The sequence below is a fragment of the Nannocystis pusilla genome (assembly GCF_020073745.1).
Lineage (GTDB): Bacteria > Myxococcota_A > Polyangia > Nannocystales > Nannocystaceae > Nannocystis > Nannocystis radixulma.
Map to the genome: position 1 here is coordinate 173014 of NZ_JAIRAU010000035.1, position 43328 is coordinate 216341.

The following is a 43328-nucleotide window of genomic DNA, read 5'->3' on the forward strand; positions in this document are numbered from 1 at the left end:
TCGAGCGTGACCCTCGCAAGACCGTCCTCCGCGTCGCCGGCATCGTCGCCGTCGCGGGCGCCGCCGCGGCCGGCAGCTACGCCGTCGCCCTGTCCCAGCGCGAGGCCTCCATGCAGTGCAAGGGCGCCGCCGCCGAGCTCGTGGGCGTGTGGGACGACGCCCGCGCCGCCGCGGCCGAGCGGGCCTTCATCGCCACCGGCTCCCCCTTCGCCGCCGACACCTGGCGCCGCGTCGACGCCCGCCTCGACGCCTACGCCCTCGCCTGGACCGAGGGCCGCACCCACGCCTGCGAGGCCCACGCCAGCGGCTCGCAGTCGACCCCTCTCTTCGACCTCCGCACCGCCTGCCTGTCCCGCCGCCGCGCCTACCTCTCCGCCCTCGTCGACGTGTTCGTCGCCGCCGACCGCTCCGTCATCGAGAACGCGGTCCAGGCGACCGCCGCCCTGCCCAGCCTCGACTCCTGCGCCGACGCCGACGCCCTGCTCGCCGCCGTCGCGCCGCCCGACGATCCGCACACCGCCGCGCAGGTCGAGGCCCGCCGCGCTCAACTCGCCCGCGCCGCCGCGCTCGAGGGCACCGGACAGTACGCCGAGGGCCTCCAGATCGCCCGCGAGGTCCGGGCCGCCGCCGCCGAGCTGCACTACCCGCCGCTCACCGCCGAGGCCGCGCTCGGCGAGGGCAACCTGCTCATGGCGGTCGCCCGCGCCGAGGAGGCCGAGGTCGCCCTCACCGCGGCGCTGAAGCTGGGGCTCGTGCACGGCCTCGACGTCGTGGCCGCCGAGGCCGCCGCGCGCCGCGTGTTCGCCCTCGGCGTCGGCCTCGGCCAGCGCGTCGCGGCGCTCGCCGGCGAGGCCGTGGCCGAGGCCCTCGTCGAGCGCGCGCGCGACGACGGCCGCACCGCCGCGCTCCTCCACAACAACCTCGGCGCCGTCTACGAGCTCGACGATACGGCCGCGCGGGCCCGCCAGCACTACATGCGGACCCTCGAGCTGCTCGGTCGCCGGGCCGGCGCCGGCGACCCGCTGATCGCCGCGGTGCACCACAACCTCGGCGGCCTGCTGCGCCACGAGGGCAAGCTCGACGAGGGCCGCAGCCACTACTCGCAGGCGATCACCCTGTTCTCCGAGATCCTCGGCGAGCAGCACCCGATGGTCGCCCACCCGATCGGCGGCGTGGCCGACATCGACGTCCTGCAGGGCCGCCGCGACGACGCCGCCGCCGGCTACCGCCGCGCGCTCGCGCTGATGGAGGCGACCTACGGCCTGCAGCACCTCTACCTGCTCCACCCGCTGGTCGGCCTCGGCAAGGTCGCCCTGGCCGACGGGGCCCTCGACGCCGCCGCCGTCGAGTTTCGCCGCGCGGTCGCCATCGGCGAGCAGATCGGCAGCACCCATGAGCTCTACGCCGAGGCGCTCGTCGGCCTCGCCGACTGTGTCGTCGCCGCCGACGCGCCCGAGGCGCGCACCCTGCTCGCCCGCGCCGTCACCGTCTACGAGGCCGACGGCGGGCCCAAGAACCCCGCCATCGCCCCGATCGCCGTGCGCGCCGGCCAGCTCGCCGCTGCCGCCGGCGACTCCGCGGCCGCGCGCACGTGGTTCGAGCGCGTGCTGGCCGATGCGACAGGTCCCAAAGGACACTCCGAGACCCGCTCGCAGGCCGCGCTCGAGCTGGCCCGCATGCACACTGCCGCCGGCGAACGCAAGCGCGCCTGCGAGCTGCTGCTCGACGCCCGCGTCGGCCTGCCCGCCGGCGACCCGCGCCTCGCCGAGATCGACGCCATGCACGCCGCCTGCGGCCGCTGAATCACGCGGCGCGACTCGAACCTGTCCCTCCAGACAGCTTCATCCCGCACCCGCGCCGCGCTCATCGCCGACCGCAAGCCCCTCACGCCCCCGCGAGCGCGCGACGCCGGCGCCGGCGGGCGCGCCACAGGCTCAGGAGCAGCAGGGTCAGCATGGCAGCGGGGCGCAGAAGCGCATATCGTTCAGAATAGCAAACATTCCTCCCGTGTCATGGAAGTGGTCCAGTTCGCTCGTCGGAGCGTCACAACCTCCAGATCCGCCCCTGTTGCCCCATCGCGACGCCCCCGCCGCCCCGCGCCGCCCGCAGCCCTGGCCCTCTCATTTTCAGTAACTTGAAAATTCTATTTTAATGAAATACTGTTGTGACATGCGCGTGGGCATCGTCGGCGGCCTCGACCGGAGCGAACAGAGCTACCAGCGCGCCGTGCGCGCGCTGGGCCATGAGGTCGAGCACCACACCGGCTACATGCGCGGCCACGCCTCCCTCGAGCTCGAGCGCCTCGTCGACCGCAGCGACCTCGTCGTCATCGTCACCGACGTCAACAGCCACAGCGCGGTGCAGATCACCCGCAAGCTGCTGCGCGAGCGCTCGCGACCGGCCGTGCTGGTGCGCAAGCTCGGCCTGTCGCGCCTCGTCGCCCTGGTCGAGAGCCACGCCTCGCAGATCGAGGCAGCAGCTCGTTAGGACATGTCCATCGAGACATGTCCCTGGTGACACCCAGTTGAGGCCCGCTCACCCGTTTAGACAATACTGCTTGGCGTGGAACGACGCCCCGCCCTTGAACGCCGCGCAGGCCGCCCCGCACAGCTCGAGCTGCTGGTTCATCGTGTCGGGCACGAACGTCCAGCCGTCGCCCTGCGCGCAGTCGGGCACGAACGCGTACTCGACCCCGTCGACGCTGACCTTGAACAGCGTCGGGTCGGACGGCGCCTCCTCGAGGTCGAGCGTGCAGGTGATGACGTCGATGACCACCTGCTCGAACGCCGCCTGCAAGCTGGCCTGGTCGTCACCGGGGTAGTAGTCGCTGCCGGCGGCCGGGTTGGGGCGACCGCCGGCGAGGCCCATCTCGTTGAGGTGGGCGATGAAGCCGCTACCCTGCGCAGCGAGGCCGATGACGTAGGTGGGGATCCCGCGGACGCTGTAGATCTCGCCGATGACCTCGTCGACGCCCTCGTCGGTCAGCTCCTCCCACTGGTCGGGCCCGCACAGCGCGTCGCCGTCGGTGACGAGGAAGATCGCCCGCGGGGTCGCCGGGTCGAGCGTCTCGAGGTGCGCCGCCGCCACCAGCACCGCCGAGCGCGTCGGCGTGTTGCCGGGAGGGTCGTGGCCGGGCCCCGGCAGCACCGCCAGGATGTTGGCCCCGTTCATCGGCGCCACCGGCACCTCGAAGTCCTCGGTGACGCACGAGTTCGTCGCGCTCATCGAGATGTCGAGGTCGGGGAACAACATCATCCCGAGGTTCAGCTGCGGGTCCCAGCCGCTGATCAGGAAGTCGACCGCCTCCCACAGCACCGCCCAGCGCGTCTTGTTGCCGAGGAAGCTCTGCATCGAGCTCGAGTAGTCGAGCACCAGCGCCACGTTCGGCCGCTGCGGCGTCGGCGTGACGTCGATCTCCTCGCACGGCCCCGACGCGTCCGCCATCGTGCCGACGTCGAACTTCGCCCCGCCGCCGGTGCTCGTGCTCGTCGGCAGCCCCTCGCTCGTGACCGCCGAGGTGTCGTCGCCGTCGACCGCCGTGCCCCCGCTGGTCGGCTCGCTCGTGCCCGTGCTCGTGCTCGCCCCGGGCAATGTCGTGACGCCCGTCCCCGGCGTCGTCACCATCGCCGTATCGGCGCTGTCCGTGCCGCTCTCGGCCGGACCGCAGGCGAGCAGACATATCCAGGGCAACAACGAGGGCAGACGACGCGCAGAAATAGACATGTCAGACCAGTCCAGCGCAGCATCCCCAGGCCCACAGCGGCTGTCAAGCACGCGAATCGCCAGCCTCGGGTGCTCACCGGGTCAGCGCATGAGCGTCGCCACACATGCCTACCGCAGCTCGACCTCCGCGCCGGCCTCGGCGAGCACGGCTTGCAGGCGTCTGGCCGTGTCCAGCGCGACCTTCTCCTGCACGATCCGCGGGGCCGCCTCGACCAGGTCCTTGGCCTCCTTGAGCCCGAGACCGGTCAACGCGCGCACCTCCTTGATCACGAGGATCTTGTTGGGCCCGTGGCTGCGCAGGAACACGTCGACGTGAGCCCGCTCCGGCCGCGACCTCGCGGCCTCGCGCAGCTCGACCGTCGCTCCGAACGCGACGAGCTTCTGCCGCAGCGCCTCCGCGTCCTCGGACCCGAGCCCCGCGCGCACCACCGATCCGGGCGCCTCGGCCAGGTCCTTGGCCTCCTTGAGCCCCAGCCCCGTCTCCTCGCGGATCACTTTGATGATGTTGATCTTCATCGGCCCGCAGCTGACCAGCACCACGTCGACCGGCTCCGGCTCCGGCGTCTCCTCCCACGCCGATCCGTGGAGCTCGACCGTCGCCCCGACGTCCTTCAGCGTCTTCGCCAGCGCGCGCGCCTGCTCCTCGTCCATGCCCTGCTTGACCCACACGTCGGTCGACTCGGCCAGGTCCTTCGCGTCCTTCAGCCCGAGCTCCGTCGCCTCGCGGATCGCCTTGATCACGCTGATCTTGTTCGGCCCGCAGCTCTTCAGCATCACGCCGAAGCCGTCGCCCACGTAGCCGGACGGCTCGCTCACCGGCATCGCCGCCGGTCGCCCAAACCCGTGCACCTCCACGCTCGCGCCCGCGGTCGTGAGCCGCTGCGCCAGCGAGCGGGCCTCGGCCTCGAGCATGTCCTCGCGGATCCACACGTCGGTCGACTCCGACAGGTCCTTCGCGTCCTTCAACCCGAGCTCCGTCACCTCGCGCACCAGCTTGATGACGCTGATCTTGTTGGGTCCGCAGCGCTTCAGCTTCACGCCGAAGGCCGAGGCATCCGACGCCGCCGCAGCTCGCGGCGGTCGGCGCACCTCCACCGTCGCGCCCACGCCCCTGAGCTTCTCGGCCAGCGCCCGGGCCTCGGCCTCGCTCATGCCCTGCTTGACCAGCGCGTCCGTCGTCTCCGCCAGGTCCTTGGCCTCCTTGAGCCCGAGCCCGGTCGCCTCGCGGATCACCTTGATGACGTTGATTTTGTAGAAACCGAAGTTGTTCAGCACCACGCCGAAGCCCTCGATCCGGGCGCTCGCCGCCGTCGCGACGTTCGTCGCGCGCGGTGCCTCGCTCGGCGCCGTCGCGCCCCACGTCACCGTCGCCTCGCCGGACGCCGCGCGCTCGGGCGGCGCGCTGCCGTCGTGCACCCGCACCTCGACGACCGCCCCGGCCTCCACCAATTCGTGGCGCAGCGCCTCCGCCTCGTCCTCCTCGATGCGCCGCTTGAGCAGGCTCGGCGCGTCGTCGACGAGCTCGACCGCCTCGCGCAGCCCGAGGCCCATCATCTGCTTCAGCGCGCGCACCACGTCGATCTTGTTTGCGCCCCTGTCCTGCAAGTAGACGTCGAAGAACCGCGGGCCCGCTGCCGCAGCCGGGGCCGCGTGCACTCGCACCTCGACGGTCGCGCCGGCCGCGACGAGCTTGCTGCGCAGCGACTCGGCCAGCGCCGGGGCGATCCGCACCCGGATCGCGCTCGGCACCCGCGCCACCAGATCGGCCGCCGCCGACGTCTCGAGGCCGGTCATCGCTCGCACCGCCTCGACGACCGCGGCCCGGTTCGGCCCGGCGTCGCGGAGGATCACGTCCTGCGGCACCACCTCGCCCGTCTCGCCTGCTCGCATCTCGCACGCCCTCCGGGGGCGACGATACCCGAATCCTCCCGCCAGGCGGCCGAGCGAGACCGCTCAGGCGGTGGCCGGCTTCGGACCGCAGACCTGACCCTCAGGCGCGATCTCCCGGCAGCGCCGGCCGGCCCGCTCCGCCGCCGTGACGTCGCCGCGCTCCCGCTCGAGCTCGGCGAGCAGCCCCCACGCCCGCGCCGTCGGTAGCAAGTCAGCTTCGCCGAGCTCCTTGAGCCGCGCGTGCGCCTCGGCCCGCTCCGCCGGCAACGCCGCCAGCGCCTCCGCGAGCTCGACCTGGACCACCACGTCGTCGCCGCCCCGCGCGTGGTGGACCCGCAGCAGCATCGCCGCCCACGCCAGGTTCGCGGCCCGCTTCGCGTCTGTCTTTCCGGACATGTTACTGCCCAGCCGCACCCGCCCGCCGCTGCGCACCGCCGCCAGCGCGACGACCCGCTGGGCCCGCGCGAACAGCCCCGCCCGCCGCGCGCGATGCGTCAGTTGCAGCACCTCGGGGAAGGTCGCCAGCGCCTCCTTCACCGCCGCCTGATAGGCCCCGTCGGCCAGCAGGGCCTCGGCCCGGCGCACGCTCCGGTTGGTGACGTCGACGACGCGCTCGACCCCGTTCATGCAGGCGTGCGCCGGCGGGGGCGACACGGCGACGGCCGAGAGCGCGAACACGGCGAGGGCGAGAGAATTGCGCACGAAGACGACCTCCGTCGCAGCGACGCATCAGCACCGCCGCGTTGTTCCAGGCTCCCCTCGCCCACCCCACCCGACGGACCCGCGACCTCGGCAGCGAATCCGCCGAGCCGCGGGAACAACCGCCGCCGCCTCGCGCGTATCGGACCCCCGAGAGGAGATCCACCGGTGCACATCTTTTTAAAATTCCTCGTCATCGCCGCGCTCCTCGCCTGCGAGCGAGCGCCGACCGCCGCCGATGTCGTGGTGGCCGAGGTTCCCGCTGCTCCGGTCGATGCGCCGGCGCTCGCGCCCACCCCCGTCCCCGTCGTCCCTGTCGCCCCCGTCGACGCCGTCGACGACGGCCCGCTCGGCGTCGACACCTGCGATCGCTACGTCGACAACTACCGCCGCTGTATCGCCGAGGCGCTGCCCGCCGACGAGCGGCCGATCCACACCCGGGTCCTCGACGGCCAGCGCCTCGCCTGGGCCCGCGCCCGCGCCGACCAGGCCCTCGCCGCCGGCCTCGCCGACGCCTGTGAGGCCGCGACCACCGCTGCCCGCGTCTCCGTGCCCCGCTGCAAGCACTGGTCCTCTCCGCCCGAGTGACATGCCCCTTAAAACATGTCTATTCGACCACATGTCTCTGACTACGACTCGCGGACGAACGGCTCGCGGTCGATCCCCAGCTTGCGCATCTTGCTCTGCAGCGTCCCGGGTTTGAGGCCGAGCGCCTGGGCCGCGCCGGTGGGCCCGTAGATCCGGCCCGCGCAGGCGCGCAGCGCCTCGGTGATGCAGCGGCGGACCGCGTCGTCGAGGCGCTCGATCGGCGCGCTCGGCGGGGGCGCGTCGACGGCGAGGGCCGCGTCGAGCGCGAGCGTCTCGCCGCCGCCGAGGATCAGCGCCGCCTCGAGCACGTTGCCGAGCTCGCGCACGTTGCCGGGCCACGAGTGGCCGGCCAGCCGCAGCAGGGCGGCCGGGCTCACCGCGGGGGCCGGCAGCTTCAGCCTGGAGGCGATGTCGGCGACGAGCGCGGCGACCAGGGCCGGCAGCTCGTCGAGGCGCTCGCGCAGCGGCGGCACGCGGATCGGGAACACACATAGCCGAAAGAACAGGTCGCGGCGGAACGCCCCGGCGGCGACCATCGGCTCGAGCTCGCGGTGGGTCGCGGCGATCACCCGCACGTCGACGCGCACGCGCTCCTCGCCGCCGACGCGCTCGAACTCCTGCGACTGCAGCGCGCGCAACAGCTTGACCTGCACCTCGAGCGGCAGCTCGCCGACCTCGTCGAGGAACAGCGTGCCGCGGTCAGCCCGCTCGAACACCCCGAGGTGGCGCCGCGTCGCCCCGGTGAACGCCCCGACCTCGTGGCCGAAGAGCGCGCTCTCGACCAGGCTGGCCGGCAGCGCCCCGCAGTTGATCGCCACCAGCGGCCGGTGACCGCGGGCCGACAGCTGGTGCAGCCGCTGCGCCAGCAGCTCCTTGCCCGTGCCCGACTCTCCCGCCAGCAGCACCGTGGTGTCGAACCGCGCCACCGTGTCGATGCGCCGCAGCACCTCCTGCATCGCCGCGCTCCGGGCCACCAGCGACCGCTCGCGCTCGCCCAGGCGCGCCTGTCCGCGCAGCTCGCGGTTCTCGGCGTGGGCCCGCCGCGACAGCTCGGCCACCCGCTGCGTCACCTCCTGCCCGCGCAGCAGGTGGAACAGCACGTCGCCGAGCACCGCCAGCAGCGACGGCTCGGGGGCTGCGCCGGGGTCGAGGCTCAGCGCCACGAACATCGCCGCCCCCGCGCCCCCGAGCGGCACCACCACCCGCGACCGCCCGTCCCCGCCGCGCCGCGACGACCTCTCGATCTGCCCCGAGCCCAGCGCCGCGATCTCCCGCTCGTGCAGCCGCCGGCGGGTCGTCGAGATCGCCGCGCCGCCGGGCGTGCCGCCGACGACCTCGACCTCGCCCGTACCCTCGACCCGCTCGCCGAGCTCGAGCCGCGCCAGCGGCAGCGCCCGCGCCAGCACCTCCGCCACCCGCCGCACCCACGTGCGCCGCGTGTGCGCCTCGCTGGCCGCCGCGACCAGCGCGGCCAGCAGCGAAGTGGAGTCCAGGGGGGCTTCGGACACGGCAGGAAAGAGAATAGCCGCTTTCACTGAAATCTCAGTGCACTGTCACTGACATTTCAGTGAAGTCCCATCGGTGCGTCGCCGTACGCGTCCAACTGCCCGTCTTCGCTAGCCTTTTCCCCGCCCCCGGGCGGCGCGCCGCGTGCTTTGGCGGCCCGCAGGAGGTTCAGCGTTCATGCCCCACGTCATCACCCGCCACTGCGTCGGCACCTGCGACACCGCGTGCGCCCAGGCCTGTCCGGTCGAGTGCATTCACGGGCCGGTCGCCCCCGCCACGCTGCTCTCGGTCCCCGCGGCCGAGCGCGGCGTGCGGTTCCCCGGGGTCCAGCTCTACATCGATCCGGACGAGTGCATCGATTGCGGCTGTTGCGTGCAGGTATGCCCGGCGCAGGCGATCCACATGGATTGCGACGTGCCACTCGAGCTGCGCGCCGACATCGAGGCCAACGCCCGGTTCTTCGGCCGGCGCGTGCGATGACCCGCGCCGACGCCGCGGCCGCGCGATCGACGGTGACGCCGTCCGTCGGGGCTTCTACACTCTCTGCCGTGCTACGTCGTGTCGTCGCCGCCCGCTATGTCCTCCCGCTGCGCGAGGGCGGCTCGTTACCCGCGGTGGTCGAGGCCGAGGACGGCCGCGCCTACGTCGTCAAGTTCCGCGCCGCCGGACAGGGCGCGCGGTCGCTGGTGGCCGAGATCGTGGTCGGCGAGCTCGGCCGCGTGCTCGGCCTGCCGGTGCCGGAGCTGGTGCTCGTCGAGCTCGACGAGGCCGTCGGCCGCAACGAGGGCGACCCGGAGATCCGCGACCTCGTGGTCGCCAGCGCCGGCGACAACGTCGGCATGGCGTTCCTCGCCAACGCGATGGGCTTCGACCCCGCAGCCAGGCCGAAGCTCGACCCTGTCCTCGCGGCCAGGATCGTCGCCTTCGACGCGTTCGCGCAGAACGTCGACCGCACGGCCAAGAACACCAACCTGCTGTGGTGCACCGGCCAGCTCTGGCTCATCGACCACGGCGCGGCGCTCTACTGGCAGCACGACTGGGACGGCGGCCTCGCCGGCGCCGACGCCAGGTTCCCGCTGATCGCCCGCCACGTGCTGCTGCCGTGGGCCGCCCCGATCGCCGCCGAGCAGGCGTGGCTGACCGCCGGCCTGTCCGACGGGGCGATCGAGGCCGCCACCCTCGCGGTGCCCGAGGCGTGGTGGACCGCCCCGCCCGACCTGCCACCCGAAGCCTACCGCGTCGCCTTCGCCGCCCGCCTGAAGGCCCGGCGCGACGCCGCCGCCGTCTACCTCGAGGAGGCCGACCGTGCGCGCACCGTTTGATTACGCGATCGTCCGCGTGGTCCCGCGGGTCGAACGCGAGGAGTTCGTCAACGTCGGCGTCATCGTCCACGCGCCGACCCGCGGCTTCCTCGGCTGCGCCATCGCCCTCGACCGCGGCCGCGTCCTCGCCCTCCACGAGAAGGTCGACCTCGAGGCCCTCACCCGCCACCTCGACGCCTTCCGCGCCGTCTGCTACGGCGACGCCGACGCCGGCTCGATCGCCGCCCTCCCGCTCTCCGAGCGCTTCCACTGGCTCGTCGCCCCCCGCAGCACCATCATCCAGACCTCCGCCGTCCACGGCGGCGTCTGCAGCGACCCCACCTTCGCCCTGCGCGACCTGTTTAAAAAGCGCGTGGCGTGAACGGGCCGCTCGTTCGGCGTGTCCCTGGGGACATGTCGTTTCGACCATGTCTATTCGGACACGGCTTCGAGGACATGGTGAATCGGACACGCGCGACTCGTCGAGCCGCGTGCGACGACCTCGAGCTTGCGACGTCGCGGACCGCTGCGCCTGCCTGCGCGAAGCCTTCGCCCGCGCCCCGATCGTGACGATGCCCCAAAAGCACCGCAGAGGGCCGACTTCGCCGGCCCTCTGTCCGAAGGGACATCTCGTCCTCGGTCCCTGAGCCTCTCGGCGACCTGCCGGCCCGCCGAGTCGCGCTGGCGACCGCGACGGTCGCAGGCTCCTAGCGCGCCGGGGGCCGGCGGCCCGCCTGCACCCCGCGCTGCGGCTGGTTGGCCGGCCGGCGCGGCTGCTGCGGTCGCGGCTGCGCCCGCTGCTGCGGCTGGCGCTGCTGCTGTTGCGGCTGCGCCCGCGCCGGCTCGGCGACCGAGCCCGCGAACGGGTGGTTGTGCACGATCGGCACCCGGCGCTGGATCAGCCGCTCGATGCCCTTGAGGCGCGTCTGCTCCTCGCCGCTGCAGAACGACAGCGCGACGCCCTGCGAGCCCGCGCGGGCCGTGCGGCCGATCCGGTGCACGTAGGCCTCCGGGTCCATCGGCAGGTCGTAGTTGATGACGTGGGAGATCCCGCTGACGTCGATGCCGCGCGCGGCGAGGTCGGTGGCGACGAGGACGCGGACCTGGCCGTCCTTGAAGCGCGAGAGCGCCCGCAGGCGGGTGCTCTGGGCCTTGTCGCCGTGGATCGCCTCGGCGTGGATCTGGCCCTGCGCGAGCTGGCGAGCGACGCGGTCGGCCCCGTGCTTGGTGCGGGTGAAGACGATCGCGCGGGTGACGTTGCCGTCGCCGAGCACGTGGCGCAGCAGCTCGCGCTTGTGCTCCTGGGCCACGAAGTAGACCGACTGGGTGATGGCGTCGGGCGCCGACGCGACCGGCGTGGCCTCGATGTGCAGCGGGTCGCGCAGCACCTGGGCCGCCAGCGGGGCGATCTCGGGCGGCATCGTCGCCGAGAACAGCAGCGTCTGGCGCTGCCGCGGCAGCACGCCGACGACGCGGCGGATCGACGGCAGGAAGCCCTCGTCGAGCATGCGGTCGGCCTCGTCGAGGACGAAGAACTCGACCCGCTGCAGGCGGACCAGCCCCTGGGCCATCAGATCGACCAGGCGGCCCGGGCACGCGACCAGCAGGTCGACGCCGGCGCGCAGCGCCTGGACCTGGTTCTGCATGCCGACGCCGCCGTAGATGACCGCGTGGCGCAGCCCGGTGAAGCGGGCGTAGGCGGCGATCCGGTCGCCGATCTGGGCCGCCAGCTCGCGCGTCGGCGTCAGGATCAGGGCGCGGACGCCCGCCTCGCGCGGGGCCGGGCGCGCGAGCATCTGATGCACGATCGGCAGCACGAACGCCGCCGTCTTGCCGGTGCCCGTCTGGGCGCAGCCGAACAGGTCGCGGCCGGCCAGCGCAGGCGGAATGGCCGCGGCCTGGATCGGCGTCGGCGTGGTGTGGCCCTCGTGGCGCAGCGCGCGGAGGAGCGTCTCGGACAGGCCCAGCGCGGCGAAATCAGACGCCTGGGCAGGAGGAACGACAGAAGAATTGTCTTGCACGGAGAGTTCTCGAACGGCGTGCGAGGGGCGCGGACCGAGGGGTCCGCGAGGACGCGGGACTGCGGTGCAGCCCGAGTCGGACCTGCGCCTGGGCGGCCGTGACTTCAAGGGAGCCGCGGTGGGCCCTGAAGCGAGTCCGCAACGCCCTCGCAGCGTCACGAACAAAGGTTGCGGACGGGTACCACGCCTCGCCGAACGACGCAACGACGTGGCCATCGCGGCCATGAGCACGTCTCGGCCCGAGCACGGCGGACCCGCGAGCCGCGACGGAACGACGACCGCGAACCGGCGAGCCTCGACAAGAGGGCGGGCATGGACCAGCGGGCGCGGACCGGCGAGCCTCGACGGAGAGACGACGAAGCGGCCGGCCGGGCGATCACCGGCCTGAAGGCGACGCGACCGGGCTCAGCGGCGCTCGGTGGCGACGTTGACGACGATCGACGAGCCCTTGAGGTCGGAGCCGTTGAGCGCCTCGATGACCCTGGGGGCGTCCTTGCGATTGGCCATGGTGACGAAGCCGAACCCGCGCGACGCGCCGGTCTCGCGCTCGGTCATGACGACCGCGTCGGCGACCACGCCGAAGGCGCTGAAGGCGGTGCGCAGGTCGCTGGCGGTGGTCGAATGACTCAGGCTGCCGACGAACAGGCGGACCGGGATGGTCGCGGCGGAGCGCTCCTGCCCGGGGTTCTCGATCGCCCGCATCGCGTCTTCGATCGACGGGAGGTTGCCCGTGAGGTCCTCGGCGCTGGCGATCGGGATCTCCCGCGGACCACGCTCGCGGCGGTCGAGCCGGGCCTGGGCTTTTTCTTGCTTCTTCTTGGCCTGATTGGCCTCGCGGGACTTCTTCCCCTGAGAGTAGTAGTTGCTCACGTCTGGTCTCCCTGGTGAAGGTCGCGCACGTGACGGCGGGTCGAGTTGCGATAAATGTTCAAATGCGTCTCGGAGGGTGAGTGGCGAAACGGTTCGCCGGGGGTCCGCTCAGCTTACGGCAAAAAACGCCGCGGCGCCGCACCCATCTGGTCGGCGCGAGCGCCGGTCCGCAGCGTACGGCCCGCGCGGCCCCGCGAAGGGCGTTTGTCGCGCCAGCGTTCGCTTGCGCACACGCCCTGCGCCGCCGTCACGCCGGCCCGCGCTCCAGCGGGAACACGGCGACCGTACACAGTCGGTTGCCCAGGCGGTCGCCGATCGCCACCGACCGCTGTTCGCGGGGCTGCAGCCGCAGCCCGCGCACGCTGGCCCCCGAGGACCACACGTCGAGGTCGTGCCCGGCGATCGCCGCGTCGGCCGTGAACAGCACCAGCACCGCGGCCCCGTGCAGGATGTGCGGGTCGGCGGCCAACTTGGCGATGTCCTTCCAGACAGGTCGCTGCAGCGCCGCCGCATACGCGCGGTTGGGCCCGCGCTCGTTGTGCTGGGCCACGACCTTGACCTCGAGCCAGGCGGCGTCGACCAGCGCCACCGCGTCGGCCGGCGCGAACAGCCCGAGCTGCGCCTCCGGGTCGGCGAGCGGCCGGCCACCTGGCGTGACGACCATGTCGCAACGGACACCCTCGCTGCGGCGCCGCAGCCCCCGGTCGCGCGGGAACCGGACCTCGGCCGCCACGCCGTAGCCGGCCCCGCGCAGGCCCTCGCGCAGGACCGGGTGCAGCTCGAGCTCCAGGCGAGCGTCGAGCCCCCGCACCGCCTGCTCGAGCTCGACCTCGGCGGACGCGGCCGCCACCCCGGCCGCCAGCGCGTCCGCGATGTCATCCCAGCGCCAGTCGGCGGTCGACGAGGTCACGCGGCGAGCTTAGCGCTGACGTCCGCGCTCGACCACGCCGGCGACGTCGTCAGCGCGCTCACGCAATGACATGTCTTGAAAGACATGTCCGTTCGAACATATTACGGTCCGCGGCGCGGCCGCCGGCCTCGCTTGTGCAGAGCGCGCGCTTGCGAGCCCCGCTGCGCCTCGGCTATGCCTCGCGCCTCCCGACAGGAAGGTCCCCCCAATGTCCCTGCTCAGCCCGGGCGCCGTGCTCCGCTACGAGATGGCCGACGACGACGCCGCCGACAACTACGAATTCCAGATCCTCGAGACCGACGACCAGCTCGTGCTCTCGAGCGCCTTCGAGGACGGCGAGCCCGAGGCCGTGGTCGCGTTCAGCAACGACAGCCTGGCCGACAGCCGCACGATCGCGGTGCTGTCGCAGGGCTCGTGGCTGAGCGGCGCGCTCGAGGAGCCGACGCAGGACGACGAGTGCGACCGCCTCGACGCCGACCTGCCGCCGTTCTTGCTCAGCCGGACGATGCTGTTCGAGCTGCGCGCCGGGGGGACGCGCCTGCGCTCGGAGTGGGCCGCGCCCGGCAGCGAGCCGCTGCCCCTGAAGCTGACCGAGCGGGCCACCGCGGAGCTCGAGATCGACGGCGAGCCGCAAGAGCTCGCGGTGCTGGTCGCCAGCGGCGACGGCATCGAGGTGACCGTGGTCGACGACGAGGCGTGGCCGCTGGTGGTCGAGCGCGTCGAGGGCGACAACTACTGGCGCCTCCTCGCCATCGACCACGGCGAGCTCGGCGAGGGCGAGAACGAGGACGACGACGAGGACCTGCCGCCGCCCGAGCCCGCCGGCCCGCTCGCCGCCACCGGCCAGATCTCCGGCGACGCCTTCGTCGCCCTGGCCCGGCGCCTCGGCGTCGCCGGCATGGACATGGACTACCAGGGCTCGCGCTTCTCGCTGCTCGACGCCGAGCGCAAGATCGTCATCTCCGCCGACTACAAGATCGTGCTCGTCGCCATGCCCGGCGGGGTGCTCCGCCGCGCCCACGTGTTCGACCGCTACATCCCCGACCAGGTGCTCGGGCCGCTCGAGGGCGACGACCCGGTCGACCTGCCCGGCTCGCTGAAGGACGGGCTGGCGATCGCCGAGAAGCTGGCCGAACGCGCCGGCGCCGACGTGCTCTACCCCGACGCGCTCGGGCCGATGTACATCGCCCTGTTCAACGTCCGCGCGCTCGCCGACTGACACGACCGACGCGAGGCAGCGCGAGAGTCCGCGCCCGTGACGGGGTGCGGACTTTCGCGCGTTCGGCGGCGCGGAAATTTCTGCAATTGGTCCGCGGGACTTGAGACTCCACCGGCGGAGCCATCCCATGCACATCGCCAGCGCCGTCGCCCTCACCACCCTCGCCCTCGCCCTGCTCTGCCCCGCCTGCGCGCCCGACGACGAGGACCTCGAGTTCCGCATCACCAGCGGCAGCGGCAGCGGCAGCGGCAGCGGCCCGGGCACCGTCTTCAACACCAACATGGTCGACGACGCGTGGGTCTCCGAGCTGTACCAGCCGATGGGCGACCCGCACCTCGGCATCGTCCTCGACGAGGTTGAAGTGCCGGGTGGCGCGGCGGTGACGCACTTCGAGGTCGACGACGGCGAGCTCGCCGTGTTCGGCAAGGAGGGCGGCGTCTACACCGGGGAGACCGCGCTCGACTCGGTCTGGCGGCTTCACATCCCGACGTACAGCACCACCAAGCCGACGTGGATGCGCCTCGCCGAGCGCGTCGAGCTCGACGGCTGGCCGCACTACCGGTTCACCGGCGCGTACGGCCAGGGGACCTGCGCCGGCGGCCCCGGCCCGATCTACACCCGCCTGCTGCCCGGCTTCACCCTCGACGAGGGGACCGGCGGCATCAAGCCGCTCGCGGGCAACACCTACGTCGCGTGTACCAACGGCGCCACCGGCAAGGCGGCCGCGCTCGGCTACTATGACCTGTCGGTCGGCCTCGGCGACTTCACCCCGCTCGAGGTGGCGATCCGGGTCATCCGCGCCGATTATTGCTACGACGGCGTGTCGCACACGACCCCCGGCGTCGAGGTACACATCGAGGATCGCTGGGGCGTGCTCGGCGAGCCGAGCGACGGGCCGATCGAGGCGGTGTGGGGCGCCCACGGGCTCGTCTGCAGCAACTTCGGCCGCTCGGGCCCGATCGCGTCGTGCGGCGCGCTGTTCCAGGCGGCCTGCGCCGAGGGCACGGCCCTCCCCGATTACCCTGACGGGTTGTTCATCACGCGCCTGCCCTGACGGTCGCTGCGAACCGGGCGATCGGGGCTCGACGGCCGTGCGCCGCGAGCCTCGGCGGGATTACAATCCCGTCATGATCCGCCCGGTCCCTTCGGTGAGCTCGATCCGCGCGGGTCACCTCGATCTCCCCGCCGCCGACCTGCTCGCCTGGGCCGGCCTCGCCGTCGTCAACGCCGGCTTCATCGCCGCGCGCCCGCTGCCCGGCGCCGGCCTGCGCGTGCGCGCCCTGACCCATTTGTTCGACGCCGGCCAGTTGCTGTTCCTCGGCCTGGTCGCCGCCGGCACGGCCGTGCTGTGGACCAGGTTCGCGCCGCGACGCGTCCCCGCCGTCGCGGCGCTGAGCCTCCTCGCGCTCGTCCTCGCCTTCCTCTTCCTCTCGTCCGACCTCGAGAACTTCGCCCTGCGGATCGCCGGCCGCGAGCGGGCCGACGCGCTGCGCATACCCGCGCTCTTCGCCCTCGCGCAGGTCGTCCCGCTCGCGCACCTGGTCGGTCGGCGCATGGCCCGACCGCGCCTGCGCGGGCTCGCCGTGGCGCTCGCGCTGACGGCCGCGCTCGTCAACCCGCTGATCTTGCCGGTCGACTACCCGGGCCTCCACGCCCTCGTCAGCTGGAGCGCCGCCACTCTCGCCGCCGCGGCGCTCGTCGGCCTGCGCGTGCCCTTCCGGTTGCGCGCCGCGCCGCGCCGCGTCCTCCTCGCCGTGCTCGCGCTCCTCGCCGTCGCCACCGTCGGCATCGAGCCGATCAACGCCGTGCGCGTCGAGTTGACCCGCCTCGACTCCGCGATCCTCGCCGCCCACGTCCCGCCGTGGCGCGCCCCCGTCGACGACTCGCAGTACCGCCACATCCCGATCGCCCCCGAGCTCGCCCCGTGGTTCGCCTCGCGAGCCGACGAGCCGGAGGTCGCCGCCAGCGAGCCGCCGCTGCTGCCGCCCGACGCCATCGTCCTCTTCTTCACCCTCGACTCGATGCGCGCCGAGGTCCTGCAGAACCCGCGCAACCGCGCCCTGTTGCCCACCTTGCACCGCTGGCGCGACGCCGGCTTCTACGTCCCGCGGGCGATCTCCCCCTCGACCGTCACCCGCTTCACCCTCGCCAGCCTGTTCACCGGCGTCGAGGTGCCGCAGCTGCACTGGGCCCGCGACAGCGCCACCCAGGGCTCGCTCGTCAAGGAGGATCGGCCCCGGGTCGCCGACCTGTTGACCGCGCGCGGCGTCACCACCGTCCACGTGATCAGTCAGTTCGAGCTCGTCAACCACGTCAACAAGATCGGCCGCGGCTTCTCCGAGGAGATCGAGGTCCCGCTGCAGCCCGGCGATCGCCTGGCCTACGCGCCCGCGGTGATGGACGCGATCCTCGTGCGCCTGCGGCAGCACCGCGACGGCCCGCTGTTCCTCTTCAGCCACTTCATGGACGCGCACCACCCGTTCGACTCCGGCGAGCGGCGGGGCCACGCCTACGAGCGCCACGTGTCCGAGCTGGCCAACATCGACCGCGAGCTCGCGCGCCTCGACGCCTGGCTCACCGAGGCCGGACTGTGGCCGCGCACGCTCGTCATCGTCAGCGCCGACCACGGGCAGGCGTTCGGCCAGCACGGCGTGAAGCACCACGGCGGCCCGCCCTACGAGGAGCAGTGCCGCGTCCCGCTCGTCGTCGTCGGCCCGGCCGTGCCCGCGCGCACCAGCCCGTGCGACCTCCCGCTCCTCGACCTCTCGCCGACCCTCCTCGACCTGTTCGGCGTCGCCGCCCCCGGCCCCTTCATCGGCCGCTCGCTCGTCCCCGCCCTGCGCGGCGAACCTCCGCTGTGCGGCCGCCCGGTCCTCAGCACCACCTGGGACGTGTTCGCCCTGCTCCTGCCCGAGGGCCTCAAGATCATCGACAACCGCCGCAAGCGGACCCTCGAGGTCTACGACCTGCAGGCCGACCCGCGCGAGACGCAAAACCTGTGCGACGGCGACCCGGCCGGCTGCGACCAGCGCATCGGTCTGCTCCGCCGCTACCTCGAGCTGCACGGCGCGATCGCGGCGCCCCGCTGAGCGCGAGGCACGACATGTCCGTACGAACATGTCGCCTGCCCGTGTACCGCCCGCGAATTGATGCGTCGGCCGGCGACGAGGACTGCGGGCCCGGCGAGCCTCACCGATCGGCGACGAGCGACCGCCACGCCGGGTCATCGGCGATGCGCCCGGCGAGCGCCGGCTCGCGGCGGAGGCGGTCGCGCACGAGCTCGGGCGCCGCGTCGCTGGCGACCGCCCGGACGGCGTGGCTCAGCGCGGCCGGCGGATCGGCCTCGGCGAGCAGCAACGCGAGCGCGAGGTGCGTCTCGGCGCGCTGCGACCCGGCGGAATCATCGGGTTCGTCGTCGAGCGCCGCGAGCGCGGCCTCGAAGTCACGGCGCGCCAGGGCAGTGTCTCCGAGCTGGCTGCGGATCTTCGCGCGGGCGTGCAGCAGCGCTCGCAACGCCCGGCGCGTCGGGGCATCGGCGGCCGCCGTCGCCTCGACGCCCGCGAGCGCGGCGAGCATCGCCTGCTGCACCACCGGATCGTCGAAGTGATGGCGGGCCAACCCCGGCCAGGTATCGGCGAGCAGCCACAACGCTCGCGGCCCGGTGGCTGCGCGGAGCGTCGGGGCCAGACCGGGGCGGGTCCGCAGGAGGTGCAGCAGGTCCGCGTCTTCGAGCCCCGGGAGCGCCAGGGCGGCCGTGCGGGTCATGCCGGCGACGTCCTGCAGCGCGTCGTACGCGAGCATGGCGATCAACGCGTGGCGCGGCGAGGCGCCCGTATCGTCGCCGAGGATCGCGAGCGCCGCGAGTGGTTCGCCCGCGATCAGCGAACGGGCCGCGCGTGCGGCGGGGGAGTCATCGACGGGCGCCTCGTCGAGCCGGGCCCCGTGCAGGGAGATCCTGCGGACTTCGGCGACGATCCGGTGCGGAGAGAAGACATCGCCCTCGTGGCCGAGCACGAGGGTGTAGCGACCCGCGGCCGGTGGCGCCACGGCGCGGTGCTCCGCGAGCGCGCGCATGCCGTCGTCCTCGGCCGCGCAGATCGTCACGTCGCGGTCGGGGAAGTAGGTCGCGCGGACGACGACGCGGCGACGGGTCGCGGCGGACGCGACGTCGCGCGCCATCAGCTCGCTGCGCTCCTGCGCGACGGGCAGGCAATGCGTCCCGTGCCTGCGGAACCTGCGGTCGCCTCGCGCATCGACGCCGACGCCGAGCAGCGGCTGCCCGTCGGCGTCGTGCAGCGCGACGCGCAGCTCCGTGTGGTACTCGGCGTGCGTCACCTCGAGCTCGAGCTCGAGCTCGAGCGGCCCGCCGTCCCACCGCACCGGCAGGGCGGCCAGCCGGGTCTGGGCCGCGAGCGCGTCGACGTGCAGCCCCCCGGACACCGGGTCGAGCCGCAGCGCCGCCGGGCGCTCGAGCTGCCACGCCGGCGCGAACGCCCCGCCGGAGAAGCGCAGCTCGACCGCCTCACCCGCGTCGAGCAGCGGCGAGAGGCGAGCGAGCACCTCCTCCGCGGCTATCTCTTGGGACAGATTGCGCCGCGGGTGGGCGCGCAGCTGGCGGGCCGCCGCGAGGGCCTCGCGATGGCGACCGAGCTCGGTCAGCAGCTCGGCGCGGCGCAGCAACGCGGCCGGAGCGAGCTCCGGGTCGTCGAGGCTGCCGGCGTCGAGCTCGAGCGCCGCCTCGGCCTGTCCGGCGACCGCGAGCAGCGCGGCCGCCCGGTCCATGAAGCGGCGACGCACCGCCTCGTCGGCCACCAGCGGCCCCGCCGTGCGCAAGATCTCCGCCGCGCTCGCCGGCAGACCGCCCGCGGCGAGCTCGTCGGCGCGGGTCCAGCGGGCGCGCAGCAGCTCGTCGTGGAGGCCCGCGGGCGGCGGCGCGGACGCGGGCGCCGGCGCGGGCGCGGGCGGCAGCGGCGTGTCGCCGAGGCCGAGGCCCCACAGCGCGTGCTCGTCGTCGGCGATCAGCAGCGCGTGGCCCGGGCCGTCGCCCACGCGCACCGCCGCGAGCGGCGAGCTGTGCCCGAGGATCAGCGGCGAGAGCTCGCCGTCGTCGGCTTGCCGGACGAGCATGGTGTGGATCAGGCCCCCGCCGCGGATCGGGAGCGCGAGCTCGTCGCGACCGTCGCCGTCGAGGTCGGCCGCGATCATGACGCCGTCGACGACATCGAGCGCCAGCTCGTTCGGCGGCGGCATGTGCAGTCGGGTCACCAGGGACTCGCCGGTCCAGCGCAGCAGGTGGACGCCGGGCGCCTCGCCGAAGTGAGGCGGCTCGGGGAACACGTCGGCGTTGGATCCGTGGTCGTCGCGCAGCGCCACGAGCACGAGCTCTCCGTCGGGCCGCCGCAGCACGCCCAGGCTCTTCACCCAGCCGAAAGGACGGCGAGCGACGAGCTCGAGCCGCCCGGCCGCGTCGGCGTGGAACACCCGCAGGTCGAACGCGCGAGACGGTCCGAACGCCGCGACGATCTCCTGCACGCCGTCGCCGTCGAGGTCGGCCGCGATCATGTCCTCGAGGTCGGAGTCGGTCCGCCCGCTGGCCGCGTGGGCTTCCCGCGGCACGCCGTCGGCCTCCAGGACGTGGAATCCGCGCAGCGGCCATCGGTATCCGAAGTACAGCCCGGGCCGGCCGGTGCCGCCGGCGTCGATGATGCCGCGAGGCAGCAGCTCGGCCGGGGCCGGGAAGCGGACGAACGGCTCCTGCGACGCGGCGAGATCGATCAGCCACGCCGTGCCGAGGTGGTACGTCACGGCCCAGGAGGCCTCGCCGTGCGCGAGGTGGACCTGCCCGTCGCTCCGCCACCGCCGCCCCGGCCGCAACGCGTGATCGAGCAGCACGACGTCGCGTCCGCCCGCCTCGACCACGGCCGCCAGCCACGGACCACCCGGCGGCAGGGCCATCGCCGCGCTCGCGGTGGTGTCGATCGCCTGCGCCCGCGCGAGCGTCTGCAGCAGCGGCCCGGCCGCCGTGAAGCGAGACGTCGGTGAGGCATCGACGAGCGCCGCCGCGGTCGCCAGGTCGCGGCGGCGGAGCGCCGCCGTCACGTGCAGCTCGCTGTCTCGCGGATCGCCCGGATCGTTCGGGAGCGCCTGCACGACCCGCGACAGCGCCGCCGTGTCCCAGCCCTCGAGATGGATCTCGGCGATCCGGCGCAACGCCGCCTGTGCATCCTCGAGCTCCGACGCCTCGGCGTAGGCGCGGGCGTGGTCCGCGAGTGCCCCGTCGCGCTCGCCCGCCGCGCGGCGCCGGTCGCCGCGGTGCTGCCACGCCCGCACCAGCGCCCGCGTCCCCTGGTGCGCAGGATCGGCGAGGAAGGCCTGGAACGCCGCGGCCGCGCGCTCCGGGTCCGACTCCGCCTCGACCGCCGCCAGGTGCTCGGCCGCCAGGGCCTCGATGCGCTCGCGGGTCCACGCGCGTCGCAGGTGCAGCGCCACCAGCGTGCCGACGAGCGTCACGGCGGCGATCGATGCGATCAGAGCCGTGCGCCGCAGCCGGTCGCGTCGGCGACCCGCCGGGTCCGCCGCGAGCGCCGCGAGCAGCTGCGTCATCGTCTGCCAGCGCTCGTCGGGGTCGACGCGGAGCCCGCGGAGCACCACCGCCCGCAGCCACGCGGGCACCTGCGAGTGCGCCGGAGGTCGCACCGCCCCGGCCAGCGACGCGGCGCGCAGCGTCTCGTAGTTGGCCGCGGCGAACGGGCGCTCGCGGTAGAGGGCCTCGTAGAGCGAGGCGCAGAAGCTGAACACGTCGCTGCGGACATCGGCTCTCGCGCCGCGGTGCTGCTCGGGAGCCATGTACGCCGGCGTCCCCAGCACGCTCCCGGTGATCGTCAGATCGAGGGCGGCGATCCGGCGCCCGTCCGGTTCGACCGCGATGTCGCTGCCGGAGTCGCCGATGAGCCCGAAGTCGAGCAGCAGGACGCGCCCGTCCTCGCCGACCATGACGTTGTCCGGTTTGAAGTCGCGATGCACGAGGCCCGCGCGGTGCACCTCGGCCAGGCCGCGCCCGGCCGCGACGAACAGGTCGACGATCCGCCGACACGGAGCCTCCGGCTCTGCCTCGGCGAGCTGCTGGCGCAGCGTTCGCCCGCGGACGTACTCCATCGCCAGGAACACCCGCCCGGCCGACGTGTTGACGTCGTAGATCTGCACGATGTTGGCGTGCGCCACGCGAGCGAGCGCCTTCGCCTCGCGGATGAAGCGCCCGACGACCGCCGCGCTGCTGCGGTCCGTCCGCAGCATCTTCAGCGCGACCACCCGATCGAGCACCGCGTCGTAGGCCGCGTGAACCACCCCGACGCCCCCCTGCCCGAGCACGCGCAGCAGGCGATAGCGGCCGATCTGGTGCGTCGTCGTCGCCGGCTCGGCCGCCCCGCTGCCGACGTTCGACACGACATCGCCGTCACCCGAGCAGTCCCACGTCTCGGCCATCGCCGGACCTCGCGCGTGGTCCGGAGTGCGGATCGGGTCGTGCCCAGGCACCCGACGAGTATGCCTCCTTCTCTCGCCCCGCTCCGTCGCCGGCCCCGGCTGCGCCGCATCGCCCCTCGCCGCGCCCGGGCACATGTCCGAATGCACATGCGCCTCGCCCTCGACGACTTCTCAGCTGTATCTCGCGACAGCTCACCGACTCCGTTGCGATCTCGAGCTGCACCGCGCGATCGCCGTCCATCGACCCGCGACGTCGAACCCCGCGCGCGATCCCTCGGGACCGCGAGTCGCGCCGCGCGAGCCCACCTCGTGCATATGTGGGCCTTCCGCGTGACGCGACCTCGCGCCCTGCCTCGCTACAATTTCTTCTCCCCCTCGCAGAGCCCTTGACAGCCCCACCTCTTCCCTTTACTTAACCAACAAGTTCCTTAACCGATCGGTTCACAAAGCGACTCATGCCGGCCAGCAACCTCGACAGCACCTTCGCCGCCCTCGCCGACCCGACGCGTCGAGCGATCCTCGCCCGTCTCGCGCAGGGCGAGGCCTCCGTGTCCGAGCTGGCCGCGCCGTTCGCCATGAGCATGCCGGCGATCTCCAAGCACCTGCGGGTGTTGCAGCGCGCGGGTCTCATCAGCCGCGGGCGCAACGCGCAGCAGCGGCCGTGTCGGCTCGTGGCCGGCCCGCTGCGCGAGGTCGCCGAGTTCGCCGCGCACTACCGCCGGTTCTGGGACGAGAGCTTCGACCGCCTCGACGACTACCTGCGCGAGCTGCAGGCCGAGGACAAGAAACCGAAGCGCAAGCACTGAATCACCGCCCCTCGCGGATCATCACGGCCGGGCCCCCGCGCCGTATCGATTCTCATTGTCCATTGCACGGATCGCACCGACGACGACAGGAGAGAGCATGTCCACCGGCAAACCCGTATCCCCCGAGTCCACCGCCGACCGAGAATTGGTGATCACCCGAGTCTTCTCCGCCCCGCGCGAGCTGGTGTGGAAGGTCTGGACCGACCCGACGCACGTGGTCCGCTGGTGGGGCCCGCGCGGCCACAGCACCACCATCCGCGAGCACGACGTGCGACCCGGCGGCGTGTGGCGCTACGTCATGCACGGCCCCAACGGCGTCGATTACGACAACCGGATCCGCTACACCGAGGTCGTCGCGCCCGAGCGCCTCGTCTACCACCACGACGCCGACCGCGACGACGACGACGATCACTCCTTTCACGTCACCGTCACCTTCCAGACCCGTGGCGAGCAGACCGAGGTCGTCATGCGCACCCTGTTCCGCTCGGCCGCCGTGCGCGACAGGATGGCCCAGTTCGCCAGAGCCGGCGCCGCCTCGACCTTCGAGCGCCTCGGCGAGCTGCTCGCCGACCTGCCGATCGAGTTCGTCATCACTCGCACCTTCGACGCCCCGCGGGAGCTGGTCTACCGCGCCTTCACCGAGGCCGAGCGGCTGGCGCAGTGGTGGGGCCCCAGGGGCTTCACGATGCGCGTCCAGCAGCTCGACCTGCGCCCCGGGGGCACGTGCCATTATTCGCTGCGCGCGAGCGACGGCCGCGAGATGTTTGCGAAATTCACCTACGTCGAGATCGCTCCGCCGGGCCGCGTCTTGTTCATCGGCGCCTTCACCGACGCCGCGGGCGACGCCGTCCGCCCGCCCTTCCCCGACCCCTGGCCGTCCGAGATCTCGTACACGATGACCCTCACCGAGGAGGACGGCAGGACCACGGTCACCCTGCGCGGCGTCCCTCACGACGCCACCGCCGTCGAGCGCGCCACCTTCCTCGCCGGCCACTCCAGCATGCAGGGCGGCTTCGGCAGCGCCTTCGACGAGCTCGCCGCCCAGCTGGCCCGCGGCTGAGGAGTTCTTCCACGCCGCGCCCGAGCTCGCGCTCGAGCGCGGGCGCGGCATGTCCCATGTTGGCCTCACCCCCGACGCACGACGGCACTGCCGTCATTCCGGGGCGAACCCAAATGTCGATCGTCTCGAAAGGCCCAGGCTAGGGGAGCCATCCGGCTTCCAGCCGGTATGCATCCCCGGCATCGACATTTCTCACCCTCATCCGATAGGGCAGATTGAGGCCCCCCACGGGGGTCTCCTCGCGAAAGAACAACGAGAACCCGAGGCCGACGGTGTCGGAGTCGATGGGCGTCCACACGCCGGTCGAGGTCTCCTTCTCGACATCGACGGACACGCTGAAGGGCGAAACACCGCCAGTCTGGCAGATCCCGAACGCGCGGTCCGCAGCAAGCGGGAGCGTGAGAGTCGTGTTGTTGACGGTCTGATTGGGATAGTGCAGGTGGTTCGAGAACCCGTTCGCCATGTACCGATCCTGGAACATCGTGTGGAACGTGGAGTCCGTGCACGCCCCTCCACCGTTCCAAATGGCGAACATCGGATCGAGCGGGATCTTGAGGTCGTCGAGGCCGGGCAGGAGCCGCGGCTCTGCTTCGGCTTCGCCGCCTGCGGCCTTCAAGGCGTGATCTTCGAAGAGCGCTTCGGGGATCTCGGCGTCGGGCTCGAGGGCCATGAAGATCTCGAGCGGCGTAGCATCGAATCGCTCCGAGTACGCGTGAGCGACGGCAGACGAGTCGTTCGGGTACTTCTCCGAGAGCGCGACGGCGCCATCCGGCGATCCCCCCAGGAACTTGATGATTCCCCCATTCGGGAGGGAAACCCGCGCGATCACGAAATCTCCGGCGTCGAGTTCGGAGACAGCAGAATCGTCAGGAACCTCGATCGACTCGGCATTCGCCGCCGTGCCGTCGTCACAGCCAGAGATGGAGGTAGCCAACACGAGAGCGGACAAGGACGCAAACAGATGCTTGGACACGCAAACCTCAGTTTTCTATTGTTGGTGCTCGGACATGAGCGTCTACCAACGACGCACTGAGAGCACTGTCGGATGTTATCAACGCCACCACGCGTGAACAACAATTCAGAAGATGACACCTCGTGACCATCCCCACTGGATCTGTTGACACCACAGCTGTGGCCATCACGCCTCACGCCGAGCCATTAGACAGCTCCAGGGCCGACCCCTAGCCGACGTCGCTCGAACAGTCCTAGCACGCGACGGGTGCCCGCCCGGCTCCGTATCCGACCCTGCTGCACGCAATGTGAGCCGAGCAGAGCACCTCTTAAATGCACACTCGCCCCGCCGTCGATGCAGTCGCCGACCCGAGTGTATGTCTCCACAACTCACGGACGTTCCCGCGACCTCGCCCCGCATGGCGCGATCACGGTTCTTTTCGGCCACGCAGCGACCCCACCCTCGCCCCGCTGGAATTAGCCACCGAGCTCATGAGTACGATGACCCTCACCGAGAAATACGGCGAGACCACTGTCCTCCTGCGCGGCGTCCCTCACCATGCCGCCGCCCACGAGCGCGCCACCTTCCTCGCCGCGATCGCCGCCTCCCTGACCGCAGCCGAGCATTCGCCAGAACCTGTCTGTGTTGACATGTTTCAAGCACCCTCTCCGTCGCCGACACGGCCGACTCTCGGACCCGCGGCGTGCCTCGCGTGTCCTCAGCGGCTGTTCGCTCCTCAGGGTCGTTTCGGCGAGGCCTCCTCGGTCGGGCCACGCCGCACCTCGAGCCCCGCCCGCCACGCCTCGATCGCGCGCCGCTGCTCGGCGTCCGCCGGCGAGCCGCGCAGCGCCTCCGCGGCCCGCCGCGCCTCGGCCCTCGCCCTGACCTGGTCTTCGGGCCATAGCGCTCTGGACATGTCGAAATGGGCAGCCGCGACCTGCTCCGGCGCCACCGCGCGGCGGGGCGGGGGCAGCTTCGCCGCCCGGTCGAGCGCCGCGACCGCCGCCACGCGGTCGCCTCGCTGCAGCTGCACGTGGCCGAGCGCGCGCAGGATCGGTCCCAGCTTCGGGTCCTCGCGGCCGACGCGGGCCTCGGTCAGCTCGAGCGCCCGCGTGTAATGACCGACCGCCGCATCGAGCTGCCCGCGGGCCTCGGCGAGGCGACCGCGGTCGATCACCAGCGTCTCGAATTTCGGGTGCCCGGCGGGCAGGTGCGCGTTCCAGATCGCCTCGGCGCGCCCGAGCTCGGCCTCCGCCGCCTCGAGGTCGCCGGCCTCGCGCAGCGCGTCGGCCAGGTTGCGGCGGGCGCTGGCGACGATGTCGTGGTCGTCGCCGTAGGCGGCCTCGCGGATCCGCAGCGCCTCGCGCAGCAGCCGGCTGGCCTCGTCGGGACGGTCCTGCTCGATCGCCAGGTTGCCGAGCCCCGTCAGCGTCTCGGCCACGTCCGGGTGGTCGGGCCCGAGGATCCGCACCCGGATCGCCAGCGCCTCGCGCAGCGCCTCCTCGGCCGCCACGTGGCGGCGCAGATCGGTCAGCGCCTCGCCGATCTGCGACAGCGAGAACGCCGTGCGCGGGTGGTCGCGGCCGTACGCGCGCAGGCGGATCTGCAGGCCGCGCTCGAACAGCGCCAGCGCCTCGTCCGCGCGGCCGAGGTCGAGCAGCGCGGCCCCGCGGTTGTTGAGCGGCACCACCACGCTCGGGTGCGCCTCGCCGAACGCCGCGCGCAGGAGCTCCTCGTCGCGGGCGAACGCCAGCAGGGCCTCGTCGACGCGGCCGAGGTCGCGGAGGGCGATCCCGCGGAGCAGGTGCACGCGGGCCAGCTCGAGCGCGTCGGGGCCGAGCGTGCGCTGCAGCGTCGTCAGTGCCCGCTCGAGCGCGACCAGGGCCTCGGCCGGGCGACCGGCGTCGCTCAGCGCCTCGCCGCGGCGCAGCTCGAGCCGGGCCTGGTGCGCCTCGCCGAGCTGGCCGCGCTGCAGCGCGTCCTCGGCGTGGTCGAGCCACTCCTCCGCCGCCGCGAACTGGGCCCGCCGCGACGCCACCTCCGCCAGCGCGATCGCGGCGTCGAACCCCAGCTCGTCGTCGCCGCGGCGGATCGCCCCGTGAAACACCGGGTGCAAGTCGTCGGCCGCCAGGTCGAGCTTCAGCCCGGCCAGCGCCGCCCGCCCGCGCCAGTAGTGCGCCTCGTCCTTCAGGACAGGTTCCAAAAGACCTGTCGTTTCAGACATAAACGATTGCGCCAGCGCCAGCGCCCGCGCGTCGTCGCCGGCCGCCAGGCGGGCGCCGACGGCCGCCAGGCGAGCCCGCAGCGGCCCGACCTCGCGGGCCTCTCCGCGCCCCTCGGCGGCGCGCGGCCGCATGCAGCGCTCGGGTCCGGTCAGCTCGCGCATTGCCGGCAGCGCCCGCTCCGCGGCGGCCGGGTCGGCGAGCACGGCGAGCAGCGCGTCGAACTCGCGCAGGCGGTCGCGCAGGCAGTCGCCGCGGCGGTCGAGCAGCTCGCTCGAGGCCTCGTGGCGGATGTGCGTGGCCACGCACGCCTGCTCCGCGGTGCGGGCCCAGCGAGCCGCGTAGTGCTCGAGCTCGCCGGCCAGCGCCGGCGCCGACGCGCGCGCGTACGGCAGGTGGCTGCGGGTGAACGCCTCCACCACGTCGTCGCGCCGCGCCGGCCCGTAGACCTCGGCGAGCCCGGCCGCGGCCTGGCGACAGTCGATCGGCGCCGGTCGCACGAACGCCGCCCCGCCGCCGAGCACGAGCAGCAGCGCCGCCGCTCCGGCGACCAGCTTGTGGTTGCGATACGGGTCGCGCCCGAGCGCGGCGAGCAGCGCCGTGAAGTCGGGGTGACGCGCGCCCGGATCGATCTGCAGCCCGCGCTCGACCGCGCGACGGATCGCCGCGGGCACGCGATCGTGGGCCGGCCCGACCGGCCGCCCGCGCAGCAGCGCCGCCCGGATCTGCTCGACCGTGGCCCCGGGGAACGGCCGCTCGCCGTAGAGCGCCTCCCACAACGTCACGCCGAAACTGAACTGATCGCTGCGCGCGTCGGTCGGCGTGCCGAGGAATTGCTCGGGCGACATGTACGCCGGTGTCCCGACGAACCCGCCGTCCTGGGTGATGAGCACGCTGCTGACGCGCATGTCGCCGAACGCGTCGAGCTCGGCCTGGCGATCGATCGGCGCCGCCAGGCTGAAGTCGAGCACGCGCGCGCGCCCGTCCTCGCCGACCACGATGTTGTCGGGCTTGATGTCGCGGTGGATCACGCCGCTGGCGTGGGCCGCCTGCAGGCCGGCGCCGACTTGCATGAATACCGCGAGCACCGCCCCCCAGTCGCGCGGCGCGTCGGTCAGCCACTCGCGCAGCGTGCGGCCGACGACCAGTTCCATGGCGATGTAGATCCCGCCCTCGACCGACCCGACCTCGTAGACCTGCACGACGTTCGGATGCGACAGCCGGGCCAGCGCCTGGGCCTCGCGCTCGAGCCGGGACGTCCCGCGCTCGAGCGCGCCGCGGTAGTCGTGGTTGAGCACCTTGATCGCCAGCTGGCGATCGAGCTTGGCGTCGTACGCCGCGTACACGACCCCCATCGCGCCGGCGCCGAGGACCCGCAGGACGACGAAGCGGCCGATCCGCGAAGGTGCTGGCAAAGCCTCGCCAGTGTCACCTCGGTCCCAATTCGCGGCAAGAGCCTGCAAGCGCGCGCGCGCCGTCGTCTGCGGCCCGCTCGCTTCATCGCCGCGCGGCGACCCGCGGTCACCCTGTTACACTCGACCCGTGAACCACGCTTCGCTCCCGACCACCGACCTGCGCGCGCGGCAGGCGAGACGGCGCTCGCTGGCCTTCCTCCTGTTCGTGCTCGTCGCGCTCGCCGCGACGCTCGGCGGTCCGGTCGAGCCCGCCGTCAAGTTGCTCGACGAGTCGCAGCTCGTGCACGCGACCACCGCTGCGCCTCCGGTCGAGGTCGCTGCGCCGATGACCATCGAGCAGCTGCGCGCCCGCGTCGCCGCCGTGCTCGAGCGCGAGGGCGTGCCGGGCGTCGGCCTGGCCGTGGTCGACCGCGACGGCGTCCGCTGGGCCGGCGGCGTCGGCCTCGCCGACCGCGACAGCGGCGAGCCCGTCACCGCCGACACCCAGTTCCGCGTCGCCTCGATCACCAAGAGCTTCGTCGCGCTCGGCGTCATGCGCCTCGTCGAACAGGGCCGCCTCGACCTCGACCGCCCGCTCCGCGAGCTCATGCCCGACGTCGCCATCGCCAACGATTGGGACGCCACCTCGCCGATCACCCTCGCGCACGCGCTCGAGCACACCGCCGGCTTCGACGACATGCGCTTCAACGAGTACTTCAGCGCGGCCGACGGCGCCGCCCCGCGCGCCGCCCTCGCCGTCAACCCGCGCTCGCGCGTCGCCCGCTGGCGCCCCGGCAGCCGCGAGTCGTACTCGAACCCCGGCTACACGATCGCCGGCCACGCGATCGAGCTGGCCACCGGCGAATCCTACGAGTCGTTCATCGAGCGCGAGGTCCTGCGCCCGCTCGGCATGCCGACGGCCCGCTTCCGCCGCAGCCCCGAATACGCCGACCGCCTGGCCACCGGTTATGACTCGCCCGACCAGCCGGCCTTGTTCCGCCCGATCTGGCACGCGCCCGCCGGCGCGCTGCTGGCATCCCCGCGCGAGCTCGCTGAATTGGTGCACTTCTGGCTGCGCCGCGGCGACCGCGGCGGCCCGGCGCTCGTCGGCCCCGAAGCGCTCGCCCGCATCGAGCGGACCGAGACGCTGCCCTACCTCGGCCCCGACACCAATTACGGCCTCGGCAATTACGGCGACGTCTCCCACAGCGCCCGCAGCCGCGGCCACGACGGCGGCCTGCCGGGCTTCCTCTCGGCCTACCGCTATTTCCCCGAGCTCGGGGTCGGCTACGTCATGCTGCTGAACAGCACGCATTCGCTGCGGGCCTACCTCGAGATCCGCGCCCTGCTGTTCGCCTACCTCACGGGCGGGCGCGCCGTCCCGCCGCCGCCGCCGCGCGACCCCGACCCGGCGGAGGTCGCCGCGATCACCGGTTATTACGGGTACGAGAGCCCGCGCATGCAATTGTTCGGCTTCATCGAGCGCGCGATGGTCGGGATCTCCGTGCGCCCCGACCCCGGCGGGATCGCCCTGGAGATGCTCACCGGCGGCGGCGCGGCGCTGGTCCCCACCGGCGACGGCGGCTATCGCCACTGGCGCGAGGGCGGCACCAGCGTCCGTCTCACCCGGGGTGACGACGGGCGGCGGATCCTCGTCGGCGGCCTGACCTACTTCGAGGAGCACTCGTACGCGTGGGCGAAGACTCGCCTGTTCGCGCTCACCGCCGCGCTCCTCCTGATCCAGCTGGCCCCGGCGTGGGCCCTCCTGTGGGCCCTGCTGGCCGGCATCCGTCGCGTCCGCGGCCGCTCGATCGCCGCCGGCGAGTTCGCCCTGCACGCCTGGCCCGCCGCCGCCGGGCTCGCCTGGGCCCTGCTGCCGCTGCTGTTCATGCACATGGCCCGCGCCGAGGCCTACACCACCGCCAACCCCCTGAGCATCGCCCTGTGCGCGTGCACCCTGCTGTTCGCCGCCTGCTCCGCCGCCGCCGTCGCCGAGGTCGTGCACGCCTCGGTCGCTCGCACCGTCCCGCTGTCGCTCCGCCTCGTCCCCACCGCCGCCGCGCTCGCCAGCTTCGGCATGACGCTCTATCTCCTGTTCCACGGCATGATCGGCCTCCGCGTGTGGGCCTGGTAAATTCTTAAACTGGGCTCAATCGAGGCACCGCCGGCATTCACGGTACCTCGATTCACCATCTTCGCAATCCCCGAATGGGGCTACGTCAAATCCGCGACGAGTCCCCGCGCGGCAGTCGCCGCGGCGGGTCTCCTTATTATCATTATTAAAAAAATTACGCCGGCTGCAACAGCGCTCCGAGCTCGCGCTCGCCTGCCGTCAGCAGGATCTGCACTTCTTGCAGCCCAGCCGCGTGCTCCGGCCGCTGTGCCAGTCGCTCGGACAGCCGCGTGAACGAGCGTCGGTTCTGCATCAATCCCAGCGGCGAGCCCTTGTCGCGGTTGAACACCACCGAGTCGCGCAGCAGCGTCACGGCTTCCGCGTCGCGGCCGAGCAGCGCCAGCACCTCCGACAGCGCCTCCGTCGTCTGCGCCAGCCCGGTCAGATCGCCGAGCTGCGTCTGCACCTCGGCGGCCGCGTCGAGCCGCTCCTTCGCCGCCTCCGTCCGCCCGCTGCGCAGCTCCAGGCGCCCGATCGTATCCCACACGCGCCCCAGCTCGCGGGCCTCGCCGAGCTCGCGGTACGCCCGCTCGGCCGCCCGCGCGTGCTCGAGCCCCATGGCGAAGCCCTCGTCCTCACGTCCCGCGCGCAGCTGGGCGTGCAGCGGCAGGCGTGCGAACAGGTGCTCGGTCTCTGCCAGCTCGCGCAGCGCCACCGGGTCGGTGTTGACGTGCGGGTCGAACACCTTGCGCGACTGCCTCAGCAATTGCAGCGCGCGTCCCGGGTCGCCCATGCGCACCAGCACCGCCGCCTGGTCGTTGAGCAGACAGGCCGCGCCGGTCGCGTCGCCTGCCGCCTGCAGCATCGCTCCTGCCGCGCTCAGCTCTGCCAGGGCTCGCTCGAGCGAGCGCCCGTCGCCCAGGTCGAAGCACACCCCTGCGATCGCCTGCGCCAGGTCGGCCGCCAGCTCGACCGGCGCATCGGACTCGAGCACCTCGCGCGCCGACTCGAGGGTCGCCTGCGCCTGCGTCAGCGTGAACCCGAACTCGTAGCCCGCCGACTGCCACTGCAGCCGCCCGAGCTCGATGAGCGCCTGCACCCGCAGGAGTCGGCGGCCGCCGCTGTTCGGCAGCGTCGTCAGCAGCGCCAGCGCGTTCTGGGCGTGCTGCGCCGCCGCCTGCGGCGCCCCCATCTCCGCGGCCTTGCGCGCCGCCTCGCACAGGTGCTGCGCCGCCGCGTCGAACTCGCCGGCGAGTCGCATGTGCTCGGCTGCTCGCGCCTCGTCGACCAGCGGGTCCTCGAGGCGCGTCGGCACCACCCGCGACGGCGCCCCCCAGCCGGCCGGATCGGCCGACTCCGCCTCGCTCGGCGCCGGCGCGGCGAACACCGTCTTGCGGCGCGCCGGCGACCACCCGCTCGCCGGCGCCCCACCTGTCTCCTGGGACACATTGCTCGCCGGCGCCGCGACCCGCGGCCGCTGCGGCAGCCCGCCCGCGCGCTCCTGCTTCGCCGGCACCGACCACGCCGGCGCGCCCGGGATGGCCGGACCTGTCTCTCCGGACACCTCTCCGATACCTGTCCCCGCGGACATCTCACCTGTCCCCGAAGCCATCTCACCCCCCGCCGCGGCCACACCTGTCCCTGCGGACACCTCGCCCCACTGCGCCGCGCCGGCCTCGGCCGCCATCTCGCTGGCGACCTGGGCCGCCAGCCCGGTCTCGTCGACCAGGTCGATCACCTCCTCCGACAGGTCGATGATCTCCGCCACCCTCGCCGCGCTCGGCATGTTCTCGCGCCGCGGCAGCGGCGGCAGCGGCGGCCTGGTCGGCCGTCCCGGCGCCACCTCCTCGCCCGCGCGGGCCCCGAGCAGTCGGCCGAGCTTGCGGTGCCACGCCTGCGCCAGCGACGGCATCAGCGACGTCGACAGGGCCGTCAGCGCCGACGTCGGCAGCGAGAACCGACCTTCTCCGCGGTCCTCGAGCGGGATCCCCAGGTCCGTCGCCTGCTGCAGCACCTCGAGCACCACCAGCGGCTCGAGCGACAGCAGGTCGGCCACGATCCGCGTCTCGAAGCCCGGCCCGATCAGCGCGCCCGCCCGCAGCACCCGCAGCACCTCGGGCGGCAGCGTGCGCCACTGGATCGCCTGCGCCTCGCCGGTCGGCGGCTCCTCCCCGCGCAGCACCCCGGCCGCGTCGCGCGTGCGCACCGCCAGCAGCAGCTCCGCCGCCGCCTCCTTCGGCTCGCCGTGGAACACCAGCACCAGCGGCAACTGCAGCCACCCCTGCCGCCTGACGATCTGGGTCAGCGCCGCCAGCGTCGCCTCGTCGGCCTGCTCGACCGCGTCGAACACCACCACCCAGCGCGAACCTGCCTGTTGGGCCAGGTGGTTCCACAGCTCGACCAGCACCGTCTCGGTGGCCCGCTCGGGCGCCTCGCCGAACAGCGTGCGCCGGCGCAGCGACTTGGCGCGGTCGGGCGGCTTCGGCCGCGCCTCGCCGAGGATCGCCTCCGTCAAGCGCCGCGCCTCGAGCAGCGGCCGCAGGGCCGCCGGCGCCACCTCGCAGCTCACGCGCAGCAGCTGCAGGTCCGGCGGCGGCTCGGGCAGGCGGCCGCGCACCGCCGTCGCCAGTCGATCGCGCACGCGCTGCCACAGTCGTCCGGGGTCGTCGTGGGTCATGCGCCTCGATGCTAACCGAACCCGCGCGCCCCCGTCGCGTGGGCTGGAGCCCTCGCGCGGATGTGAACCTGCTCTTCAGGACATCTCGCCGATCGCCTCACCAGCCGTCCTCGAGCGCCCCCACGCCCGCCCCCAGCGGCGTCAGCGCCAGATCTGCCGCCGTCACCGGCCCGCCCGGCGTCGCCGTCGGCGCCACGAACAGCAGCGGCAGCGGCCCGGCCCCGTGCGACCCCGCCAGCAGGCCCACATGTGTCAGCGGCTCCGCGAAGCAGTGCTCGACGATCGGCGTCCACGTGCTCCCGTCGCTCGATCCCATCCCGCGCACGCAGGCCGCGCCGGCCATCCCCTCGAGCCGCACGAACACCACTGTCTCGTCGGCCAGCCCCACCACCCCCGTCAGCTCCGTCGCCTCCGTCGTCGCCCCCGCCGTCGCCCGCAGCTGCACCCGCAGCGGGTGGTCGTCGGCCGCGCGACAGACCGCCAGGTACGCCGCATCGGCGGCCAGCCCCGCGCGAGCCCCCACGCACGCCTTCGCCCATGGCTCGACGTGGCTGCTCGGCACCGCCACCGCCGCCGACCAGACGAACGCCTCGTCACCGAGCTCCACGCCGGCGAACACCCCCTCGTCGCTGCTGCCCCACAGGTCCTCCGAGTCGACCGTCACCGCCACGATCGCCGCGTCCTCGCGCGTCGGCGCCCCACAATCGTCGGCGAAGCAGGTGAACGGCCAGCCCTGCGGCCCCGCCGTGTTCGCCCACGGGTCCTCCCCGCGGTTGATCTGGTTGGTGGCGATGTGATGCACCTGCGCCTGCTCGGCCTCCGTCCACGCGTCCTCGTCGTCGGCCACCCACACCCGACTGACCAGCCCGGCCGCGCGCACCGCCTGTGCCACTGTCACATCCCCGATCTCGAGGTTGTGCACGATCGCCTCCGGGTGGTCTGCCAGCGCCGCCGCGTCGCTCAGCCCCGGCGCCACGAAGGCCGCCCGCGCCCCCGCGTCGCCGCCGACGTAGCTCGCCAGCGCCCCCGACGGGTCGCCGAGGTCGCCGCCCGTCAGCATCACGATCACCCGCCCGCGCCACGCCTCGAGCCGCGGCCACGTGCACTCGCCCGCCGTCACCGCCACCTGCAGCGTCGTCGCGCCCGGGCACGCCGCCAGCAGCTCGGCCGGCCGCACCAGCGCCTCGCCGAACGCCGCCGTCAGCAGCGCGTCGAGGTCCTCCGGCCCGTGCGCGACAAGATCGAAACCATCCTTCAGATCGATCCACAGGGTCACCACCTCGTGCTCGGGCACGACCCGTGAGAACGCCGCCACCAGGCCCAGGCACTGCGACAGCGTGCGGCACTGCGAGTCGGCGTCGATGATGTCGGTGTGGTACACGAACCAGTCGCCCGCGATCGACGACTCGAACGACTTGCCGACGTGCACGTCGAGCTCGAGCGAGCGGATCCTGTGATAGACGAGCTGGTCGATCAGCGACTCGTGGCGCTGGAACGCGTTGTGGGACGACTTCTGCCGCACCTCGTGGTAACGCGGCCCGCTCGCCTCCACCCCCGTCGTCGTGTCGCCGGTCGACATCTCCCCCGTCGTCGTCGTGTCCGCGGTCGTCGACCCCGAGGTCGTCGGCGCCGAGGTCGTCGTCTCCGAGGTCGTCGCGGTCGACGTCGAGCTCGTCTCCGTCCCCCCGCTCGTCGGGTTGCCCGCGGTCGTCGTCGAGCTCTCACCCGGGCCGGAGCCGCTCGAGCTCCCGCTCTCGGTCGACGCGGGCGCTCCGCCGCAAGCGAACAGGATCGTGACCAGCGGCAGCGCGCGGCGCAGCATGCGAGCAGCTCACCGCCCGCCGCCGCCCCTGTCAAGCGCCGCCCCTTGCGACCTGTCCTGCGGGACATCTCATTCGTGTCCCGACCGACTCCGGCGAGCCTCGTCTCCGCGACGATCGCGCGGCCGGATGCCTCGCGGGCGTGATCGCCGCCCCGCGCGTGACGGCCCTGCAGGCCGCGCTGAGCCTGCTCTGCGCCTCGCCGCCCACTCCTCCGCGTGCGCGAGCGATCGTCCGAGCATCCGCCCCGCCGCGGCGGCCCACCAGCTTGACAGCGCGGCGTCGCGCGCTAGGAGTCCGGCATGGCGGCCAGGGCAATCTGGGAAGGAACCATCGGCTTCGGCCTCGTGCAGATCCCCGTCGGGCTGTACTCCGCCGAATCGCGGCACGATCTCGACTTCGATCTCCTCGATCGCCGCGACATGTCTCCTGTCGGGTATCAGCGGTACAACCGCGAGACCGGCGAGCCTGTCGAATGGGACGACATCGTCAAGGGCTACGCCGTCAAGAAGGGCGAGTACGTGATCCTCGAGCCCGAGGACTTCAAGCGCGCCGCCGTCAAGGCGACCCAGACCGTCGACATCGTCCAGTTCGCCGACGAGGCCGACATCGACCCGACCTACTTCGAGAAGCCGTACTACCTCGTGCCCGGCAAGCGCGGCGCCAAGCCGTACGTGCTGCTGCGCGAGGCCCTGCGCAAGACCGGCAAGGTCGGCATCGCCCGCGTCGTCATTCGCACGCGCGAGAGCTTGGCCGCCGTCATGGTCAAGGGTGACGCGCTCGTGCTCGAGCTGCTGCGCTACGCGCACGAGCTCACCCCGGCCGAGGAGTTCGACCTGCCTGCGGGCAAGGACGCGCCCAAGGTGTCGCCGCCCGAGCTCAAGATGGCCGAGCGGCTCATCGACGAGATGACCGCCGAGTTCAAGCCCGAGGAGTTCAAGGACACCTACCACGACGAGCTGCTGGCCTTCATCCAGCGCAAGTACAAGGGCGAGGAGGTCGAGGAGGTCGACGTGGAGGCCGAGGCGCCGCCGAGCAACGTGGTCGACATGATGGCGCTGCTGAAGAAGAGCCTCGCGCGCAAGCCCGCCGTCACCAAGGCCGAGGCGGCCGGCGCCGACCGGAGCCGCAACAAGCCGCGCAAGACCAGCGCCCGCAACGAGCCGGCCAAGCGGGCCAAGAAGGCCGCCGCGCGCAACCCCAAGAAGCCGGCCAAGCGCCGCAAGACGGCCGCGCGAAAGGCGGCCTAGCGTGTCGCTCGCGCGCTACCACCACAAGCGCGACTTCGCCGTGACCCCCGAGCCGCGGGGCAAGCGGCCGCGGGCGCGCGAGCGCGGCGAGTTCATCGTCCACAAGCACGCCGCGCGCCGGCTGCACTACGACCTGCGGCTCGAGCTCGACGGCGTGCTGAAGAGCTGGGCCGTGCCGCGCGGCCCCAGCCTCGACCCCGCGGACAAGCGGCTCGCCGTGCACGTCGAGGACCACCCGCTCGAGTACGGCAAGTTCGAGGGCACCATCCCGCAGGGCGAGTACGGCGGCGGCGCGGTCGTGTTGTGGGATCGCGGCCGCTGGTACCCCGACGGCGACCCGCACGCCGCCTACCGCGCCGGCAAGCTCAAGTTCCGCCTCGAGGGCGACAAGCTGCACGGCGGCTACACCCTCGTGCGCATGCACGGCCGCCGCGACGACGACCACGACAACTGGCTGCTGATCAAGGAGGACGACGAGGACGCCAGCGACGACGGCGAGGTCCTCGTGCGCGACCGCCCCGAGAGCGTCATCAGCGGTCGCACCGTCGAGCAGATCGCCGCCGGCGAGCCGGCCGTGACCAAGAAAAAGGCCGCGCGCAAGACGGCCACCAACAAGACGGCGGCGAAGAAGACGACCAACAAGAAGGCCGCGGCAAAGGCCACCAACAAGAAGGCCGCCAAGAAAGCCACCAACAAGACGGCCGCCGCCAAGAAGACGACCAACAAGAAGGCCGCTTCAAAAAGAGCCACCAACAAGAAGGCCGCGCGCAAGCAGGCCGCCAACGACACCCGCCGGGTCGTCGCCGCCGCGACCCACAAGTCCCCCGCCGGTCGGGCGAAGAAGTCGGCGAAGAAGAGGACCGCGGCGAGGAAGAAGTCGACCGCCGCGGACGACGGCGCGACCCGCCCGCTGCCTGCGCGCATTCCTCCGCAGCTGGCCACATTGGTCGACAAGGTCCCCGACGGCGACGATTGGTGCCACGAGATCAAGTTCGACGGCTATCGCCTGCTCGTGCGCGTCGACGGTGACGACATTCGCCTGATCACCCGCGGCGACCAGGACTGGACCGAGCGGCTCGCCCCGCTGGCGAAGGCCTTGAAGCAGCGCCTCGGCGACCATCGGGCCCTCGTCGACGGCGAACTGGTGCACGTCGACGACGACGGCCTCACGCGCTTCGGCCCGCTGCAGGCCGCGCTGTCGGAGGAGCGCACCGGCGAGCTCGTGTTCTACGCCTTCGACCTGCTCGACCTCGACGGTCACGACCTGCGTCCGCTCCCGCTCTCCCAGCGCAAGGAGCTGCTCGCCGAGTTGCTCCCGCTCGAGGACGCGCCCGGCCGCGTGCGGTTGTCGGAGCACATCGTCGGCGGCGGCGCCGAGCTGCTCGCCCGCGCCTGCGCGCTCGGGCTCGAGGGCATCCTCGCCAAGCGGCTCGACGCTCCCTACCGCAGCGGCCGCACCCGCGACTGGCTCAAGATCAAGTGCGGCCGCCGCCAGGAGGTCGTCGTCGGCGGCTATGCCAGCGCGCGCAGCGGCTCGCGGGCGCTCGGCGCCCTGCTCGTCGGCGTGTTCGACGACGCCGGCGAGCTGCGCTACGCCGGCAAGGTCGGCACCGGCTTCGACTTCGCCGAGGCCGCGCGTCTGAAGAAGCTGCTGAGCGAGCGCGCCGTCTCGCGCTCGCCCTTCGCCGACCGCCTGCCGGCTGGCCTCGGGGACATCCGGTTCGTCCGCCCCGACCTCGTGGTCGAGGTCCGCTACGGCGAGTGGACCGGCGACAACCGCCTGCGCCACGCCGTCTACGAGGGCGTGCGCGAGGACAAGAAGCCGAAGCAGGTCCGCCGCGAGCTCCCGGCCGACGCCCCGGCGTCCGGCGCGGTGGAGGTCCTCGGCGTCCCGCTGTCGAACCCCGGGCGGATCCTCTTCCCCGACGACAAGATCACCAAGCGCGACCTCGCCGAGTATTATGAGAAGATCCACGAGTGGATGCTCCCCCACGTCGCGGAGCGTCCGCTCAGCCTGGTGCGCTGCCCCGACGGCATCGGCAAGCCGTGCTTCTTCCAGCGCCACATGCGGCACGACATGCCGGCCGGCGTCGAGCCGATCGAGATCGGCGACCCCGACGAGCCGGCCTACGTCTACATCCGCGACGAGCGCGGCCTGATCGGCCTGGCGCAGATCGGCGCGCTCGAGCTGCACGCCTGGGGCGCCACGGTCGCCGCGCCCGACGGCCCCGACCGCATGGTCCTCGACCTCGACCCCGCCGAAGATGTCCCCTGGGACATGGTCAAAGGGGCTGCTCGTGCCATGCGCGAGCGCCTCGCCCAGCTCGACCTCGACAGCTTCCTCAAGACCACCGGGGGCAAGGGCCTGCACGTGGTCGTCCCGCTGACCGCGGGTCGCCAGACGTGGGCCGAGGTCAAGGGCTTCGCGCGCGCGCTCGCCCGCGAGTTCACCCTCGCCGACCCCGAGCATTTCATCGACGTCGCCAGCAAGCACAGGCGGCGCGGCAAGATCTACATCGATTACCTCCGCAACGACCGCGGCGCGACCAGCATCGCCCCGTACTCGCCGCGCGCCCGCGCCGGCGCCCCCGTGTCCGCGCCGCTGCGCTGGGCCGAGCTGGCCCGCCTCGGCGACCCGCAGGCCTACGACCTCACCTCGATCGTCACCCGCCTGGCCGCCCTGAAGAGCGACCCGTGGCGCGACCTGCCGCGCACCCGGCAATCGCTGACGGCCGCGCGGATGCGTGCGGCCGGCGTCAAGACATGAGCTTCAGGACATGTCCCCGAAGTCATTGATCAGTGCGTCCCGGACGATGGCAGCAGGCGGTCGAGCTCGTCGTGGATCTTGCCCTCGACCGCGCCCCTGAAGCCGCCCAGCACCAGCGGCAGGTCGATCTCCACGCCGACGCTGGTCTCGTCGACGCTGATCGTGCCGCACGTCCCGCGGGCCGCGCCGCGCGGCGTGTCGAAGTTCAGCTGGTCGCCCTGCCAGTGCCAGCGGATCCCCAGCTTCGCCTCCATGCTCAGCGCCATCGACTCCGTCTTCTGCCGCGCCATCGCCTTCCCCAGGGCGTTCGGGCGGCGAATTCTGATGTTGCCCATGACCTGCAGCATGACTCGAGATGTGCGAGCGACCACCGACGGACGGCGTCAATCTCGGGGCCTGAACGACCGCCGATACACGCGATGCGCTGCACAGCACAGCCGCGCTCTCCGCGCTCGCAAGCGGCCGTCCGCGCCGCCGGACCGCGAACGCCTGCGCGCGCGCAGGCCCGGTCGCACCTGCGGACGCGCGCCCTCGCGCCGCGCTCCCCCGCCGCCGCGGCGGCGTGGTAGAAGGCCGCGGTCATGCGCCTCGCTGTCCCGAAGTTCCAGTTCCGCTTCGTGCCCTCGCTCGGCCACGTCATCCACCCCGGCAACTTCCACCCGGTCGGCGTCCAGCGCTCGGCCGAGGCGCTGGTCGACCGCGCGGCCGCCAGCGGCCTCTCGCGCGCCGACGGCGGCGCCTGGCTGGTGGTCGGCGGCTCGGGCGGCTTCGGCAGCGCCGCGCGCGTGGTCCTTGGGACATGTCTCGGAGCACATACGCTCAACGTCTCGTACGACCCCGCGCCGCAGCCCGAGAGCTCGAACAAGCTGCGCAAGATCGGCTCGCCCGGGTTCCACCGCACGCTGGCGATCGAGCGGCGCCTGCGGGCGCGCGGCCTGGTCGCCCGCACGGTCCTCGGCGACGCGTTCGACCCCGCGGTGCTCGACGCGGCGGCGCAGGAGATCCGCGACCACCTCGGGGGCAAGCTGCACGGGCTGGTGTGGGCGCTGGCGGCCCCGCGGGCGACTGACCCGCGCACCGGCAAGCCGGTCCAGAGCGCCCTCAAGCCGCTCGGCAAGCCGGCCACCGTGCGCACCTTCAGCGGCCGCGGCGAGACCCCGGCCGACCTGCCGAAGCTCGTCGAGCTCGAGCTGCCGCCCGGCAGCCCCGAGGAGGCGGTCGCCACCCAGTTCGTGATGGGCGGGCGGATCGTCGAGCAGTGGATCGAGGCCCTGCTGCAGCGCGACCTGCTGGCGCCCGGCTTCACCCTGGCGACCATCTCGTACCGCGGCAACCCGCTCAACGCCGCCGTCTACCGCAACGGCCTGATCGGCCTCGCCAAGGCCGACCTCGAGTTCTACACCCGGGCCATCGACGCCGTCCTGCGCGCGCGCGTCGGCGGCCGCGCGGTCGCGGTCGAGGGCCCCGCCGTCGTCACCGAGGCCTCGGGCGGGATCCCCGGCGTCCCGTACTACATGGCGCTCGTCCGCGACGTCCTCGGCGACCGCTTCGAAGACCCGCTCGCCTCGATGCTGCGCCTGTTCCGCGACAAGCTGCCCGCCGGCGGCGACCCCGTCGTCGACGCCGAGGGCCTCGTCCGCCTCGACGACGTCGAGCTCGACGAGGCCGTGCAGGCCGAGCTGTCGGCCCGCTTCTTCGCCGGCAAGCCCGGCGACCCGTTCGACCCCGAGCTCTACCAGAGCTTCATGGACGAGTACGCCCGCACCCGCGGCTTCTGCATCCCCGGCGTCGACTACGCCGTCGAGTTCGACACCGACGAGGTCTGCCGGCTCGCCCCCGCCGCCGCTGATTGATCGGACATGTTCTAAACTACATGAACGAAGGAGCATGCCCGAACGAGCACGCTCCTTCGTTCATGCGGTGATTCACCCCGGCGGGTTTCGACTCCGAACACCGCGGCGAAGGTCTCGCTCGCCCGCGCCGACGCCGCTCGGACCGCCACCGGCAAGGCCCGCGGAGCACCGCCGACCCCCGCCGCGCGCGTGCCATCGCCGGGACCGCCACCGACGAGGCGCTGCCGACCCCGCGGAGCACCGCTGACCCCCGCCGCGTGCCATCGCCGGGCCGCCACGACGAGACTGCGGACCCCGCGGACCCGTCCTCCGCGACCTCGCCTGCGCGCAGGCCGTCGCCGGGCCCGGCGGGCCCGCCGCATCCTCAGTGAGTCAGCCCTCGTCCGGCTCGCCGCGGCTTCGCGGTCGGCGGTACCCGGCCGCATGCCACCTGTCCCCAGGAGCAGCTCGACCGCCGCGCGCTGCCTCACGCGCGTGGGTGCGCGCGCGCGAGATCGCGTAACCTCCGCCTCGCGTGCCCGCCGTCCTCGTCCCCGACCGTCTCACTCGCCACGTCGCCGCCGGCCACCCGTGGCTGTACGTCGACGCCGTGCCCGAGGTCGTCGGCGCGCGCACCGGGGACCTCGTCACCCTGCTCGGCCAGGGGCGGCGCCCGATCGGCCACGCCCTGTTCGACGCCGACTCGCCGATCGCCCTCCGCGTCGTCGCCACCCGCAAGGACGAGCGGCCGGGTCCCGCGCTGTGGCGCCGGCGCCTCGAGACCGCCTGGCTCTTGCGCCAGACGACCCTCGACCTCTCGGCCACCGACGCCTTCCGCGTGCTCCACGGCGAGGGCGATCGGCTGCCCGGCGTCGTCGTCGACTTCTACGCCGGCTGCGCCGTGCTCAAGCTCGACACCCCCGCCTGGCTGCCGCACCTCGCCGACCTCACCGGGGCGATCGTCGACGTCGTCCGCCCGCGCTCGTTGTGGTTCAAGGGCTTGAGCGGCCAGCGCGGCGGCGACGACGTCCCCGAGCCGCAGCGCCCGCGCCTCCTCGCCGGCGAGCCGCCGCCCCCGCTCGTGGCGATCCGCGAGCACGGCATGCGCATGCACGTCGACGTCCGCCGCGGCCAGAAGACCGGCATGTTCCTCGACCAGCGCGAGAACCGACGCCTGATCCGCCAGGTCGCGCGCGGCCGCGAGACCCTCAACCTGTTCTCGTACACCGGCGGCTTCTCCCTCGCCGCCGCGCTCGGCGGCGCCCCGCGGGTCACCAGCGTCGACCTCGCGCGCAACGCCGTCGACGCCGCGCGCGACAACTTCGTCGCCAACGACCTCGACCCCGGCGCGCACGCCTTCGTCGCCGCCGACGCCTTCGCCTTTCTCGACGACACCGCCGGCACCACCTACGACCTCGTCGTCGTCGACCCGCCCTCGTTCGCCCCCAACCACAAGTCGGTGCGCGCCGCCGAGGCCGCCTACGCCCGCCTCAACGCCAGCGCCCTGCGCCAGGTCCGGCCCGGCGGTTTGCTCGCCGCCGCCAGCTGTTCGAGCCATGTCCCGATGGACATGTTCTTAAAAATTCTCGGCGAGTCGGCGCGCCAGGCTCGGCGCCCGCTGCGGCTGCTCGAGGTCCGCGGCGAGCCGCCCGACCACCCGACCCCGCTGCACTTCCCCGAGGGTCGCTACCTCAAGTTCGTGCTCGCACTGGCCGAGTGACGCGTCACTTCACGGCAAGCAGCTCGACCTCGAACAGCAGCGCCGCGCGCGGCGGGATGACGTCCGAGAAGCCGCGGCGGCCGTAGCCGAGGTGCTGGGGGATCGTCAGCCGGCGCTTGCCGCCGACCTTCATGCCGACCACGCCCTGGTCCCAGCCCTTGATCACGTCGCCCGCGCCGAGCTGGAAGTTGAACGGACGCCCGCGGTCGAGCGAGCTGTCGAACTTCTGGCCGCCCTCGACCAGCCAGCCCGTGTAGTGCACGCTGACCTGCTTGCCCGATTCCGCGGTCTCGCCGGTGCCGACGACGATGTCTTCGATCACGAGTTCTTCGGCCATGGCCGACCATAGCGCACCTCCCCCGGCCTGTCGCCAGGCGACCCCTCGCCCGGCCCCGCGCCGCCTCGCTATCGTCGTTCGCATGCGACTTCGCGCCCTCGCCCCCACGCTCCCGGTGCTCCTCGCGGCCTGCACCCGGGAGCCTCTCGACACCGACGGCACCGGGGGC

The 43328-nt window shown here is 73.0% G+C and carries 30 protein-coding genes (1 of these 30 running past the window's edge); 16 read left to right on the top strand and 14 right to left on the bottom strand.

Features of this window, described 5'->3' with window-relative positions; genetic code table 11:
* Together K7C98_RS45020 and K7C98_RS26575 are read left to right on the top strand one after the other, a co-directional pair.
* Positions 1 to 1802, top strand: the 3' portion of a protein-coding gene (locus tag K7C98_RS45020; protein WP_224194580.1) for a protein kinase domain-containing protein. It extends 946 nt beyond the left edge of the window; the window shows 1802 of its 2748 coding nt (coding positions 947–2748); its start codon lies off the left edge, out of view; it ends in the stop codon at positions 1800 to 1802.
* Positions 1803 to 2169: 367 nt separating this feature from the next.
* Positions 2170 to 2487, top strand: a complete 318-nt coding sequence (locus K7C98_RS26575; RefSeq protein WP_224194581.1) for a DUF2325 domain-containing protein — start codon at positions 2170 to 2172, stop codon at positions 2485 to 2487.
* A 48-nt stretch (positions 2488 to 2535) separates the two neighbouring features.
* Here the strand turns inward: K7C98_RS26575 and K7C98_RS26580 are convergent, their stop codons facing one another.
* From K7C98_RS26580 to K7C98_RS26605, 3 genes are all read right to left on the bottom strand, one after another.
* Positions 2536 to 3723, bottom strand: coding sequence for a vWA domain-containing protein (locus tag K7C98_RS26580; protein WP_224194582.1), 1188 nt, complete (start codon positions 3721 to 3723; stop codon positions 2536 to 2538).
* A gap of 108 nt (positions 3724 to 3831) precedes the next feature.
* Positions 3832 to 5613, bottom strand: coding sequence for a ribosomal protein L7/L12 (locus K7C98_RS45025; protein WP_346660302.1), 1782 nt, complete (start codon positions 5611 to 5613; stop codon positions 3832 to 3834).
* A 63-nt stretch (positions 5614 to 5676) separates the two neighbouring features.
* The gene (locus K7C98_RS26605) at positions 5677 to 6315 is read right to left on the bottom strand and encodes a hypothetical protein (protein WP_224194583.1); all 639 of its coding nucleotides are present in this window, start codon (positions 6313 to 6315) and stop codon (positions 5677 to 5679) included.
* Positions 6316 to 6480: 165 nt separating this feature from the next.
* Here K7C98_RS26605 and K7C98_RS26610 point away from each other — a divergent pair, with 165 nt between their 5' ends.
* Positions 6481 to 6900 carry a hypothetical protein gene (locus K7C98_RS26610; protein ID WP_224194584.1) on the top strand — a complete coding sequence of 140 codons (420 nt, stop codon included), beginning with the start codon at positions 6481 to 6483 and terminating at the stop codon, positions 6898 to 6900.
* Between the two features lie 41 nt (positions 6901 to 6941).
* On the opposite strand, the gene K7C98_RS26615 is transcribed toward K7C98_RS26610, so the two are convergent.
* Positions 6942 to 8408 (bottom strand): sigma-54 interaction domain-containing protein, encoded by a 1467-nt coding sequence (locus K7C98_RS26615; protein WP_224194585.1) that lies wholly within the window; start codon positions 8406 to 8408, stop codon positions 6942 to 6944.
* A gap of 175 nt (positions 8409 to 8583) precedes the next feature.
* Here K7C98_RS26615 and K7C98_RS26620 point away from each other — a divergent pair, with 175 nt between their 5' ends.
* The 3 genes from K7C98_RS26620 (at position 8584) to K7C98_RS26630 (ending at position 10089) form a co-directional block, all read left to right on the top strand.
* The gene (locus K7C98_RS26620; RefSeq protein ID WP_224194586.1) at positions 8584 to 8886 is read left to right on the top strand and encodes a 4Fe-4S binding protein; all 303 of its coding nucleotides are present in this window, start codon (positions 8584 to 8586) and stop codon (positions 8884 to 8886) included.
* A gap of 68 nt (positions 8887 to 8954) precedes the next feature.
* A complete protein-coding gene (locus K7C98_RS26625; RefSeq protein ID WP_224194587.1) occupies positions 8955 to 9728 on the top strand; it encodes a HipA family kinase in 774 nt (257 codons plus the stop codon).
* Positions 9712 to 10089 (top strand): DUF3037 domain-containing protein, encoded by a 378-nt coding sequence (locus K7C98_RS26630; protein WP_224194588.1) that lies wholly within the window; start codon positions 9712 to 9714, stop codon positions 10087 to 10089. Before K7C98_RS26625 ends, K7C98_RS26630 begins: the two co-directional genes overlap by 17 nt.
* 325 nt (positions 10090 to 10414) lie before the next feature.
* Here K7C98_RS26630 and K7C98_RS26635 read toward each other — a convergent pair whose 3' ends face one another.
* The 3 genes from K7C98_RS26635 to K7C98_RS26645 all read right to left on the bottom strand — a co-directional run bounded on the left by K7C98_RS26635 (position 10415) and on the right by K7C98_RS26645 (position 13508).
* Positions 10415 to 11728 carry a DEAD/DEAH box helicase gene (locus tag K7C98_RS26635; protein ID WP_224194589.1) on the bottom strand — a complete coding sequence of 438 codons (1314 nt, stop codon included), beginning with the start codon at positions 11726 to 11728 and terminating at the stop codon, positions 10415 to 10417.
* Between the two features lie 405 nt (positions 11729 to 12133).
* Entirely contained in the window at positions 12134 to 12598 is a 465-nt protein-coding gene (locus tag K7C98_RS45030; RefSeq protein ID WP_224194590.1) for an RNA recognition motif domain-containing protein, read from the bottom strand.
* Between the two features lie 247 nt (positions 12599 to 12845).
* Positions 12846 to 13508: a hypothetical protein gene (locus K7C98_RS26645; RefSeq protein WP_224194591.1), complete on the bottom strand. Its 663-nt coding sequence runs from the start codon at positions 13506 to 13508 to the stop codon at positions 12846 to 12848.
* Positions 13509 to 13716: 208 nt separating this feature from the next.
* Between K7C98_RS26645 and K7C98_RS26650 the strand changes: the two genes are divergently transcribed.
* From K7C98_RS26650 to K7C98_RS26660, 3 genes are all read left to right on the top strand, one after another.
* On the top strand, positions 13717 to 14727 hold the full coding sequence (locus tag K7C98_RS26650; RefSeq protein ID WP_224194592.1) for a hypothetical protein: 1011 nt from the start codon (positions 13717 to 13719) through the stop codon (positions 14725 to 14727).
* A 127-nt stretch (positions 14728 to 14854) separates the two neighbouring features.
* Positions 14855 to 15781 carry an ADYC domain-containing protein gene (locus tag K7C98_RS26655; RefSeq protein ID WP_224194593.1) on the top strand — a complete coding sequence of 309 codons (927 nt, stop codon included), beginning with the start codon at positions 14855 to 14857 and terminating at the stop codon, positions 15779 to 15781.
* Positions 15782 to 15854: 73 nt separating this feature from the next.
* Positions 15855 to 17816 carry a sulfatase-like hydrolase/transferase gene (locus tag K7C98_RS26660; protein ID WP_224194594.1) on the top strand — a complete coding sequence of 654 codons (1962 nt, stop codon included), beginning with the start codon at positions 15855 to 15857 and terminating at the stop codon, positions 17814 to 17816.
* A gap of 100 nt (positions 17817 to 17916) precedes the next feature.
* On the opposite strand, the gene K7C98_RS26665 is transcribed toward K7C98_RS26660, so the two are convergent.
* Positions 17917 to 22209 carry a serine/threonine-protein kinase gene (locus K7C98_RS26665; protein ID WP_224194595.1) on the bottom strand — a complete coding sequence of 1431 codons (4293 nt, stop codon included), beginning with the start codon at positions 22207 to 22209 and terminating at the stop codon, positions 17917 to 17919.
* A gap of 455 nt (positions 22210 to 22664) precedes the next feature.
* On the opposite strand from K7C98_RS26665, the gene K7C98_RS26670 reads away from it, so the two are divergent.
* Both K7C98_RS26670 and K7C98_RS26675 read left to right on the top strand, forming a co-directional pair.
* On the top strand, positions 22665 to 23015 hold the full coding sequence (locus tag K7C98_RS26670) for an ArsR/SmtB family transcription factor (protein ID WP_224194596.1): 351 nt from the start codon (positions 22665 to 22667) through the stop codon (positions 23013 to 23015).
* Positions 23016 to 23112: 97 nt separating this feature from the next.
* On the top strand, positions 23113 to 24075 hold the full coding sequence (locus K7C98_RS26675; protein WP_224194597.1) for an SRPBCC domain-containing protein: 963 nt from the start codon (positions 23113 to 23115) through the stop codon (positions 24073 to 24075).
* 139 nt (positions 24076 to 24214) lie between these two features.
* On the opposite strand, the gene K7C98_RS26680 is transcribed toward K7C98_RS26675, so the two are convergent.
* Positions 24215 to 25048, bottom strand: coding sequence for a hypothetical protein (locus K7C98_RS26680; protein ID WP_224194598.1), 834 nt, complete (start codon positions 25046 to 25048; stop codon positions 24215 to 24217).
* Positions 25049 to 25763: 715 nt separating this feature from the next.
* On the bottom strand, positions 25764 to 28664 hold the full coding sequence (locus tag K7C98_RS26685) for a serine/threonine-protein kinase (protein ID WP_224194599.1): 2901 nt from the start codon (positions 28662 to 28664) through the stop codon (positions 25764 to 25766).
* A gap of 127 nt (positions 28665 to 28791) precedes the next feature.
* Between K7C98_RS26685 and K7C98_RS26690 the strand changes: the two genes are divergently transcribed.
* Positions 28792 to 30777, top strand: coding sequence for a serine hydrolase domain-containing protein (locus K7C98_RS26690; RefSeq protein WP_224194600.1), 1986 nt, complete (start codon positions 28792 to 28794; stop codon positions 30775 to 30777).
* A 154-nt stretch (positions 30778 to 30931) separates the two neighbouring features.
* On the opposite strand, the gene K7C98_RS26695 is transcribed toward K7C98_RS26690, so the two are convergent.
* Both K7C98_RS26695 and K7C98_RS26700 read right to left on the bottom strand, forming a co-directional pair.
* Complete coding sequence (locus K7C98_RS26695) at positions 30932 to 33433, bottom strand: hypothetical protein (RefSeq protein ID WP_224194601.1); 2502 nt, start codon at positions 33431 to 33433, stop codon at positions 30932 to 30934.
* 97 nt (positions 33434 to 33530) lie between these two features.
* Positions 33531 to 35255, bottom strand: coding sequence for a Ca2+-dependent phosphoinositide-specific phospholipase C (locus K7C98_RS26700; RefSeq protein ID WP_224194602.1), 1725 nt, complete (start codon positions 35253 to 35255; stop codon positions 33531 to 33533).
* 300 nt (positions 35256 to 35555) lie between these two features.
* Here K7C98_RS26700 and K7C98_RS26705 point away from each other — a divergent pair, with 300 nt between their 5' ends.
* Both K7C98_RS26705 and ligD read left to right on the top strand, forming a co-directional pair.
* Positions 35556 to 36503: a Ku protein gene (locus K7C98_RS26705; protein ID WP_224194603.1), complete on the top strand. Its 948-nt coding sequence runs from the start codon at positions 35556 to 35558 to the stop codon at positions 36501 to 36503.
* A gap of 1 nt (position 36504) precedes the next feature.
* Complete coding sequence (gene ligD / locus K7C98_RS26710) at positions 36505 to 39270, top strand: DNA ligase D (RefSeq protein ID WP_224194604.1); 2766 nt, start codon at positions 36505 to 36507, stop codon at positions 39268 to 39270.
* A 29-nt stretch (positions 39271 to 39299) separates the two neighbouring features.
* On the opposite strand, the gene K7C98_RS26715 is transcribed toward ligD, so the two are convergent.
* A complete protein-coding gene (locus K7C98_RS26715; protein ID WP_224194605.1) occupies positions 39300 to 39617 on the bottom strand; it encodes a polyhydroxyalkanoic acid system family protein in 318 nt (105 codons plus the stop codon).
* A gap of 234 nt (positions 39618 to 39851) precedes the next feature.
* Between K7C98_RS26715 and K7C98_RS26720 the strand changes: the two genes are divergently transcribed.
* Together K7C98_RS26720 and K7C98_RS45035 are read left to right on the top strand one after the other, a co-directional pair.
* Positions 39852 to 41123 carry a hypothetical protein gene (locus K7C98_RS26720; RefSeq protein WP_224194606.1) on the top strand — a complete coding sequence of 424 codons (1272 nt, stop codon included), beginning with the start codon at positions 39852 to 39854 and terminating at the stop codon, positions 41121 to 41123.
* A 514-nt stretch (positions 41124 to 41637) separates the two neighbouring features.
* The gene (locus K7C98_RS45035; protein ID WP_224194607.1) at positions 41638 to 42822 is read left to right on the top strand and encodes a class I SAM-dependent rRNA methyltransferase; all 1185 of its coding nucleotides are present in this window, start codon (positions 41638 to 41640) and stop codon (positions 42820 to 42822) included.
* A gap of 4 nt (positions 42823 to 42826) precedes the next feature.
* Here K7C98_RS45035 and K7C98_RS26730 read toward each other — a convergent pair whose 3' ends face one another.
* Positions 42827 to 43159: an FKBP-type peptidyl-prolyl cis-trans isomerase gene (locus tag K7C98_RS26730; RefSeq protein WP_224194608.1), complete on the bottom strand. Its 333-nt coding sequence runs from the start codon at positions 43157 to 43159 to the stop codon at positions 42827 to 42829.
* Between the last annotated feature and the right edge of the window lie 169 nt (positions 43160 to 43328).

Excerpts from the sequence above, each read along its gene's own strand:
- K7C98_RS26670 (WP_224194596.1), top strand. The coding sequence starts at position 22,665 with ATGCCGGCCAGCAACCTCGACAGCACCTTCGCCGCCCTCGCCGACCCG.
- K7C98_RS26720 (WP_224194606.1), top strand. The coding sequence starts at position 39,852 with ATGCGCCTCGCTGTCCCGAAGTTCCAGTTCCGCTTCGTGCCCTCGCTC.
- K7C98_RS26575 (WP_224194581.1), top strand. The coding sequence starts at position 2,170 with ATGCGCGTGGGCATCGTCGGCGGCCTCGACCGGAGCGAACAGAGCTAC.
- K7C98_RS26580 (WP_224194582.1), bottom strand. The coding sequence starts at position 3,723 with ATGTCTATTTCTGCGCGTCGTCTGCCCTCGTTGTTGCCCTGGATATGT.
- K7C98_RS26620 (WP_224194586.1), top strand. The coding sequence starts at position 8,584 with ATGCCCCACGTCATCACCCGCCACTGCGTCGGCACCTGCGACACCGCG.
- K7C98_RS45025 (WP_346660302.1), bottom strand. The coding sequence starts at position 5,613 with ATGCGAGCAGGCGAGACGGGCGAGGTGGTGCCGCAGGACGTGATCCTC.
- K7C98_RS26730 (WP_224194608.1), bottom strand. The coding sequence starts at position 43,159 with ATGGCCGAAGAACTCGTGATCGAAGACATCGTCGTCGGCACCGGCGAG.
- K7C98_RS26700 (WP_224194602.1), bottom strand. The coding sequence starts at position 35,255 with ATGCTGCGCCGCGCGCTGCCGCTGGTCACGATCCTGTTCGCTTGCGGC.
- K7C98_RS26655 (WP_224194593.1), top strand. The coding sequence starts at position 14,855 with ATGCACATCGCCAGCGCCGTCGCCCTCACCACCCTCGCCCTCGCCCTG.
- K7C98_RS26660 (WP_224194594.1), top strand. The coding sequence starts at position 15,855 with ATGATCCGCCCGGTCCCTTCGGTGAGCTCGATCCGCGCGGGTCACCTC.
- K7C98_RS26695 (WP_224194601.1), bottom strand. The coding sequence starts at position 33,433 with ATGACCCACGACGACCCCGGACGACTGTGGCAGCGCGTGCGCGATCGA.
- K7C98_RS26715 (WP_224194605.1), bottom strand. The coding sequence starts at position 39,617 with ATGCTGCAGGTCATGGGCAACATCAGAATTCGCCGCCCGAACGCCCTG.
- K7C98_RS26665 (WP_224194595.1), bottom strand. The coding sequence starts at position 22,209 with ATGGCCGAGACGTGGGACTGCTCGGGTGACGGCGATGTCGTGTCGAAC.
- K7C98_RS26705 (WP_224194603.1), top strand. The coding sequence starts at position 35,556 with ATGGCGGCCAGGGCAATCTGGGAAGGAACCATCGGCTTCGGCCTCGTG.
- K7C98_RS26650 (WP_224194592.1), top strand. The coding sequence starts at position 13,717 with ATGTCCCTGCTCAGCCCGGGCGCCGTGCTCCGCTACGAGATGGCCGAC.
- K7C98_RS26675 (WP_224194597.1), top strand. The coding sequence starts at position 23,113 with ATGTCCACCGGCAAACCCGTATCCCCCGAGTCCACCGCCGACCGAGAA.